The sequence below is a fragment of the Campylobacter sp. RM12651 genome (assembly GCF_022369475.1).
Lineage (GTDB): Bacteria > Campylobacterota > Campylobacteria > Campylobacterales > Campylobacteraceae > Campylobacter_E.
In genome coordinates this window covers 57672-115342 of the sequence record NZ_CP059601.1, presented here as the reverse complement: position 1 = coordinate 115342, position 57671 = coordinate 57672, and the positions used below count along the sequence as shown (strand labels likewise).

General features: G+C 23.2%; 71 protein-coding genes (1 of these 71 only partly in view). 10 read left to right on the top strand and 61 right to left on the bottom strand.

The window, feature by feature from the left end:
- Positions 1-439 carry the 3' portion of an AAA family ATPase gene (locus AVBRAN_RS10930; RefSeq protein ID WP_239803808.1) on the top strand. It extends 326 nt beyond the left edge of the window, so the window shows 439 of its 765 coding nt (coding positions 327-765); its start codon lies beyond the left edge, outside the window; the stop codon is at positions 437-439.
- Positions 440-893: 454 nt separating this feature from the next.
- On the opposite strand, the gene AVBRAN_RS10925 is transcribed toward AVBRAN_RS10930, so the two are convergent.
- From AVBRAN_RS10925 to AVBRAN_RS10910, 4 genes are all read right to left on the bottom strand, one after another.
- Positions 894-1220, bottom strand: coding sequence for a hypothetical protein (locus tag AVBRAN_RS10925; protein WP_239803807.1), 327 nt, complete (start codon positions 1218-1220; stop codon positions 894-896).
- Positions 1221-1292: 72 nt separating this feature from the next.
- Positions 1293-1802: a hypothetical protein gene (locus AVBRAN_RS10920; RefSeq protein ID WP_239803806.1), complete on the bottom strand. Its 510-nt coding sequence runs from the start codon at positions 1800-1802 to the stop codon at positions 1293-1295.
- A 91-nt stretch (positions 1803-1893) separates the two neighbouring features.
- A complete protein-coding gene (locus AVBRAN_RS10915) occupies positions 1894-2064 on the bottom strand; it encodes a hypothetical protein (RefSeq protein ID WP_239803805.1) in 171 nt (56 codons plus the stop codon).
- A gap of 18 nt (positions 2065-2082) precedes the next feature.
- A complete protein-coding gene (locus AVBRAN_RS10910; RefSeq protein WP_239803804.1) occupies positions 2083-2316 on the bottom strand; it encodes a hypothetical protein in 234 nt (77 codons plus the stop codon).
- Positions 2317-2440: 124 nt separating this feature from the next.
- On the opposite strand from AVBRAN_RS10910, the gene AVBRAN_RS10905 reads away from it, so the two are divergent.
- Positions 2441-2968, top strand: a complete 528-nt coding sequence (locus AVBRAN_RS10905) for a hypothetical protein (protein WP_239803803.1) — start codon at positions 2441-2443, stop codon at positions 2966-2968.
- On the opposite strand, the gene AVBRAN_RS10900 is transcribed toward AVBRAN_RS10905, so the two are convergent.
- The 3 genes from AVBRAN_RS10900 to AVBRAN_RS10890 all read right to left on the bottom strand — a co-directional run bounded on the left by AVBRAN_RS10900 (position 2969) and on the right by AVBRAN_RS10890 (position 4170).
- Positions 2969-3349, bottom strand: coding sequence for a single-stranded DNA-binding protein (locus AVBRAN_RS10900; RefSeq protein WP_275592006.1), 381 nt, complete (start codon positions 3347-3349; stop codon positions 2969-2971).
- A gap of 86 nt (positions 3350-3435) precedes the next feature.
- Complete coding sequence (locus tag AVBRAN_RS10895; RefSeq protein ID WP_239803802.1) at positions 3436-3630, bottom strand: hypothetical protein; 195 nt, start codon at positions 3628-3630, stop codon at positions 3436-3438.
- Entirely contained in the window at positions 3631-4170 is a 540-nt protein-coding gene (locus tag AVBRAN_RS10890; protein ID WP_239803801.1) for a hypothetical protein, read from the bottom strand.
- 82 nt (positions 4171-4252) lie between these two features.
- Between AVBRAN_RS10890 and AVBRAN_RS10885 the strand changes: the two genes are divergently transcribed.
- Both AVBRAN_RS10885 and AVBRAN_RS10880 read left to right on the top strand, forming a co-directional pair.
- On the top strand, positions 4253-5671 hold the full coding sequence (locus tag AVBRAN_RS10885) for a 3'-5' exonuclease (protein WP_239803800.1): 1419 nt from the start codon (positions 4253-4255) through the stop codon (positions 5669-5671).
- Positions 5665-6444: a hypothetical protein gene (locus AVBRAN_RS10880; protein WP_239803799.1), complete on the top strand. Its 780-nt coding sequence runs from the start codon at positions 5665-5667 to the stop codon at positions 6442-6444. Before AVBRAN_RS10885 ends, AVBRAN_RS10880 begins: the two co-directional genes overlap by 7 nt.
- A gap of 2 nt (positions 6445-6446) precedes the next feature.
- Here AVBRAN_RS10880 and AVBRAN_RS10875 read toward each other — a convergent pair whose 3' ends face one another.
- Positions 6447-6974: a hypothetical protein gene (locus AVBRAN_RS10875; protein WP_239803798.1), complete on the bottom strand. Its 528-nt coding sequence runs from the start codon at positions 6972-6974 to the stop codon at positions 6447-6449.
- A 140-nt stretch (positions 6975-7114) separates the two neighbouring features.
- On the opposite strand from AVBRAN_RS10875, the gene AVBRAN_RS10870 reads away from it, so the two are divergent.
- From AVBRAN_RS10870 to AVBRAN_RS10860, 3 genes are read left to right on the top strand one after another with little or no spacing between them, the layout of a single operon-like run.
- Entirely contained in the window at positions 7115-8062 is a 948-nt protein-coding gene (locus AVBRAN_RS10870; RefSeq protein WP_239803797.1) for a hypothetical protein, read from the top strand.
- Positions 8059-8388, top strand: coding sequence for a hypothetical protein (locus AVBRAN_RS10865; RefSeq protein ID WP_239803796.1), 330 nt, complete (start codon positions 8059-8061; stop codon positions 8386-8388). Before AVBRAN_RS10870 ends, AVBRAN_RS10865 begins: the two co-directional genes overlap by 4 nt.
- Positions 8381-9364, top strand: coding sequence for a DNA cytosine methyltransferase (locus tag AVBRAN_RS10860; protein ID WP_345774111.1), 984 nt, complete (start codon positions 8381-8383; stop codon positions 9362-9364). The genes AVBRAN_RS10865 and AVBRAN_RS10860 overlap by 8 nt, the downstream gene beginning before the upstream one ends.
- Here AVBRAN_RS10860 and AVBRAN_RS10855 read toward each other — a convergent pair.
- From AVBRAN_RS10855 to AVBRAN_RS10610, 51 genes are all read right to left on the bottom strand, one after another.
- Entirely contained in the window at positions 9359-11023 is a 1665-nt protein-coding gene (locus tag AVBRAN_RS10855) for a hypothetical protein (RefSeq protein WP_239803795.1), read from the bottom strand. The two genes, AVBRAN_RS10860 and AVBRAN_RS10855, sit on opposite strands and share 6 nt — an antisense overlap.
- Positions 10998-11234, bottom strand: a complete 237-nt coding sequence (locus tag AVBRAN_RS10850) for a hypothetical protein (protein WP_239803794.1) — start codon at positions 11232-11234, stop codon at positions 10998-11000. Before AVBRAN_RS10850 ends, AVBRAN_RS10855 begins: the two co-directional genes overlap by 26 nt.
- Positions 11227-11418 carry a hypothetical protein gene (locus tag AVBRAN_RS10845; RefSeq protein ID WP_239803793.1) on the bottom strand — a complete coding sequence of 64 codons (192 nt, stop codon included), beginning with the start codon at positions 11416-11418 and terminating at the stop codon, positions 11227-11229. Before AVBRAN_RS10845 ends, AVBRAN_RS10850 begins: the two co-directional genes overlap by 8 nt.
- 94 nt (positions 11419-11512) lie before the next feature.
- Complete coding sequence (locus AVBRAN_RS10840; RefSeq protein WP_239803792.1) at positions 11513-12175, bottom strand: DNA/RNA non-specific endonuclease; 663 nt, start codon at positions 12173-12175, stop codon at positions 11513-11515.
- A 17-nt stretch (positions 12176-12192) separates the two neighbouring features.
- Positions 12193-13488, bottom strand: coding sequence for a hypothetical protein (locus AVBRAN_RS10835; RefSeq protein ID WP_239803791.1), 1296 nt, complete (start codon positions 13486-13488; stop codon positions 12193-12195).
- An 11-nt stretch (positions 13489-13499) separates the two neighbouring features.
- Positions 13500-14150, bottom strand: coding sequence for a hypothetical protein (locus AVBRAN_RS10830; protein ID WP_239803790.1), 651 nt, complete (start codon positions 14148-14150; stop codon positions 13500-13502).
- A 13-nt stretch (positions 14151-14163) separates the two neighbouring features.
- A complete protein-coding gene (locus AVBRAN_RS10825; protein ID WP_239803789.1) occupies positions 14164-14889 on the bottom strand; it encodes a hypothetical protein in 726 nt (241 codons plus the stop codon).
- Positions 14882-15223, bottom strand: a complete 342-nt coding sequence (locus tag AVBRAN_RS10820) for a hypothetical protein (protein ID WP_239803788.1) — start codon at positions 15221-15223, stop codon at positions 14882-14884. The genes AVBRAN_RS10825 and AVBRAN_RS10820 overlap by 8 nt, the downstream gene beginning before the upstream one ends.
- A 94-nt stretch (positions 15224-15317) precedes the next feature.
- The gene (locus AVBRAN_RS10815) at positions 15318-15866 is read right to left on the bottom strand and encodes a hypothetical protein (RefSeq protein ID WP_239803787.1); all 549 of its coding nucleotides are present in this window, start codon (positions 15864-15866) and stop codon (positions 15318-15320) included.
- A gap of 24 nt (positions 15867-15890) precedes the next feature.
- Positions 15891-16214, bottom strand: coding sequence for a hypothetical protein (locus AVBRAN_RS10810; RefSeq protein WP_239803786.1), 324 nt, complete (start codon positions 16212-16214; stop codon positions 15891-15893).
- 114 nt (positions 16215-16328) lie between these two features.
- Positions 16329-16835, bottom strand: coding sequence for a hypothetical protein (locus AVBRAN_RS10805; RefSeq protein ID WP_239803785.1), 507 nt, complete (start codon positions 16833-16835; stop codon positions 16329-16331).
- A 188-nt stretch (positions 16836-17023) separates the two neighbouring features.
- Entirely contained in the window at positions 17024-17821 is a 798-nt protein-coding gene (locus AVBRAN_RS10800; protein ID WP_239803784.1) for a BspA family leucine-rich repeat surface protein, read from the bottom strand.
- Between the two features lie 86 nt (positions 17822-17907).
- Positions 17908-18324, bottom strand: a complete 417-nt coding sequence (locus AVBRAN_RS10795) for a hypothetical protein (RefSeq protein ID WP_239803783.1) — start codon at positions 18322-18324, stop codon at positions 17908-17910.
- A gap of 146 nt (positions 18325-18470) precedes the next feature.
- Positions 18471-20588 (bottom strand): hypothetical protein, encoded by a 2118-nt coding sequence (locus AVBRAN_RS10790; RefSeq protein WP_239803782.1) that lies wholly within the window; start codon positions 20586-20588, stop codon positions 18471-18473.
- 3 nt (positions 20589-20591) lie between these two features.
- The gene (locus AVBRAN_RS10785; RefSeq protein ID WP_239803781.1) at positions 20592-22403 is read right to left on the bottom strand and encodes a hypothetical protein; all 1812 of its coding nucleotides are present in this window, start codon (positions 22401-22403) and stop codon (positions 20592-20594) included.
- A 193-nt stretch (positions 22404-22596) separates the two neighbouring features.
- Complete coding sequence (locus AVBRAN_RS10780; RefSeq protein WP_239803780.1) at positions 22597-23535, bottom strand: hypothetical protein; 939 nt, start codon at positions 23533-23535, stop codon at positions 22597-22599.
- Positions 23522-23815, bottom strand: coding sequence for a hypothetical protein (locus tag AVBRAN_RS10775; protein WP_239803779.1), 294 nt, complete (start codon positions 23813-23815; stop codon positions 23522-23524). The genes AVBRAN_RS10780 and AVBRAN_RS10775 overlap by 14 nt, the downstream gene beginning before the upstream one ends.
- A 100-nt stretch (positions 23816-23915) precedes the next feature.
- Complete coding sequence (locus tag AVBRAN_RS10770; RefSeq protein ID WP_239803778.1) at positions 23916-24128, bottom strand: hypothetical protein; 213 nt, start codon at positions 24126-24128, stop codon at positions 23916-23918.
- Positions 24129-24252: 124 nt separating this feature from the next.
- Positions 24253-24894 (bottom strand): hypothetical protein, encoded by a 642-nt coding sequence (locus tag AVBRAN_RS10765; protein ID WP_239803777.1) that lies wholly within the window; start codon positions 24892-24894, stop codon positions 24253-24255.
- A 127-nt stretch (positions 24895-25021) separates the two neighbouring features.
- Positions 25022-25201, bottom strand: a complete 180-nt coding sequence (locus AVBRAN_RS10760) for a hypothetical protein (protein ID WP_239803776.1) — start codon at positions 25199-25201, stop codon at positions 25022-25024.
- Positions 25202-25310: 109 nt separating this feature from the next.
- Positions 25311-26234: a hypothetical protein gene (locus AVBRAN_RS10755; protein ID WP_239803775.1), complete on the bottom strand. Its 924-nt coding sequence runs from the start codon at positions 26232-26234 to the stop codon at positions 25311-25313.
- Between the two features lie 8 nt (positions 26235-26242).
- Positions 26243-27442: a hypothetical protein gene (locus AVBRAN_RS10750; protein WP_239803774.1), complete on the bottom strand. Its 1200-nt coding sequence runs from the start codon at positions 27440-27442 to the stop codon at positions 26243-26245.
- Between the two features lie 87 nt (positions 27443-27529).
- On the bottom strand, positions 27530-27934 hold the full coding sequence (locus AVBRAN_RS10745) for a hypothetical protein (RefSeq protein ID WP_239803773.1): 405 nt from the start codon (positions 27932-27934) through the stop codon (positions 27530-27532).
- 114 nt (positions 27935-28048) lie between these two features.
- Complete coding sequence (locus tag AVBRAN_RS10740) at positions 28049-28600, bottom strand: 3'-5' exonuclease (RefSeq protein ID WP_239803772.1); 552 nt, start codon at positions 28598-28600, stop codon at positions 28049-28051.
- Positions 28597-29103 (bottom strand): hypothetical protein, encoded by a 507-nt coding sequence (locus AVBRAN_RS10735; protein ID WP_239803771.1) that lies wholly within the window; start codon positions 29101-29103, stop codon positions 28597-28599. The genes AVBRAN_RS10740 and AVBRAN_RS10735 overlap by 4 nt, the downstream gene beginning before the upstream one ends.
- Before the next feature lie 118 nt (positions 29104-29221).
- A complete protein-coding gene (locus AVBRAN_RS10730) occupies positions 29222-30148 on the bottom strand; it encodes a Dam family site-specific DNA-(adenine-N6)-methyltransferase (RefSeq protein ID WP_239803770.1) in 927 nt (308 codons plus the stop codon).
- Positions 30141-30689 carry a hypothetical protein gene (locus tag AVBRAN_RS10725; protein WP_239803769.1) on the bottom strand — a complete coding sequence of 183 codons (549 nt, stop codon included), beginning with the start codon at positions 30687-30689 and terminating at the stop codon, positions 30141-30143. Before AVBRAN_RS10725 ends, AVBRAN_RS10730 begins: the two co-directional genes overlap by 8 nt.
- 62 nt (positions 30690-30751) lie before the next feature.
- Positions 30752-31846 (bottom strand): hypothetical protein, encoded by a 1095-nt coding sequence (locus AVBRAN_RS10720; protein WP_239803768.1) that lies wholly within the window; start codon positions 31844-31846, stop codon positions 30752-30754.
- 353 nt (positions 31847-32199) lie between these two features.
- Positions 32200-33153 carry a hypothetical protein gene (locus AVBRAN_RS10715; RefSeq protein ID WP_239803767.1) on the bottom strand — a complete coding sequence of 318 codons (954 nt, stop codon included), beginning with the start codon at positions 33151-33153 and terminating at the stop codon, positions 32200-32202.
- Positions 33150-33512 (bottom strand): hypothetical protein, encoded by a 363-nt coding sequence (locus tag AVBRAN_RS10710; protein ID WP_239803766.1) that lies wholly within the window; start codon positions 33510-33512, stop codon positions 33150-33152. The genes AVBRAN_RS10715 and AVBRAN_RS10710 overlap by 4 nt, the downstream gene beginning before the upstream one ends.
- Before the next feature lie 109 nt (positions 33513-33621).
- Positions 33622-33813 carry a hypothetical protein gene (locus tag AVBRAN_RS10705; RefSeq protein ID WP_239803765.1) on the bottom strand — a complete coding sequence of 64 codons (192 nt, stop codon included), beginning with the start codon at positions 33811-33813 and terminating at the stop codon, positions 33622-33624.
- 78 nt (positions 33814-33891) lie between these two features.
- Positions 33892-35076, bottom strand: coding sequence for a hypothetical protein (locus AVBRAN_RS10700; protein ID WP_239803764.1), 1185 nt, complete (start codon positions 35074-35076; stop codon positions 33892-33894).
- Between the two features lie 100 nt (positions 35077-35176).
- Positions 35177-35509, bottom strand: coding sequence for a hypothetical protein (locus AVBRAN_RS10695; RefSeq protein WP_239803763.1), 333 nt, complete (start codon positions 35507-35509; stop codon positions 35177-35179).
- A gap of 100 nt (positions 35510-35609) precedes the next feature.
- Complete coding sequence (locus AVBRAN_RS10690) at positions 35610-37010, bottom strand: BspA family leucine-rich repeat surface protein (RefSeq protein WP_239803762.1); 1401 nt, start codon at positions 37008-37010, stop codon at positions 35610-35612.
- 135 nt (positions 37011-37145) lie between these two features.
- Positions 37146-37412 carry a hypothetical protein gene (locus tag AVBRAN_RS10685; protein WP_239803761.1) on the bottom strand — a complete coding sequence of 89 codons (267 nt, stop codon included), beginning with the start codon at positions 37410-37412 and terminating at the stop codon, positions 37146-37148.
- A 1-nt stretch (position 37413) separates the two neighbouring features.
- On the bottom strand, positions 37414-37671 hold the full coding sequence (locus tag AVBRAN_RS10680) for a hypothetical protein (RefSeq protein ID WP_239803760.1): 258 nt from the start codon (positions 37669-37671) through the stop codon (positions 37414-37416).
- A 192-nt stretch (positions 37672-37863) separates the two neighbouring features.
- Complete coding sequence (locus AVBRAN_RS10675; protein WP_239803759.1) at positions 37864-38232, bottom strand: hypothetical protein; 369 nt, start codon at positions 38230-38232, stop codon at positions 37864-37866.
- Between the two features lie 17 nt (positions 38233-38249).
- Complete coding sequence (locus tag AVBRAN_RS10670; RefSeq protein ID WP_239803758.1) at positions 38250-38579, bottom strand: hypothetical protein; 330 nt, start codon at positions 38577-38579, stop codon at positions 38250-38252.
- A gap of 179 nt (positions 38580-38758) precedes the next feature.
- On the bottom strand, positions 38759-39619 hold the full coding sequence (locus AVBRAN_RS10665) for a hypothetical protein (protein ID WP_239803757.1): 861 nt from the start codon (positions 39617-39619) through the stop codon (positions 38759-38761).
- Between the two features lie 224 nt (positions 39620-39843).
- A complete protein-coding gene (locus AVBRAN_RS10660) occupies positions 39844-40554 on the bottom strand; it encodes a hypothetical protein (protein ID WP_239803756.1) in 711 nt (236 codons plus the stop codon).
- A complete protein-coding gene (locus AVBRAN_RS10655; protein WP_239803755.1) occupies positions 40547-41200 on the bottom strand; it encodes a hypothetical protein in 654 nt (217 codons plus the stop codon). Before AVBRAN_RS10655 ends, AVBRAN_RS10660 begins: the two co-directional genes overlap by 8 nt.
- 1 nt (position 41201) lies before the next feature.
- Positions 41202-41843: a hypothetical protein gene (locus AVBRAN_RS10650; protein ID WP_239803754.1), complete on the bottom strand. Its 642-nt coding sequence runs from the start codon at positions 41841-41843 to the stop codon at positions 41202-41204.
- 76 nt (positions 41844-41919) lie between these two features.
- Positions 41920-43116, bottom strand: a complete 1197-nt coding sequence (locus AVBRAN_RS10645) for a hypothetical protein (protein WP_239803753.1) — start codon at positions 43114-43116, stop codon at positions 41920-41922.
- 166 nt (positions 43117-43282) lie between these two features.
- Positions 43283-44398, bottom strand: coding sequence for a replication initiation protein (locus AVBRAN_RS10640; protein ID WP_239803752.1), 1116 nt, complete (start codon positions 44396-44398; stop codon positions 43283-43285).
- 330 nt (positions 44399-44728) lie between these two features.
- Positions 44729-45052 carry a hypothetical protein gene (locus tag AVBRAN_RS10635; RefSeq protein ID WP_239803751.1) on the bottom strand — a complete coding sequence of 108 codons (324 nt, stop codon included), beginning with the start codon at positions 45050-45052 and terminating at the stop codon, positions 44729-44731.
- 105 nt (positions 45053-45157) lie between these two features.
- Entirely contained in the window at positions 45158-45409 is a 252-nt protein-coding gene (locus AVBRAN_RS10630) for a hypothetical protein (RefSeq protein WP_239803750.1), read from the bottom strand.
- 128 nt (positions 45410-45537) lie between these two features.
- On the bottom strand, positions 45538-45663 hold the full coding sequence (locus tag AVBRAN_RS11080) for a hypothetical protein (RefSeq protein ID WP_275592005.1): 126 nt from the start codon (positions 45661-45663) through the stop codon (positions 45538-45540).
- Positions 45664-45772: 109 nt separating this feature from the next.
- A complete protein-coding gene (locus AVBRAN_RS10625) occupies positions 45773-46309 on the bottom strand; it encodes a hypothetical protein (protein WP_239803749.1) in 537 nt (178 codons plus the stop codon).
- A gap of 24 nt (positions 46310-46333) precedes the next feature.
- The gene (locus tag AVBRAN_RS10620) at positions 46334-46684 is read right to left on the bottom strand and encodes a hypothetical protein (RefSeq protein WP_239803748.1); all 351 of its coding nucleotides are present in this window, start codon (positions 46682-46684) and stop codon (positions 46334-46336) included.
- Between the two features lie 92 nt (positions 46685-46776).
- Positions 46777-47529, bottom strand: coding sequence for a hypothetical protein (locus AVBRAN_RS10615; protein WP_239803747.1), 753 nt, complete (start codon positions 47527-47529; stop codon positions 46777-46779).
- Positions 47530-47623: 94 nt separating this feature from the next.
- Positions 47624-48373, bottom strand: coding sequence for a hypothetical protein (locus AVBRAN_RS10610; protein WP_239803746.1), 750 nt, complete (start codon positions 48371-48373; stop codon positions 47624-47626).
- Between the two features lie 120 nt (positions 48374-48493).
- On the opposite strand from AVBRAN_RS10610, the gene AVBRAN_RS10605 reads away from it, so the two are divergent.
- The 3 genes from AVBRAN_RS10605 (at position 48494) to AVBRAN_RS10595 (ending at position 52577) form a co-directional block, all read left to right on the top strand.
- The gene (locus AVBRAN_RS10605) at positions 48494-49312 is read left to right on the top strand and encodes an NYN domain-containing protein (protein WP_239803745.1); all 819 of its coding nucleotides are present in this window, start codon (positions 48494-48496) and stop codon (positions 49310-49312) included.
- A 1046-nt stretch (positions 49313-50358) separates the two neighbouring features.
- Positions 50359-51534: a replication initiation protein gene (locus tag AVBRAN_RS10600; protein ID WP_239803744.1), complete on the top strand. Its 1176-nt coding sequence runs from the start codon at positions 50359-50361 to the stop codon at positions 51532-51534.
- Positions 51535-51548: 14 nt separating this feature from the next.
- Positions 51549-52577: a hypothetical protein gene (locus tag AVBRAN_RS10595; RefSeq protein ID WP_239803743.1), complete on the top strand. Its 1029-nt coding sequence runs from the start codon at positions 51549-51551 to the stop codon at positions 52575-52577.
- Positions 52578-52594: 17 nt separating this feature from the next.
- Here the strand turns inward: AVBRAN_RS10595 and AVBRAN_RS10590 are convergent, their stop codons facing one another.
- The gene (locus AVBRAN_RS10590; RefSeq protein WP_239803857.1) at positions 52595-54496 is read right to left on the bottom strand and encodes a hypothetical protein; all 1902 of its coding nucleotides are present in this window, start codon (positions 54494-54496) and stop codon (positions 52595-52597) included.
- 8 nt (positions 54497-54504) lie between these two features.
- Positions 54505-57576, bottom strand: a complete 3072-nt coding sequence (locus tag AVBRAN_RS10585) for a hypothetical protein (protein WP_239803856.1) — start codon at positions 57574-57576, stop codon at positions 54505-54507.
- Positions 57577-57671: the final 95 nt, after the last annotated feature.

The following is a 57671-nucleotide window of genomic DNA, read 5'->3' as shown; positions in this document are numbered from 1 at the left end:
AGAAAGAATGGAGGAGTTAAAAGAATACTTTAAAGAGTATAAATTGGTAGTATTAGACCCGCTCGTAGCCTTTATTAATTTTAATGAAAACGACAATAAAGAGGCAAAAGAATTTGTAAGTATTTTAACGCATATAGCCCAAGAGAATAATCAAGCTATTTTATTTTTGCATCATCATAGGAAAAAAAGCAATGATGACGAAGAAGCTATAATGAGAGGAGCAAGTGCCTTTGCACACGCTATAAGAGTTCATTATTCCCTATCTTATGATAAAAATAAAAATAAACATATTATTAAAATTGAAAAAGATAATTTAAATGCCAAGTATTTTTTAGGTGGGGTTGAAGAAAAAGAAATACAAATTTTTCCTACTAAAGAAAAAGAAGCAACACAAAGAAAACCTATAAAAGGAATTAAATGGAAAACAGAAACGATTTAATAAATGAAATAGAACAAGATAGAGATAAACATAATGTTTTAATATACATTAAGCCGTAATCTATACGGCTTAATCACCTTTTCATGGAGTTTCACTATACTACATATAGAAAAAACTCATTAACATTATACATCAATTTTAGTTATTAAATTTTAATCTTTATATCCTTACTTCTTTTTAATATCCTTTTAATATAATAATTATCAATCTTATTTATATACTAAATCCTTTATCAATATAGTAATTAATATTATTTTAAGGTTACGCATACCCTTTACGCTACATACCCGCCGAGAACCTACCAAACCTATAACCCACGCCCCAGCTGGGGCGTGGGTTCCCCAGCCCCATATGGGGCTGGGGTGTTGGGGTGTTGGGGTAGCCCTGTCTTATGTATAAGATAGGGTATCAGTATCCTATCTTATACCTTATCCATTGATATCTTAATACTAATTTATAAAAACCTTTTCGTAAATTCAATTTGTTTTTCTAGCTCGCAACTGTTTATAGGAACTTCAATTCTAAAAAACTCATTGCTAAAAGTTTTACTTTCTTTTATTTCTTTAAAACTTTTACGAATCTTTTCCACATCTTTATAATCATCAGTATTAAAAATTAGATTATTATTAATTAAATCAATATATACATAATCTCCAATAATAAAACCTAATAAATATTCTTCTGCACTATCATAATCTTTTGTATTAATGTATAATCTATCAACTTCAGGTTCATAATTAATTCTATTTTCTTTTAATAATAATTTTATTTTTTCTACCATTTTTACTCCTTAATTAATTTTCAATAAGTATGATTTTATTTTTTAAGCGTTTTTTATTTGATTATCAAACTATTAATTTAGTTTGATAATCTTGTTATAACATTCTAAGCAATATACGGTGTAATTATCGCTAATTTTGTTACCACCTTGAAAATGTTGTATCGTTGCATTGTGTTTTCCACATTTTTCACAATAAGCATTTAGTTTTTGTATTTCTCTACAATATGGCAAAATATATGCTACACTTTCCCAAATTTTATTTGTATCAGTATAACTCAATAAACCTGCCATTATAATTTTGTTATTAATAGATAATTCTATAATTCTATCTAGTATATTTTTATTTAAAAATTGAATTTCATCTATAAAAATTATATGATTTTTTAAATCATTAAATAAATATTTTTCACTTTTAAAATTATATTTTTTTATTTCAATATTTATATCTCTTGCTATAAAATCTCTTTTATCTTTACTTTGTCTAATAAAAACATATTTATTTCCACTATTGAACGCATTAATCATTTCATTAATTAATATAGTAGATTTGCCACTTTTCATTGTTCCTAATATTATTTTCATATTTTTTCCTTTATTATTTTTATTAAAATTATTCTAATTTTTAAGCGTTTAATTTTATATTAAAAACTTTATATATAAAGTATATAATTAGTTATAACCAATTATATACTTTATCAACTATCTTTTGTAATAATTTTTCAGAGATAAAAGTTCCAATTAAAAAAACTAAACTACCATATGCAGTAAAAAAAACTATTTCATTATTTATTATAAAGCCTATTAATATAAAACTAAGACCCATTTTTTTTATTAAGTTTTTCATTTTTTATCCTTTTTGATTTTAAACTAAAGCAAAAAGATTACTACATCTTTTACTTATTACATAAAGTTTATTATCAAGTTCTATTAAAGCTCCATTAATTCCATAAATACCTATTGAGATTTTTTTAACTAAGTAATTTCTATTAAAAAATCCAATTTTATTTAATTCATTACCTCTTATAGATGTAATATCTATTGCTATATTATTTTTTATTAATTCTTTAAGATTTTTTTGTGTTGTTTTTACTCTCATTTTTTTTCCTTTTAATTATTTTGATTAATTATTATTTTTATTTTTAAGCGTTTTAATTTAAGATAAGTATTAGATAATTCACCTTATTGTGTTAAAATATATAAAAAATAGAGTAGGTAAAAATATGTTTATAGATATTAAACTGCCAAAAAAACTTATAATCTTAAAAGAAACCGAAAAAGCTATTTTAATTTTTTTAGCAAAATATAAAAATACTTATGAAGGTTTTTGGATGCCTAGTCAATTTGTAAAAAAAGATAAATTTATTGAAAATAGAATTTTTTTATTATCAATTCCATCTAATTTTATTTTTAATATAATAAATATTACTAACAATAAAATACTTTTAGAAGTTCCTAATGAAAAAATATTAAATTTTATTTCCAATAAAACAATACATAATTATTATAATGATGATTTTTATATGAGTTTAAATGAAAAATTTTTATTTGATTTTTTAGAAATATTGAACATTTCTAACATTGAACAATTTAATACTAGAAAAAAACTATATGAAAAAATTAGATATGAATTACTTAAAATTAATCCAAAGCTTTTGATTTCTATTAAAACAAACTCTATGCACCATTTTATTATAATAAATAATAGAATGGTGCAAAACTTAAATGATTTAATTTATTATTTAAATTAATTAAAATGGAATTTCACTATCTTCATCGTTTATGTTTTCAATACTATTTTTATTTGTATCAGGTTTTATATAATCAATTAGATAAATTTTTTCAACCAATAATTTTAGTTGAGTTCTATTATTATTATTTTTATCAACCCATCTTTCTTGTGTAATTTTCCCTATTAATGAAATTCTATCACCTTTTCTTGTATATTTATTAATCATTTCTGCATTTTTTCCAAATGCAGAAAATTCTATAAAAATAGTATCCTCTTCCCACCTTTCATCTACTTTTTTTCGATTATATATTGCCAATGTATTATTTATCCACATTGTTTGCCCTTTGGTATGTAACATTACCTCATTCACCAACCTACCTGTAAAATTACAAACATTCATTTCTATCTCCTTAATTATTTTTATTATAAAATATTTTAATAAAGGTAAAAAAATCTTTTAAGCGTTTTAATTGCTGTTGTGTAGGATTAAATAATTTTATATAAAAAAAGTTCTCCATTTTTATACTCTAGTTTTAATTTTTTTAACTTCAAATCTTGTTTAAACTTATTATGTGGTCTTAAATTAACCTCATATTCATAAACCAAAACATTAGCTATACTTAATGGTAAAGTATAGCCTAAAGCAAAGGGTTCTTTTATTATCAATACTTTATTATTCATTTAGCTATCACTTTCACTTAAAAGATATATATCATTATAAATATCTCTAAAATCTCTTGCTATAATTGTTATTTCTAACTTTTTTTCAAGCTTCTTTATTTTATTAATACTTGTGTTATTAAGCATTAGTTCTATAACTGTATCTAGTTCGCCATAATGATACCCCCATTTTAAAAATTCTATCCAATTTTTTACCGATATTTTTTTTAAATTATTGATAAAAAAATCAATTTCCAATATGTAGTCATTTAAAATATTTATATATTTTTTAAATATCTTATTAACACTTTTATTTTTTTCCATATCTTCCAAATTTATTTTATAATATTCTTTTAAATATTTTGAAAGAAACTCTATCTCTAATTTTTTATTACCTAAACCATATAAAATCCTTAATTCTTTTAAACTAATTTTATAAAAGTTGACTATATCTTTAATGTATTCTTTGAAACCGCAAAAAACCTCATTCTTGTCTTTATTATTTATAAACTCTATAAAGAGTTTTAAGGTTTCCTCTTCGTCTAAAAATATATGTTTCATATGTTTTCTCCTAATAATAATTTTAGCAAATATAAAAAAACTTTTAAGCGTTTGTTTGTTAAATTTATTTACAATTCTACCTATGTTAACGGAAGAACAAAAAGAATTAGTAGATTTAGATTGTGACAAAAATAACACAGTAATTGTAGAAGCTTACGCAGGAGCTGGAAAAACTAGCACCCTATTAGAATTTTGCAAAAAACGACCGAATAAAAATATTTTATATCTAGTTTATAACGCAAGTATGAAAAAAGAAGCTGAAAGTAAATTTAAAGATTTAAAGAATGTAAAAATTTTTACAATGCACGGTTTAGCATATATCAATACATCTAAAAAATTATTAGAAAAATTAGGAGATTTAACACTACAAATAATATTAGAAATAGCACAAGAAAATAATATTAATCTAGATATCTTTTCTTCGCATACAGTTTTGGACAATCTAAGAGATTTTTTAATAAGTGACTGTTTAAGTTTTAAAGATTTTTTAAATTCGTCAAATAAGCTTGAGGTCAATCAATCGCTAAAGATTTATAACTTATTAATAAATGAAAATAATAATTACCCTATCACACACGATATTTATTTAAAAATTTTTCAAACTAAAACACCTGTTTTAAAAAATGATATAATTTTAGTCGACGAGGCACAAGATTTAAATGATTGTGTAGTTGATATTTTATTAAAACAAAAAGCAGTAAAAATTTTTATTGGTGATAGTTTTCAATCTATTTATGGCTTTAGGGGAGCTAGTAATGTTTTAAAAAGAATTGCAAATAAAAAAAATATTGAAGTAAAAACAATTTATTTAACTAATTCATTCAGATGTAGTCCTAGTGTAGCTTTTTTGGCTAATAAATATTTACAAGTTTTGGGTGCAAAAAAAGATTTTAAAGGATTAAATAATAAAAATTCAGAAAGTGTAAGCAAAGCATATTTAAGTAGAACTAACTTAAACTTATTAAAAAACGCTTATAATAATTCTCATAAAAAACTTTTTTTTGTAGGCGGATTAAAATCCTATAATCTTCAAGATTTAGAAGATTTATGCTTATTATTTTCAAAAAATGAAGGTATAAAAGAAAGAATAAAAAATCCTTTTCTTAAAAATTTTAATAACGCAAAAGAGTTTTTAAAAAATATAGGCGAAACCGATAATGTCGAGTGGAAGAGTAAAACTACTTCCTTTCTCTTTTTTGTTAATAATAAAATATCTATTTTTGATATTAAAAAAAAGCTTAAAGAGGCTTCAAATGGCGTAAAAATGAAAGATGCTGATATGATTTTTAGTACAGCTCATAAATCTAAAGGACTAGAATTTGACGAAGTTACTTTATCGGATGATTTTTTAGATTTGTCTAAACTTAAAAAAGAAAATATTGAAAGGTGTGAGGAAGAATTAAGGTTATTATATGTAGCTATTACTAGAGCTAAATATAAAATAAATATAAATGAAAAAAATTTTTTAGATAATGAAAAAATTAAGGAATTGCTATGTTAAAAAAGATTAATATAGATACTCATATATTAATCAGAAATGGTTTCACTAGAGAGCAAATAATAAAAATATTGCATAATTGCAATAGTGAAACCCAATTTTTAGAAATAGTTAAGAAGAAAATAAAACAAATGAACACCAAAGAAGTTTTTATCTCATTAGGTGGACTTGTAAAACAAATTACAAAAAAAGATAATCTAGACATTTTAAAAATTATAAAAAATGAACTTGATAAACAAGATATAAAAAATGAAAAAATAAAATCTATGCTAGAAATAGAATATAGGTTAACTTCAACAGTATTAAATAATTTTTTTACTAAGGATATAAAAATTGATAATTTTCATATTAAAAATAATATTCTTTTTTTAAATAACAATAAATTTATTCCATTAAAAAAAAATATTTCAGACAATCAAAAAGATTGTTTATTATTTGAGCTTAGTCAAAATTTAGATATAGATAAAAAAAATTATTTTCTAAATACTTTTTTTGATTATATAGATGAAAAAAATCTAGATGAAACTTTTCTAATTAATTTAAGTGAATTTAATAAATTAAAAAATAAAAATAAAGAAACAAATTTAGATAACTTAGAGAATATTGTGATTTATAGTAATCCAAATTTAAATACTAAACATTTAGATAATGTTTTGTTTAACTTAGAAGATATAGACGTAGAACAAATCAGTGAAATGGCTGATTGTCTGATTGAAGAAGAATTGCAACAGCAAAATAAAGAATATTATTTAAATAATCACTATCAAAGAAAGTAAAATCACATATCCCAGCAAAGGTTAAATCTATTAGTTGTTCTTTTCCAACAATTATCTTTAATATTTGCCTCTCTTAATTCTTTATCTAAAAGATTATAAACTTTAGTAATGAGATTACATAAATTTTCCCATTCTAAATTTTCGAATATTTTAACTAATTTTTCTTTAATTAATATATCTTTAAAAACATTTATATCTAAATTCTCCGTATTTATATACGAGCTTTTATAAAATTTACCTTCTTCTAACGGATTGAATATAGGTTTTGCTCCACTCCAAGTATCAAATGTATAATTCCTAATTTTATCAATCAAATCCGCTATTGCTTCTAAATAGCTAAAAACATCTGATGCTTCTGCTAATAAAAAATATTTTTTATCTATTGATATTGAAGTATAGTTTTTATAGTATTCATCTAAAAAAATATGGCAATTTCTTTTTGCTAATCTTATATAATACTCTAATGCGTGAGCTTTTTGAACATCTATATTTTTTGTATCATTTATTAAAATTTGTGGAATAATTTTCATTAATTTCCTTTCTAAGTTTATTAATATCAATAATATTATTTTATAATAATTAAATTAATAATTATGAATTAATAAAAATTTTTATTGACATAGTAATATTTTTTTGATATTATTAATTGATTTTACTAGAAGGAGAAAAAATGAATATTTTAAGTGTTGATTTAGGGTATTCTTTGTGCAAAGTTATTTTTGAAAAAAATAATGAAGTGAAAGAATATATTTGTCCAAGTGCAATTTCTTACGCATTTCAAAAAGACTTAGAGGAACAAGAAAATATTTATCACTACAATGATGAATATATAAAAATAGGTGCAGTATCAAACGATAACCTTGATACTCTTAATGATGATTTTATTATTAAGTATTCGCCTGTATTTTTGGCTCATGTTATTAATGAGTTGAAAATAGAAAAACAAATAAATGAAACTGTACTTTTATTCGGGATTAGCGAAATAAATAAAGAGATTCTAAAAGACTTAAGAAAAATCTTAAAAAGCTTTACAGTAAATAATAAAGAATATGCTTTTTCAGATGTAAAAATCTTTAAGCAGGGTGATATATACCCTTTAATCAAAAATAAAATTGATGATTTTGGAGATTTAAACGAGAATGTTACAGTTTTAGATATTGGTTTTTTTACCAACGATATACATTATTATGAAAATGGTATATTAAATAATAATATAAAAATTAGCAATATTTTTGGAGTGAATAAAGCCATTGAACCAATCAACTCTTTTTTAAAAGATAAAGGTTTATTTTTGTCGCAACAAGAAATAAATCAATATTTAAATGGTGAAAAAAATAGGTTTAAAATCAGAAAAGGTAAAAAAATTATTGATTTAAGTGAAATAATCAATAAAAGTAAAGAAATCTTTACTAATGAAATAATAGCGATATTGAATAAAAAAGAAGTTATTAACAGTGATATATTTTGTATTGTTGGTGGAGGAGCTAAATTGTTAGATTGGGAAAAAATTAATAGAGAAATAGGTGAAGAGAGAATATTAAAATATGAAGAGGATAGCATATATGTTAATGCTAAGACTTATATTTTAAATTATAAGAATAAAAAGGATGTTAGATGATAGCGTTTGATAAAAAATTTATGACTATTGGGTTAGACTCTGATATTGCAGTATTAATTAAGCTAGTCAATGCTAAAGATAAAAATATATTAATAAACAAAGGTTTAGCAAATGCTTTTATTGAAAAAGAAAATGAATTATTGGCAAATTTAGAAGACAAAACTATAAAAGGTGCGTTTGCTGAAAAAATGTCTATAATAAAAGAAAGATACTCGTATAAAGCAGATTTAAAGAAAATACCTAAAAGAAATGATAAACAAATATCTAAAGACCAAAGCATAAAAACGAAAGAAATAGAAGAAATAGAAGAAGACGATTTTGATTAAAATATTAAGTTTGTTTTCAGGTGCTGGAGGTCTTGATTATGGCTTTTCCAAAGCACCTTTTAATATCACCCACGCAATTGAAAACGATAAAACAATATGGGCTACTTATGAAAAAAATTACCCTAAAACGCTTCTGTTAAAACAAGATATAAGTAAAATTGAAAGCTCTTATTTAAATGATTTTAAGTTTCAAGGTCTTATAGGTGGGCCGCCTTGCCAATCGTGGTCTTGTGCTGGAAAACAAGAAGGATTAAAATCTTCGAAAGGACAATTATTTTTAGAATATTTAAGAATTTTAAAAATTACAAATCCATTATTTTTTGTTGCTGAAAATGTAAAAGGAATACTGTCAAAAAAGCATAGTGAGAGTTTGAATTTTATTCTAAATAGTTTTAAAGAATTAAAGTATAAAATATTTATTATGCTTTTAAACGCCAATGATTTTGGTGTAGCACAAGAACGTGAAAGAGTTTTTTTTATTGGTTTTCAAGAAAAATTAAATATAGATGATTTTTCAATCAAAAAAGAAAAAGATAGAAAAAATCTTGAAATTATTAGAGATTTAAGCAATAGTGCAAAAGGAACTACTTTTCAAAGTTTAAAATCAATTTGCTCTTTTCCAAACCATGAATATCTTACAAGTGGTTTTTCTCCACAGTTTATGTCTAGAAATAGGGTCAAAGCATATAATGAATGCTCTTATACTATTTTGGCAAGTGCTAGACATATAGTTTTACATCCACAAGCTCCTAAAATGATTAAAATATCAAAGGATTTATTTGAGTTTGATAATGCAAACTTGCCATTATATAGAAGACTCAGTGTTAGAGAATGTGCTAGAATACAATCATTTCCAGACGACTTTATATTTGAATATAACTCAATTTATGATGGCTATAAAATGGTAGGTAATGCAGTTCCGCCAAAATTATCTATAAAAATTGCTGAAGAAATTAAAAATAAACTTAAATTATAATTTTACATATTTTTCTATAAATTTTTCTTTTAAACCGTTGAAAAAATTTTCCATCTCTTCAATAGTTTTTTTATAATTCACTTCAATTACTGAATTTGGTTCAAAACTAGGACTAAAAAAACCAATCTTCCTAAAATAAATATATAAATAATCTAGTTCTATTTGCTTATAGCCTAAAATAAAAAATAAGTGGTTTTGTAAGCCTGCAAAAATATATATTTTTAGGCATTCTATATTAAATTCTACATCTTGTTGTGTAGTAGTCTGAAAATCATTTTTATAGGTTTTTAAAAAGTTATATAATCTAAAAGCTTTATTAACTAAGTTAATATCATAAAATGGTGTTATTTCATTAAAAAATGAAAAATTGCTTTTCAAAAACATTTCATATATTTTTGGTTCGTTGGCTTTTATATTTTCTAAAACAATGAATGGATAATTTAGTCTGATATCATCTGAAAACGAAAAGAATATTTTAAAAGCATCATCAAACTCATAGTTAAAAAAATTACTAATTCTTTCATATTTATTAAACATAAACATGAAATTATTAATCATAAAATCCAATAAATCATCATCTTTTATAATCTCTAATAAAAAATCTGCTAGATTTTCTAATAGATTTTCACCATCTTTTAATAAATTATTTTTTAATCTAAATGTAGCCATTTGATAACCATAAAAACAAAAGTATTCTGATAACATTACTTGAGATGGTAATCTTTTATCAAACTTATCTGATAACTTATGAAATAATGGACAAAGACAAACAGAATTGAATGTAATTTTTACAGGATTGCCTCTGTTATAACAATCTAGCCTAGATTCCCAAAACTTTTGAGCTTTAGTGTGCAAAACAGCCATAGGCTTATCATCATCAAAACTAAGAAAATCTGAAGATAGGTATTCGTAACAAAATGTTCTTCTTAATTCTTCTATCCTTGTTCTTTCTTTAAAATCTTCTTGGTTAGTAAAAAATACCTTATTATAATATTCTTTTGATTTATTGATAGAAAAACTATCTATATAATTAACACCAGTACAGCGTTCATTGTAGAAATAATAATGTCTTTTAATATCAAAATATTCATTATAGATTATTTGATAATCATCATATTTAAAGCAATCTATTAAATTGTTAGATGAATAGATTTTATCCTTGTTTGTTGCATGAACGCCTGAAAAAGCATTTGGTATCTTTTCAAAGCCACTAGCAAGTCCAAACATCATAAAAGTATCTAAAACCTCATCTTTTGTTATTTTTTTTAGATGATTTTTTACATCAAATAAAGATTGTATAAATTTTGAAATTAGAACATAAGAAAATTTATCATTCTTCCATTCTTCTCTTAGTTTTATCATTTTATCCACATCAAGAAGATTAATTTCTCTACAACTTTTGGTCTTAAAATACTCTAAATCATATATTGATTTAGCTTTTTCTATCTCTTCATATAATTTTGTTTTTCTTTCTACTTCTTCATCAGGGCGTAGCTCACATATGCAACCAGATTTGCCAGTTGATTCGATACTTTCATTTTTGTAAAAGAAATTATGATTTTTATCATAAAACATATTTACAAAGCTATCTAATTCCTCTTGCCCTACTTCTTGTTGGGTAGGAATAATATCTTTAAATTTCTTTATTGGTGTATTCATCAATAAACCTATTTAATGCTTTTGGGTTAATTGAAACTTTAAAATAATTTTTTATTATTTCAATCATTTTCTTCTTAGAAAAATTATAATCTATCATTTTCTTTATAGATTCTTGATTTTCTATCAAAAGCTCATAGTCTTTGTTTATTTTTTTATTTGCCAACATTATTTTATTTTCTTCTTCAATTATTTCTAATAATTTTTTATTCACAAATAGCTCCTTTTTTTATTTTTCTTTCTAAAATACCTAAAGCAATAGAACAATCTACGTCTATTACTTCTCCTTTTTGTTTTTTTTCTTTAAAATCTAGATAATCGCAAAATAATATGCTTTTATCAGATATTCCTCTAAGTATAGGAATAAAAATTTTATATCTTTCTACTTCTTCCAACATAATTTCTCCTTAAATAAAAAAGAAATTAATGAAACTTTTAAGCGTTTTTTTGCTTAATGCTTGAATCTAATGGCATTTAAATAAATAACCAAATTTAACCATTAAATTCCCCACAGTCAACACGATAAGTTTTCAACTTATCATTTTCAAACATTTCAATATTAGGCATTCTAAAACATTCTTGAAAATTATCACTTAGAATAATTTTTACGAAATAATTAGGCACTCTAATTCCATTTTTGATATATCTTTTATTATTTTCATCAAATTCTATCAAATTAATTACTTCAGCCCAACCTTTAGCTAAAGCAACTTGTCTTTCACGCTTTTCAGCTTTCAGCCAAACATTGCGATTTAATTCTGGCGTTTGAGGTGCAATATTACTCATTAAAAAGGTGCTTCTTTGAGCATCTGTTGTAGCATTCATTGATTGATTTGATAGAATATGCCCTCTATCATAGCCCGAATGAAGATAATCATTCCAATCAGTGCGATATTTTTTAGCTAATTTATAATCAGGCTCAAATTTAGGACGATTTTTAATATGTCCTGCCTCAAGCATATTTTTATCAAGTTTATATGCAACTGCTAAACTTGATTTTTTAGAGTAGTCATAACAATTTTGATAATAAAACTTATCTAAAACCACATCACAATTATTAAAAAACTTTTGAGCCATTTTACTTGGCTCATAATGTGCATAGTTACTTGCATTTAAACTTAATGTTAATAATATAGCTGATAACTTTTGTTTCATTGTGGTATATCCTCCTATCAAACCGCTTTATACAATTTACTTATATTATCTTTATAATTATTATTTAAATATTCTATAAGTAATTTATTTTCATTATTTAAAATTAAATTTTCAAAATCTCTATAAAGATGATTATAAACACAAAAACTTCTCATAAAATATATATATTTATTAATATACATTTTTGTCAATTCAGAATCATTAAGAGTATTTTTAGGCTCTATAAAAGTGTGATGAAAATTAGATTGTAAAAAATGTAAGTGTAAAAAATCAACACTTGTGATATTGATTATTTTTAAAGCAAACGCATTAAAAAATTTCTTTTTAACAGTATCAGTAGGAGTAATTAAAGCTTTTTTTATCAAGTTTTCTTTATCTGTTAAATTTGGATACAAACGCTTTATTACAATGCGATAATCATTCTTTATTTTTACTTTCTTAACTTCTATATCTTCAAGTTCATCACTTACTATATCATAAAAACGCTCAGCCATTTCTGTAAAAAAAGAAAAAGTTGTAACTAAATTTAAATTATAAAATAACAAATCTATTTTTGTAAAATCTAAAGATATTCTTGCGTAGCTCTTGAAAATCTTAAAATGTTTCTCATTAATATCTGTATATTGGATATTGTATAAAAAGAGCAATATAAAAATATTTATTTTTTGTTCATCGTTTAAATGGTTTATGTTCGCTTCAAGAATTTTTTTTATAAAGCGTTTTTTTGTAATAGCTTTACTAATATTTTTTTCATTTATTTCATTGATAATTTTAATTTCTTGTTTTGATAAAGTATTAGCTTTATCAAATTTAACAATTAAATAAATTAAATCTGAAATATCGTAATCTGAGTTATGTGTAATAATAAAGTCTATTTCCTTAGCCAATTCATCTTTTTTATCAAAATTAATTAAATATTTTTTACATTTATCAATAATTATTTGTGCTACAAATTCTGAACTTATCTCTTCTAAAAATAATGAATCTTCTGTTGTTAGATAAGATTGTTCATTATTAAAAATAATTGTTTTGAACAGAAAATCAATTTCTTGTTCCAACTCCTCTTCTTTTGATATATAGAATGGGGGTTTTAAACCATACAATTTACCATTATGATATTTTTTAGCATACCAATAAACATTTTCATACTTTTCTAAAATTTCACCTATTATTTTAATAGCATCTATATATCTTTTTGAAGACAATACTTGATATTGCTGAACTTTGTTTATAATTTTTCCCTTGCTTTGACTATACTCAATTTCATTGTCTATTACTTTAAAAATTGTATTAATTATTTGTTGTTCAAGCATATCTTATCTCCTTATTGGTTAGTGGCTTTAAATAATAAATGGTTAAAAACCTCTTTATTTCTTGTATGAATTATATTAACATAAGGCTCATCATCAAAACTTGACCATAATTCAAGTTTATTTTTATTTTCATAATCTAAAACTAATTCTAAAAATTCCTTTTTATCAAACTTTACACCTTCATTTCTTAAGCTTTCTACTCTTTGCAAAAATTCATTATCACATTCACCATCAAAAGTTTGATTTTTAATATTGAAATTACAATTATATATTTCATTATTTTTATCAAAATAATAATTAATGCTTTTTATGTTTTGATAATGCCAAACTTCACCTCCAAAATAAAAAAGACAAAAACATAATATGGCTGTAATTGTAAATATTGTTTGACATTTACTTTCTTCCAAATATGCAATATAACTATTTGGTGTAATATTTTTTAGTTTTATTAAAGGTATTACTAAACACAACAACATAATAAATAATAATATAACTGTCGTGATTTGAATGTTTATGGTTTCAAATATACTTGTTAAAAATATTAAAAAGCTATTTTGCCAAACAATATCTTTTATCGTTAAACCTAAGACAATTAATATTAAAAATATTTTTCCTATGCTAAAGCCTTTCTTTTTTTGATTTAAATCGTTTATTTTACTCATTTCAACTCCTTTTTTAATTCCTTGCATTAACATAACAAGGTTCATATAATTTAAAAATTCTTTCAATTCTTTTATACTCGTAAATATTATAATCTTTTATTATAAAATCGTAATAATTGTCGTTATTTTGTATTTCAGCAATATACTCATCAATGTCTTTAAACTCTTCTATATATTCTTGGGCTTCTTTTAAATTTTTAGCAAACATCTCGTGTTTTCTAACCCTACTTTCTATAAAAAGATTTCTGTTTTTAATTTTGTTAAAATCATACCCCTTCTTTATACCTTTTGGTTCAAATAATTCTATGTATGTTTGTGATTTGCTTTGAATTTCTTTAATTTTTTCTTCTAGGCATTTTTCAAAATCAAACCCAACCATTTCAATATAGTTTTTACAAATATAGATTATTTTATATAAAGTGTTGGTTTTTACATTCTGAATATTTTTATCTAAATTTATACTTGATTTGTTTGTATTAATTAAATTATTATCAATAATTAAACGCAATATTTCATTAACATTATCATCATATTTAAAAGATGATGGTTCTTCATAATCTTTAGTAATACTTATGATATAAACAACAATATCACATAAACTATTTATTTGGTCGCAATACATTTTTGAATTATGAAAATTACTTATGTATAAAAGAATTCTTTGAAAAAAATCATATTGATTAATATCTTTTTTATTTTCTAAAACACTAATAATTTTCTTTATCATTTCTTTATTCATTTAAATCTCCTTTTAAAATATTTGAAAGTTCATCAATAACAAAATTAGCCAAATCATAGCCACTAGAGAAGAAAATCATATTATCATATTCTCTTAGTATTTTTGTTTTATCTCCTATACCTTTAAAAATATAAGAAATCCAAAAAATTCTTTTTTCACAATTACAAATATGGCAAAAGTGAATAGAATACTTATCCATTAAAAAATGTTCTAAGATAAATATGATTTCATCTTCTTTTAAAATTGGATGATAATGAGAAAATAAAATCTTAACCTCATCAAGACTTGAAATTTTATCTAATTTATCGATAAGTGTTTTTAACTCCTGTTTCATACCTTTCCTTTCTTTTAAAAACTATAAAAACTTTTAAGCGTTTTACGTATTATCTGCTTACACACAGAATTATGCTATCCTGTGTGTATTATATTTAATCACAATATGAAAATCTAGAATAATATTCATCCAAAGCCCAAGTATAGCCCTCTGCACTACTTAATTCTAAATAAAAGCCACTACATTGTGAATAATTATGGTTACAAAAATCTAACCTCTTCCTAATTATTTTTTCAAGTGCTTTTATTTTTGCTAAATTTTTTATAATTGTATTGTTCCTAATCTCAAAATCAGCTTTTAAGGTGCTATTGTGTTCTATAGAATTAGTTATTTCATCTTCAATCTCCTTGCTTCTTAAAGAGTTGGTTTCATCTATTAGTTTTTGCGTAATTTTTATAATTTCATCATAGGTTTTTTCATAATTTTGTTTATAAAAATCATAATTTATATTTTTTTCAATACATATTTTTGGTTTAAAATGTTTTGATTTTTCATAAAACTCTTGTTTTTTAATGGTTTTATGAACATAATAATCTTCAAACCAAAAAGTTACTCCGCAAGCTTTACAAATCAACCCAATAAATGCAAGTAATATAAATAATAAAAAAAAGATAGCTAAAACACCTTGTAAAATTTTTTTCATTTTTTTTCCTTTCGTAAATATTTTTTAAAGACAATCGATTAATTTTGTATCCCTAAAATCATGCCAAGCACTTAAGTCCTCAATTAGATACTTAAGTTCATTTAGTTTTAAAGGATTTTTTAATTTTATTTCATCAAACACAAATGGATTTTTTAATGTCTTAATATTCATATAAGAGTATTCAGCAAAATCAATCCCATCAAACCTCCCTCCCCAAGTAAAATAAACTTCGCTATCACCTTCCAAAACAAAATATAAACTTTCTTGTCCTTTGTGGTAACCATAATAAATTCTATATACAAGCTTTTCTTGTATATTCTCTTGTTCATAAAGCTTTGGTAATTTCATCTTTTCTCCTTAATTTTTAATTTATCTAACAATAAAAAAATCTTTTAAGCGTTTTTATTGATTTTGAAGCGTCCTATAAAATATAAAACGCTTTTATATTTAAATTAGATAGTTTTAAACAACTGTAAAATATTCCATTGGTGAGCATACAGTTGAAAGAAAATTAACCATTTCTTTATGGGTGGGGTTGCTATTAATTTTTTCTTCAAAATCTTTTACAATGCTACTATGTATTGTAAAGTCATAGTGTTCTTTATTTGTTTTAACCTGACATATATAGTAATCATAAAAAAATTCATGATTATATTCATCAATTAAACCTTTCATAAATTTTACAGCTTCTTGCTTGTTTTTGTGCTTTTCCTTTTTTACGGCAATTATGCCATCAAGGCTTGTTTTGTCATTTAAGCTTATTATTTGTAGTTGTTTAGGTTGTTTTATGAAACCTAGATAATAATACTCTTTTAAATCTACCTTAGATTCGTTTAGGTTTTTTAACATTTGAAAATGTGAAACACTTTCTATATAATTAAGTGTTTCATCAAAACTGTCACAAGAAAGAGTTTCAAGTCTTTCCGTAAAAACTACTCCATTTTTTATTTTATAAAATTCTTTGAACATTTTTTTCTCCTTTTGAACTAATAAAGAATAAAAAAATTTTTAAGCGTTTTTGTGTTTGTATTTCCTTAGTGTCTTGTAAATTTGCAAGACACTTTTGATTTCTTCTAAGCTAGGGGGGGTTAATAAATATCTAAATAAAAAATTATATCAGTCTATTTGTCCCAAAAAGTAATTTAAGTTATAAGAGGCTATGACATTTCAGCAAGATAATTTTCAATATACTTAAACTTCTCTTCTAAATCAAAGACTTTATTTTTTAGTTTTTCGTATTTTTTCTCTAACTCTTCATACTCATCTTTGAAAACAAAACCCTTTCTTAGATAAAGTTCTTTTAATTTTCTATCTATTTCAAAATTGTTATTGTGAATATTTATAAAGATGGTGTCTAAATAAATTCCATTTAAATTGCAAAAAGGACTTAAATTTAAAAAATTAACCTTTTTTATTACTCGACAACCCCTAAACATATAATTAGCATTGATTAATTCTTTGGCATCAAATACCAAAGAAGCTTCTAAATTTTTACAATCTTTAAACATTTCTATCATTGTAGTTACTTTGCTAGTATCAAAATTTAAACATTGATTAAAATTTTCACACCCACTAAACATATAGTTCATATCTTTTACATTTGATGTATCAAAATTCAAAGGTTGATTAAAATTATAGCAGTTCATAAACATACCTTCCATTGTAGTTACTTTGCTAGTATCAAAATTTAACGGCTGATTAAATACTTTACATCCAGCAAACATATATTTCATATTGACTACACTGCTAGTATTCCATTGTTCTACTCCTTGTAATGGCATATTGTATATATCACCAAAAAATAGATATGACATATCTGTGATAAGACTTGTATCTATTTCGCTCAAATCTGTTATCAAAACAAATTTTCTATTTTTTGTAAATTCTTTATCTAAAACCTTCAGTAATTCTGTTAGCTCATGTCTTGTTTTTGGCTTTAAATTTAATTCTTTCATTCTTTCTCCTTTAAATTAAAATAATACCTTTTCTAAGCGTTTTTTGTTCTTTTATCTCTTTAGCTTAAAGAGATAAAATCACTTAATCAAACTTTTGTATCTATATCAAAAGCTTCTGTGTAAAGGTCAAAAACATCATTGTTCTTAAATAATGTAGAATGCTCTGCTTTTAAACCTAAAAACTTTTGTATTTCAAGAAAACCTATTTCAGCTCTCATTAAATCGTTAAATTCAGCGGACGCCCCTACATCCGATAATTGAAACAATCTTGTGTGTAAATCTAAAAGGCAAGTTTCACAACCATTTATTTCATAAAAAGCCTTTTCTATATTATTGCCTAATTCTTGATATTTATCACTATCTATTATTTCGCTTATAATAGATGCTCTTAAAAAATTTTTTGCATTAAAATCTAGCCCTTCATTTAGTATACTATTAAAATGATTATTCTCATTACATCTTTTTAATAAATACTCAAAATAAACCTTATATTCTCTTTCCATTTTAATCTCCTTGATTGATTTTTAATAGAATAAATAAACTTTTAAGCGTTTTTATTGACGAATCCATAGTAATCAAAGATAAAAACACAATAACATGTAAGCACTCATCCTAGCTATTTTAATAATTAGTATGGTGCTTATAATAGTTAAAATGTTGTTAAGATTGTCCTATCTATCAATAGAGCATTCTTATTTACAAAGGCTGAAAATAAATTATTACAATCAAATTCAAATCTTTCCTTGCTTGAATAATTAATTTTAACCAATTCTTTTTGAATAATTAATTTTACAAATTTTAAATTCGCTTGTGCATTTTTGCTAAAAGGCTCTAAAGCTTCTTGTAATTTTGACGACTTATTTAATAATAAAGAAAATACATAATTATTAATGCTATAAAAACTCTCATTTATATTATTAAAAATTTTATATATTTCAATAAAATCATCTACAATGGGTTGCTCTTCTATCTTGTTTATTATATTAATACAATCATTTATTTTTTCTTCTGATGTTAAATATAATTCTAAGTTTGAAAGAGGTCTACCAAAAAACTTTTTATTAGCTGTTTCAATTTTTAGAACTGCTAAATCTTTATAGTCTTTAAAATTATCTATATCTACTTTTTCAATAATCGCATATTCAATTACTCTAGAGTAATCTACTAAAACATTCCTACTTCTTGAAATTGCATAATCTAATAAATTTTTTAGTTTGTTTTGATTTAAGAAGCATCTAAAATAATATAATTGCTTACTGCTCTCAGTATCCTTAAAAGAAAAGAAATCTGAAAAATTATCTATATCATTCTTGCCTTGTAATAAATCAAAATCAATAAAGCCATTAAAAATTAGGTTTTCATATTCATCTAAAAACCATTTTTTAAAATCTGACGGTTCTTCTTCTAACATTGTCTTATAAAAATCTGTGTTTATATTTTTAAGTATTTTAGAAATATAAGTTGTTCTGTGTAATAACTTATATGCTAATTTTACAATTTGTTTTGATTTTTCAAAATCTAAGCTTTTTAAAATATCAAGTTTATTAAATACCACTATATAATAAAGAAGTTGACGATAAATTATGTTTTTAGGTGTTTTAATAAAATATTCAATTTCCTTTTCAATAAAATCTTGAACTAAAGATAATTCATAAATTTTAATAAAATCGTATAAAAACAGATAACCTTTTAAATCTGTTGTATTGTTTTTTAAAAATAAAATTATTGCTTCTTCGATTTCTTTCTTTGTTAAAAAACTTCTTAAGTCTTGAAAAGATGAAGAAAACTCACTAAGATAACTAACTTCTTGAAAGCCCTCAATAATAGTATTTTTAAAATCTTTTTTATCATCAATATAATTCTTATATTCTATACAGTAAGGCAATATTTTGTCTTTTTTATAAAAAAGCTCAACTATTTTATTTTTTAATTTGCTTTTTGTGGCATATTTTTCAAAATAATCTTTATTGAAAAATATATCAAAAGCATTTATATTCTCTCTGTCTAGCAATATATTTGCTATTTTTTTTCTATCTTCTTTAAAATAAAAATATTCACCAAATTCTGATAATGTCAATAATTGCGTAATATCGCTATTCTTATCTTTTGCATAATCAATAAGTATTTTTTTTATCACTGTGGCGTGAAGATTGCTTTCTATATCTTTAAGGTTTTCATCTATTTTATCTAAAGCTAATTCATATGTTCTATCTAAAAGATAAAATAAATACCTACAATTTTTATGAATTAAAGCTGTATAATAAAATTTAGGGTCATTTTCTTTTAATGTATCTAGCTCTGTTTTTAAAACATCTAACCATTGTTTGTCACGATTATGATAATGACCTAAAACTGTATCAAAATTTTTAAAATTTAAAAGTTTTATTAATTTTTCTTTATTTTTTGGAATATCAATTAATATGTTTTGAAAAGAATTCATTTCTTTTAAAAAAGGAGTAGAGTTTTCCCATTGAAATTGAGTGCAAATGCTTATAATTTCTCTTTGCATTTCTGCTATTAAAATATCTGCTACCTCATCAGGTATTTTTTTAAACTTTGTTCTAAAAGCCTTTTTAGTTCCGTTTTGATAATAAAATGCTCTTATATCATCAAGATTATACCCATACAAGGTATTATTATCGATAATATCTTTTAAAGGTTCAAAATCTCCTTTATTCTTTTTTGCATATTTTTCGTATATTAAAGGTTGGTGGCTTAAAAATTCTCTTGCCACATCACCATACTCAACTTGTGTTTTAATTTCCATATTTCATTCTCCTAAATGTAAAAGTTTATCTTTCATATGTATTTTATTACTCGCTTTAATCTTATTAAAATACTTTTCAACTTCATCGATAAAATAATTTTTATCGATTTTGTTAAATAAAACCAACTCTTTTATTACTATTAACCTTACAAACTTTAATCTATCTTTTATATGAATATCATATTCTTTACATAATTGATTTAACTTTTGAGATTTTTCTAATAAATAATTAGTTAAATTAAATCTGATACTAAACAAATATCTTGTAGCATTGTTAAGGATATTGTTTAATGTTTCAATATCTTCTAAATCATCGTTTAAAATAGAATTTATAATCTCCTCGTTTGCTTTAATTTTATATTCACTTAATTGGTGTTTATATTTTTCTTTACTATTACCATTAGTATAATCCCTTATCAGTTTTTGTCTAAACTCTTCTAATAAAGCATAATCAAAATCTACTGTTAAACTACTATCTAACAATTTTTCATAAAGTGGTATTTCAACAATTCTACAATAGCAATCGCAAAAATTTTCTTGCGGAATATTATTATAAACATAATTTACCAAATCCGCATATAAATTATTTCTTAGTACATATCTCATTAATTCATGAGCTATTTTTGTATCACTTCCATATTTAATAATTTCTATAAAAATTTCAGTGTTGTCAATTGTTATATCAAAATCAAAATACTCTTTTAATTGTTTTTTGTATTTGATTTGACTTGAAGGGCAAATCCTATCAATTGATTTTGCCAATAAACTTTGTATATCTTTTTTATCTATTACTGATAAATATTCACGATAATCAATGAAATAATCTATACAATTATTATATGATTTATCTATAATATCTACTAACTCTTTAGATGAAAAATACTTATTAATAAAAACTAGGTTTTTAAATAAACAATCATCTTTATCTTCTTGTATTGCCATATTTATTGCTTCTTTAAGTATGATTTTAATTTCTTCTTCTTTTAAAACTTCTTTTAATATCTGCTCTTTTTTTATTAAATCATTTAAATTATTAGAACTAAGATACTCTACTACTTCTTCTTTGTTTTTAGTTGCAAAAAAACTTAATAATTTTTCACTGATTTGTGGTAGTTTTCTATCTAATAATTCAATAAATATGTCTTTATGCTTAAAACTTATTTCAAAATATAAATTTTCATCTTTTTTAATATCATCTAAGATATCATTGATTTCATCTTTAAAATCCTCATCAAAATCAATGGCTTCTTCAATATAATGTTTTATATTTAAATAATCGTCTTCTAATAAAAATTTCGCAAAATCATCTTTATCTCCTAATTGCTCTTGAACGTATTTTGCGTAATAAAAATCATCATCTTGATGTTTTATTTCAAACTCTTGATATTCTTGCCAAATAAACTCATCTAAATTATATGCTAAATCCTCACATAATTCTTTAGGCAATCCTAATTCTTTTGCGATTTCTTCACTATTATAATTGTCATACCTATAAAGATTTAAAAATTCTTCAAAACTAGAGTAGGTAAAATCATTATAATATTCTAAAAAATTATCTGGGTCGCTTATAAAATCATCTGCCTCAATATAATCAATTTTTTCTTCTATATCTTCTATTCCACCATTCAATTCGTCAATAATTTTATTTATTTCATTTGTAATAGTATCTATTTCTTCTGAAAAAATAGTATTATAACCTATGTAATTTTTGTATTTATTAGATACAAAATTATTAACTCTAAGCTTTTTAAAATTTATAAAATCATCACCATAGTTATCAATTACTTTATTGATAATATCACTTCCATAAATCATTGTTTTTCTCCTTAATTAATTTTTAATTTAATATAAAAAAATCTTTTAAGCGTTTTTTAACTTTTGTTCTATAAAATATTCTAACTTTAGTATATTAGTTTTAAAACTTTGATTTTAAAATTACTACAAGGTAGAAAATGTTAGGGTTTTACTGAAAAACATCCCTAATACCTCAAGAGATTTTCTCTTGAGGTTATTTTTCATTTGTTGCTTCTAAAATCTTATTTTTTAAATCATTCCCTAAAATATTAACAACATAGTTATAATATAATTCTCTTACGTTAGAAAACTTGTCATTATTTATTAATTCCCTCATTTGACAATCTATTTTATTAATATTTAATAATAAATATTTATTAAATTGTATTTTATAAATAACTTTATTATTTACATAATTAACATTATTATTATTATAAATAGTATTATTGTTATCATAAACAAGATTAAGTTTTTCAAAAACATAAGTTGTTATCATATTAAATATATCCGATAAATCACTAAGTGTAAATAAATAAGGATTTAATTCAAAAATTTGATTTATTATTTGCTCTTTTTCGCTCATATTTAAATTAAAATAATTACTATTAAAACAATATATATCCCTTTTGGTTATAGTTGCTTTATATTTATTAGTAATCTCATTAAAATCTAATTTTTCAGCCCCTAATAATTTAGCCACTTCTTTTTCTCTGTTCAATATGGCTAGTTTTACATCTTGGATTAATTCTTTTAAAGAATGTCCCCTCCTTTTTTCATAGCCTTTATCAAAATTATAAAATTCTTTTTCTATTTTAATTAATTCTGCTAATTTATCATTGCTAAAACAAGCAAACTGAAAATTAAAACCATAACCCTTTAATTCTTTATAATCAATATCATAAGGGTAAATGCTTTTAAGCATTTTTATTTTTTCATTATTGTCAATATTTTCATAGGTTTTTTTAGCAAATTCAAAAATCTCTTCTAACTCAATAAAATCAGTTTCATAAATTAAACTATTCAATGCTTCGCCAGTAATAAAACTATGATTTATTAAATTATTAATCTCTTTATTTATATCATCAGGAGTAGTTTTATCTAGATTTTTTTTATATACTTGGTCAAAATGTTCTCTTATATTATAACAAATCATATCTACTCCTTAAACACAAGCTCTCATCGTTTTTAAATTCATTTTTAACAAAATCATTAAATAATATTTCATAACTTTCTCCGAAAACCTTGCTTAAATCCCCTAAACTTTCACATAAAATCTCTTCTTCTTCACCAGTTTCATAATGGAATTTAACAACACTTACTGTGTTGTCTAAATTTAAACAAGTTTCTAAACTAATATTTCGGTGATGTTTGTTATAAGCTTCAGCCATAGCTGTTATAAAACTATCAAAATCTTCAAATAAATCCTTTTTCATTTTTTTCTCCTTGTGATTAATTTTGATTTAGGATAAAAAAATCTTTTAAGCGTTTTAATTGCTTTGTTTGACTCATTTATAAAGTCAAACATTTAAGTTTTTATTTATTAGTTGGTTTTAGTCTTTTAATTAAAGCTCTTACTTTTTTAATAATATTGCTGATAAGACAGATTATTCCTACAATAGCAAAAACCAAAAAAACGATAGCCATTAAATTAAAATACATAAAACCAACCTCATCAGTAACTGCTACTAAACCTAAAAAACAAAATAATAAAGTTATTGCCAATAAACACATTAAAACATTACCCATTTTTTTCTCCTTGTGATTAATTTTGATTTAGGATAAAAAAATCTTTTAAGCGTTCATTATTTTATGGTATAATGAATCAAGATAGGATGGATTTACAAATTCCTAGTAAGCTTCCAAATCCTTCCTATCTTTTACAATAAGAGTTTGTTTCGTAAAACAATTCATCTTCTTTAGTTTTATGTAAAAAATAATATCCTTTAAGTTTTGGGGTTTTACTTCTTGTTATGATTATTTCTTTTCCTAAAAAAGAGCCTTTATTAGGCTTTAAAGCATCTTCATAACTATTAGAATGCTCCTTGTCCAATCTAGTTCCTATTTCGGTTATTTTGATTGATTTTTTTGTTGTTGAAATTACTTGATAAAAATCAATATTGGTTTGGTCATATCCCCATACATTAACTAAAATATCTCCTACTTTATAATCGTTTTCATTTAGTTCGGTCTTTTTATTTAATTCTTTCTGAATATTCTCCAAATTTATAATTTTTGTTTTTGTTTTAATTAATGCCTTGAAATTTTCTTTAACCCTATCAGTAAAAAAATTAGTTTGTTTATTATCTATTTCTGACCAATAAGGATAAGCCCAATTGTATAAATCCCTTTCGTTTTTTATCTTTAGGTCTTTAAGCTCATTAAGTATCTTGTTGTGTTCATAGTTTAAATAATTTTTTCCATCTATTTCTTTATAATAAGATTCTATTTTTTTAGCACAATCTTCCATTTTTTCCGTTAGTTCTTTAACGCTTTCGTTAATTTGATTAGTCATTTTTTTCTCCTTAATTATTTTGATTTAATATAAAAAATCTTTTAAGCGTTTTTTTGGTTTTAGTATATTTGATGCTTTTGTAGACGAAAAGTTTAATTCTATTGACTTTTCGTCTTTAATCTTATTTTTAAATAGCACAAAAAAAATCAAAAGGGTCTAATCTGTTTTTAAAACAAAACATTTCCAAATCACCTATGCTGACAATTTCTTCATCACACAAAATACCTGTGGCATTTTCTATGTTTTTTAATATTTTTACCACTGCTCTTTTTTGAATTTTTTTTGCATTCACATACACTTTTTCCATCTTTAATCTCCTTAATTTTTAAGTTAAAAGAAAGATAAGAAAGTTTTTAAGCGTTTTTTTGGTTGTCTTGCTAGATTGTGCGGACTATTTTACAATCTAGCTATTGATTTTAGAACAATATTTGATTTAATTTTTTGATAAACTCATACACATTTTTCGCATTTTTTTCACTATCTATTCTAATATAGCGAATTTCTTTTTCACTATTTAATACAAAAAGATTATTCTCAAAATCAATTGAATGGTTTGTTTTTTTACTTATTTTTTTAAAAACTTGGTATTTAATGACTATATTAGGCATTATATAATTTTTTCCCTCGCTTTCGCTCATTTTAATATCAAAATTTGATATATTATTTTTATCTCGTATATATCTTAATAATTCAGTAGCATTATTGCAAATAGACCATCTATTTTCGTGCTTTAATTCATAAAATAAATTATCTAAACAACTACTATCTATTTTCGTTTTATTTTTTAATAATTGCTTTATCTTTGTTAAATCTATAAGCTTAGTTTTACCACAAAAACTTTGTATTAATCTAAAAGCTCTATTAAAATTAAAAAGCTTAATATCGTCAAGTTTTTCATTATTAGCAATATAATTGGCGTCCTTAAGTAATTCTTCAAATGTGTATTTATTAGAACCAATTGCTTTCTCAATAAAATATCTGATGTTTAGAAAATAAACATAATCTTTATTTACATCACTTAAGGCATATAGCTTTAATAAAGCTTTTGCCATAGATTTAATTGGGTGGTGGTCAAACTTTGTTAAGTTTTTTATGGGCTTTATCTGATATTTTTCAAATGGGCAATAGTGGTGGGGTTTTACATAAAACTCCTGAATAGAAATGAAGTTTTTATTAAAATTATAAAGCTTAATATCATCAAGTTTCTCATTGTTAGCAATATAATTAGCATCCTTAATAAACTCTTCAAATAAATAATCATCCATATTGATTGCGAAAATAATTTCTGATAAATATTTTTTATCATTTGTTATAGCTAGTGCTTTTATTGTTTCTTTCATCTTTTATCCTATATTGCTGGATTAAAGCCAAAATCTTTGCAAATATTTAAAATTGCTTCTTTTTTGTCTAATTGAATGTTTGGAGTTCTAAATAAAGCTTTTACGATAGAAAACTTATGGTTTTCTAACAGTTTTACAACTAAACTACAGATATTTTTTGTATCTGTTCCGATACAAAAATTCATTAACACAAAGATAAAATCATCAATTTCTCCAATGTGGTTATAAGCATAATTGAGCCAATCATCAACTAAAATTAAACCAGTATTAGAAAAAATATTATTAATTTGTGTTTTGTTTGTATAGGCTTTTTTAAATAGTGGTAAAATTTCATAAATTTCTAATACTTTTTCGGCATTAAAATTAAATAACATATCATCTTCAGGATTAACTAAATATGTAATTATGTTTGTTTCGTTATTTTCTATATTTAAAGCCTTACATATTTTTAAAACGCTTTCATAGTTTTCTAATGATTTATATCTTTCATCTTGTTTTAAAAAATCTCTTAACTCTGTTTTTTTATTACTCTCTAAACTTTTTGAATACACATAATTTATTTGCTCTTTAGTAAGCACCAAATAATCCATTATTTTAAAAAAGTTATTATCTTTAATACAAAGTTTTTTTAAGGTTTGAGTTTGTATTTGAATAGGTCTAATACAAGCAATGGCTTCTAAGCTTATTTTAATTATATTCATTACATACGGTGTAATGAATATATCGGATTTTAAGGTTAAAACAAATTTATCATTATGTAAAAATACGCACTCTTCTAAAATATTAAAAGGGTCAATGTTTTGAAAATTTAAAAATATAAGCTCTTTTTTTTGTTCTTTAGTTATATTCATTGCAAGTTCTTGCTTAATATAATAAAGCTGATGTAAAGGGCGTAGGGTCTTTGTTTTAATAAAGCTAGTTGATAAATCAATCCAAGCTATCACGCTTAATACATCTAAATGGGCAAGTAATAATTTAGGTTCTAATAAAGCCTTAAAATGCTGTTCTTTTCCCTTTTTTGGGGTTATATATTTTAATTTTGACATAACCTCATCAAAAACACAATACTGACCTTTAATAAAGGTTTCTCTAAAATTATTTAAACCAATGGTGTCAATAAGAAAACTTATCGCTTCTTTGTGTTTTGGGTTTTGAAAAGCTTGTAATATATTTTCTTTTGAATTTTTACTTTTAATTATGAATTTCATATTTTCTCCTTTGCTAATTTAAAAGGAGGATAAAAAAATCTTTTAAGCGTTTTTAGGGGCTTTGCGAATACATAAATCTCTAACTTATTAAGCTAAAGATTTTAAACGCAAAAGGCGAAAAGTATCTGATTGTATAGCTATATCTATTCTGATTAAATCTTTTTTATCATTATAAGCATCTAATTTTATAGCTTTATATAATTCATTAAAATAAGAATATTTACTAAAGGCACTGATGAAGTCATCGTATTTATAAGAAAATAAATCAAACTCAACAGAATTTGTTTCAAAACCACTAATGCTATTAATTAAATCATAATTTTTGATACAAAGATTTATAAGTTCAAGTCCGCCTTGTGAATTTTCAGATATTTTATAAATATCTTCTTTAGGGGCAAAAATAGGTAAGTTATGATTTCCTGTTTTTAAATAATCACAAATCTCAGAAACAAATACTTCTACATTATGTATGTCTTTAATATTAACTTGCATAAAAACTCCTTATTTAAAATTTAACTCATTATATCTACAAATAACAATATTCAAGATACTCTTTAACAATTTCTACACCATAAATTAGTATTTATGAAAATAACCAATCCTTTGTCATTTATCCAAATATTTATAAATTTCTAAAGTGCAATAAACATCAAATAAAGAATTATGAAAATCAAGTCCTAATTTATTCTTTATATCATTTGCATTTACTCCACAATACTCTAAACTCTCACTTAGTCTTGGGAATTTAGGTTCTCCATTTTTAAATATAGTTGCGTTATAAAGATATTGCGTTTCTCTCATCGTGCAAAACTTTTTAATATTACTCAAGTCTATATTAAAAGCTTTTTCTAAATGAGTTACATCAAATGCTACATTATGACAAATAATTAAATCCATATCTTTTACAATATTTATTATTTCTAAATCATCTTTAAAATATTTAGGATATTTTACATTAATACGCTTTTCTTTAATTACATCATCATATAATCCATTAATGCTTAATGCCTGTTCGTTTTCTTGCTCATTTTCATCTCTGTAATAATATCTATCAATCACATTAACCACATTATTTAAATCATCTAATGCTAAAGCACTAAAAGAAAGCACACTACAATCAAAAAGCCCATTTGTTTCAACATCTAAAACTATTTTCATTTCAACTCCTTTAATATTCTTGAAACGGTTTTTACTAAAGGCTTATCCTGTTCTTCAAAAATATTAAAAATATACTCTTTGCCATCTAAAAATGCAAAAGTTATTTTTTTACCACAAAAATCCGATTTAGTTTCCTTTGAACTTGCATCGTAACTATATGATTTTATGGCTTCACACTTTAAATAATCCAAATTGGTATATCCATCGGCTGTTATAAAGTCATCAAAATATGCGTCATTGTTTTCATAGCCTACTGGTAATAAACACATTAAAGAAATAATGTTTTCTTTTAAGTCTTTTTTATCAATTTTTATAAACTCTTCATTCTCTTTATTGTCCTTATCCCAATAAATACCAAATTCATAAACATTATTTTCAGCTTTATAAATAATACAATCTATATTTTCACTTAAAATAGATATAAAATCCACTGCAAATTTAACTAAAACCTTATTAGATTTTCTTTTTAGCATTTTTTCAAGCTCTTTGATTTCTTTTTCCATTTTGTACTCCTTATTTCTTATAATATAAAAATAAAATAATAAAATCTTTTAAGCGTTATTTTGTAGTCTCACTTAAAATAAGGGTGAGGTTCAGTCGCTATTTGAAAATATTAAAAATTTAAATTAATTCACTACAATTAAAATTGTGGTTATTATTTTTTATTTCGTAATTGCAAATATATACCTCTTGTTGTTTGTTGTTTTCCTTACCACAAGCATGATATTGAAAATTATTAGGACTATATACCTTGAAATTATTCTTAGAACAAAAATCAATTAAGTTTTTATTTTCTATACCTTTATTTATAATCACATTGCTCATTCCAAACTTTATATTATTTCTATCTAATTCCTTGCAAACCATAAATAATCTATTATCATCATTAAAATCCCATTTACAGCTTTCATTATATGTAGCAGTAGTTATTGAATAAGGAGAATCAAAATATACAAAATCATCCTTATTTAATGTTTCGCTAAAAATTAAGTCTTGAAAATCTTTTTTGTGGATTGAAAGATTATTTTTAGAAAAAAACTCACAACCAAAACTTATAGTCTTTTTGTTTTTAGGAGAAAAACAGTTATTTCCGAACGGCATATTAAAATCTCCTTTTTTGTTTGTTCTAAATTGCTGTGAAAAAGCAAAAAACATAAGCGTGTAAAGGTCTAATGAGTTTTTATTTTTATTATAAAAATCTCTAAAGTTGTGATATGCTTTTTTGTAAAGTTCAACTTCGTCTTTACCACTAAAACATCTAATAGTTGTTTTAGTTGGTAATCCAAATTCTTTAACTCTATTTTCTATATGTTCTATTATCGTTTTTTCATTGTTTTTTGCAAACATTTGATAGTATAAATGCAAGGTTTCATCAATATCATTTATTATATATTTTTTTGCTTGAGTATTCATTGATACAGTTGCACTTCCAGCAAAGGCATCTATAAAATGATTAATATTTTTTGGAAACAGATTTATTAAACCACGACGAATCAGACGATTTTTATTTCCCATATAAAGAATAGGACTGTTTATAAAACTATTCATTGATTAACCTATCCAAATTGATTTTAATATTTCCACATTTATTATTTATTCGTCTTAGGATGTTTGAAAATTCTTCAAGTGTTAGAAATTTTATATCTGAATATTTTAAATAGTTTAAATGTTTTGGTTTCGGATAGCTTGATTCATATTGTTTTATTGCATTATAATCAATATCTTTTACAAACAACATTTTAACCTGGTTTTCATAAATTTCTTTATTTGGAAGTTCTTTCATTTGTGAATCATAACCATTGCTGTAATTAACCAAAATTAAAGTCCCACCTAGCTTTTTTGTAAGCTGAAATAAAGAATGGAACTTTCTCCAATTATAAGGATATTTGCTTGGGTCGGACGTGTATGGTGTAACATGAACGCTATCACATTTCAAATATTCAAAAATATAATATTTGTTATTGATATTGTTTTGATATATATACACGCTATCTATATCAAACCCATAAGTTTTATCACCGCCTAAACAGCGTATAATAAATTCTTTACTTGAATCGTCGCTTTTTCCTAAAGGCTTACTATTTTGCATATATATTCTCCCTTTTCTAAAATTGTTGTTTGTGTTTTATCTACACTTCTAATCCCGTTTAATCAAACAAAAAAAACTTCTTTTGTACCAATTAAAAACCTGTAATAATCACGACCATAATACTTAATGATAAAAGCCTCAGCCCTTTTTATATAACTTAACTCTTCTTTTAAAGTAGCTTGTGTTTTTATATAAAAATCGTATTCGTATTCGGCTATATCTATTAATCCACTAAAATAATACCTTTTTCTTTCTATATTTTTAAAATCTTCAACTAAAGAACTGTTTCTGTAATCATAATCAATTATATTTTGTTGTTCTAACCACTCAAAGCTGAAAATTCTATCTTGTGGTATATTTTCTTTAATTTTTCTTGCTTCAGAACACAAAATTTCAATCATCTCATGCTCTTGTTCTTTTAAAGTTAAAAGATTATTAAAGCACTCTCTTCCTAGATAAATTGTTGAAAAATCCATTGTTTTTTTAATTTCTGAACTTTCATATCTTAAAAGCTTAAAAATTGCATTATAAAAAGATACTCTATTGTCCAATTTTTTGCATATATCTTCAATGAATAAAAAATTAAAACCTAAATCTGGAAAAGTATCTTTAAACCATTCAAAATCCTCATATAAACTAGTTTGACTTCTGTCTAGATTAAACCAGTTTTTTATTAAGTATTTCATATCTATATTGTTTTTATTTTTTTCTATTATTTTTTCTAATTTTTCATTCAGCCATTTTTGTGCTATTTCTGATAAAACCTTTGGTAAGTTTTCAATAAAACGCCACATAAAACTAGTGATACTTTCTCCTGAACTTTGAATGCAAAAAGTATTAGTCTTTATTTTTTCATAAGGGTAGTTTTTGCCTTTAGCATAAAGAGCTAGTTTAACTGTAGTACCACAAACACCATTTATTTTAGATTCTACTACATAATCTCCAAAATCACTTTTAGTCATACCGCAAAAATCATAAACTAATTGTCTAAGATTTTTATCAACACCAAGCCAAACTTTTAAAATAATATCTTTCTCACTACCTAAAAATGGAATTAAATCAAATGCTTTTTGTTTTTGATTATTAGATAGTTTTTTTAATGTATTATTTGTAATATCAAACATTTCATCTAGTATTTTATTTGTATAAACTGTCATTTTTTTCCTTTATAAATAACCTATCTTATATATTTAGAAATTAAATATAAAAAAATCTTTTAAGCGTTTTTGTTTCAGGCTTAGGATAAGTTTTCTTATCCTAATTTCTTTAATGGCTATGCTCCCAACAATAAAACCAAAATTTTACTAGCTCTCTAGCTAGTTTTTTAACATTTTTAAATCTGTTTTAAATTAATATTATTTTGTGCTTTAATATCTTGCATAAAAATATCAAAACTAGGTTCAACTTCATATTGTCTTACTTTTATTTTTTCCATTTTTTCTCCTTAAATCAAAATTAAAAAAAAGAGGTGTATTACTTTATTTTAGTAATTAGCTCTTTAAATTTATCATTAGCAATTTTTTTCATTAAACAAATTGCTAATATAATCAGAAAGCTTATTAGTTAAAAAATAAGAAAAAGCTTCCGAAACACCATCACACTCAAAATAACTATCAAGGTTTTCCCTTGTTAGAATACTTTTTAAATTTTTAACGCCTTCATCTTTAAATTCAGTTTTAAAATAATCAAAAAATATTTTTTTTATAAGAAACTCAAAACAAGGTGCAAGTTCTTTTTCACTCATATACTCAATCGGTGATAGTAAAATTTTATGATAAACACTCTCACTCCAAGCCTCTAAATAAATATTGGGAATGTCCTCCAAATCATTTAAATCCTTTATTGTAATGATTTTTTCATCATTTCCTTTCTCACTTGCCATATTTTCAAAAAAATCATACAATTTTTCAACACTTACTTTTTCATTCCAATAGGTTTTTATTTCATTGATATTAATTTTTAATTCTTTTAAAATATTAGTCACTATGAAAAATAAATCACCTTTTAAGCCACCACTAAAATACTTAACTAAATAACCAAAAAATGCCTTATCACTATCATTATTTACACCCTTAAATATCATTCTAGCAAATTCAGCTTTTATAATTTTTGTTATATCCTCAATGCAAAAAACTTCAAATCCAAATTTATCAGTAAAAAGTGGATTGTGATAATAAAAATAGCTAAAACCAAGCCCATACCTGCATAGGTTTATTAATTCCTCCCTTAGTCTTTGTCTAGCCAAATAACTACTACAAATTTCAACAATTATTTGATTAAAGGCTTGGAAAATAATATCTTTTTGTTTAATATCTTTTTTAGCTACCTCATCTATAAAATTTATTAATTTCTCAATAATAGTAATATTTATAAAATGTCTTTTACTAAACAAATCTTTATAGAAGTCGCAAATATTACTATTTAAAATAATGTTATCTAATTCTCTTATTTTTTCTTGTATCATTTTACGCCTTTTGATTTTTTATTTATTACTTGATAACCAAAAAACAATGGTTCATCACCTATTCCTTTAATAAGTATTACTCCAGCTTTTTCAAGTAGTTTTATTATTTCGCTTAAGGCTTTGTTTTTTAAATGATAAATCTTTTCTACCATTTGTTCAGCACTTAATTTTTTAAAACCTCTATGTGTCTTTAAAATATCAAAAAAATAATCCACGACTTCACCTACATTAACAAAGGTTATTAATTTTTCATTTAATATCTTGTTTATTTTACTAAAACTAAGTTTGTAAAATTCATCCTCACCTAAGTAATCTATTAAAATTACTTGTTCTATTCCAATTGTTTTTTCTCTTATCATTTATTCTCCTTAATAAAGTTTAGATAAATATAAAAAAATCTTTTAAGCGTTTTTTATTCTATACATATATGTATTCAGAAGTCTATGTAATTAGGCATAGACTTTCATATTATTTTATAGCCATATTATTTTCAAAATATTTATCAGCTTTTGCATAAAATTTTTTATTTAGTATAAGGCCGTTGTTATTTCTTAAGATATTCTCATAAAAAATATCTTTATAATATTGTTCCTCGTAAGATGAACAAACCTCAATGTTTAATTCTTGAAAACTTTCTTGTATTAACTCTATGTCTTTCATTTATTCTCCTTATTTTGTTAATTTTAAATACTAAAGTCTTTTAAATTTTTTAAGTGATTTATCTATTCCTTAAGCTCTTTAATACAAATTTATACATTTTTGCATTTCTTCTTGTTCCTCTTGGGTGAGATAAAAATCTATAAAATCATTATCTAGGATTTTTTGAAACCTTTTTTTAGAGTGTTTATTTACATACTTAATATTTAAATATTCTTTAAAAATCTCTCTTTGTCCATAAGGGTTTGATTGTTTAAAGTAATCTAATAAATTATCAAAATGAACCTCACTATAAATATTATCTTCACACATTTTTTCTTTGAATTTTTGTGGCATAAATAACAAATGTGCATTAGGAACTTGTTTTATATGATTATCTTCAACATAATCAAAAAAATTATTTATATTTTTGAAATCTTTTTTGTTTAGATTTAATTTTTGAATTAAATCATTCATTACCAATTTGGCTATTTCATTAGCTTCTATATCAGCTCCAAGCCTTTTAATAAGCTTATTAATTTCTAACGAACAATCATCTTTATAATAACTATGAGTATAAAAAATTCCGTTTTCAATTAAATCACTATAAGAAAAATAACAAGTTGCTTCATTATCTTCACAAGTTATGTTATATATAAAATTTTTTTCTACTTCTTCATAGGTAGAAAGGTTAAATTTACATAACTCATCTAATAATTTTTTTGGTTTTTGTTTAAATATTTTTTCAAATAAAATTTCATCTCTTATAGTTTCATAAACAGCTCCTATAAAATTTTCATTTTCATCCTCTATTATTAAAAAATTTGGTAGTTTTTTTATACTTTCAATATCGCTAGAACAAGCCAAACGCTCTAATTCTTTTAAATTATCAATTAAAATTAAAGTGCTATAAATATAACCCTCACGAGCTAATTTATTTATATAAGCTAGTTTCAATTTTTTAAAATCAACTTTATGAATACAAAGCTTGGCCATTTGTTTTATAAACTCACGCACAATATCATTTTCTTCAAAAATTGATTTTTCGGTAAAAGGTTTATACCAACCATTATTAAAAGTATCAAAAATAATCAAAGCTTCACTAAAATCTGAGTCAAAATCATCTTCTGTTAAACCAAATAAACCTATCTCTTCATTTATTTCCTTTTTAATTAAGTCAAAAGTACTATATTCTCCATTTTTCTTACTTAAAATATTTAGCCCCATTTGAAAATCTAAATTAATTTCAGTTGGAACTCTATAAATTATTCCATCTAATTTTCTCATTTTATATCCTCGTTGATTAATTTCCATAAGGGTAAAAAAGTCTTTTAAGCGTTTTTAAGGCTCTAAGGTGCGTATAAATTGCACCTTAAAATATATAAGACTATGAAATATTATTTAAATCATTAAATAAAGATTGGTAGATATTAATATCTACTTCTTCACTTATTGCAAATTCAATAGTTGAAAATAGTCCACCAAAACCTTCTCTTTTATAAAAATTAATATTGTATTTTTTTAATATTGTTTCAATGTCTTCTCTTTTAGCTCCCTTTTTTAAATCTATTGTTACACCAATTAATCCACAATCTACATTAACAAAATCAAAAATTATATTTAGATTATTTTTGTAATATTTATTACAATCCTTTCTCCAATCAGCTAATATTTCTTTTAAAATATTATTAGTTTTTAATACAAAATCCTGAGTTCTCATTTATTCTCCTTAATTATTAATTTCTATAAGGATAAAAAAGTCTTTTAAGCGTTTTTAAGGCTTTAAGGTGCGTATAAATTGCACCTTAAAATATACCAATTCATAAACCCCCAAAAATAGTAACACATCTAGAATTTTTGCGGTATTTATATTTTTCTAGAATTCGGTCTTTAAATTTTTTAGGGGCATTTAATTTTTCAAAATCAAAAACTCTACAATTATCAAAAATTCTATATATCTCCCATTCTCCATTGATAAAAACTTGCGGTAAATTTTTGAAAATAATAGGACTATTAAAGCTAACACAATCTGCAAATAAATCTTCTACAACTCTAGTTACGTTTTTGAAATCCAACTCAATTGGTTGGTTAAAACTAAGACAATGTTCAAACAAACTTATCATACAATTAGCACTACTTGTATTAAAGTTATTAATTGGTTGATTAAATTTCTCGCAACGATAAAACATATAACTCATATTGATTACATTTGATGTATCAAAACTAAGTGGTTTATTAAATTTGTAGCACTCATAAAACATATAGCTAGTATTTTTAACATTACTCGTATTAAAATTAAGTGGTTGATTGAAGTTGTGGCAATGTTTAAACATTTTACTCATATCGATTACATTACTCGTATTAAAATTAAGTGGTTGATTGAAGCTATAACAACCTGTAAACATACTACTCATATCAGTTACATTTTTAGTATCAAAACTAAGTGGTTGATTAAAGTTTTCACAAAAACTAAACATTCCTTGCATATTTTTAACATTACTCGTATTAAAATTAAGTGGTTGATTGAAATTATGGCAATTAGAAAGCATTATCGTCATATTGATTACATTTGATGTATCAAAACTAAGTGGTTGATTAAAGTTTTCACAAAAACTAAACATTCCATTCATATCGGTTACATTTTTAGTATCAAAACTAAGTGGTTGATTAAAGTTTTCACAAAAACTAAACATTCCTTGCATATTTTTAACATTACTCGTATTAAAACTAAGTGGTTGGTTGAAGTTATAACAACTCAAAAACATTTTACTCATATCAGTTACATTTTTAGTATCAAAATTAAGTGGTTGGTTGAAGTTATGGCAATGTTTAAACATTTTACTCATATCAGTTACATTTTTAGTATCAAAACTAAGTGGTTGATTAAAGTTTTCACAAAAACTAAACATTCCATTCATATTTTTAACATTACTTGTATCAAAACTAAGTGGTTGGTTGAAATTATGGCATTCACTAAACATAAAGCCCATATTAGTAACTAAACTTGTATTCCACTTTCCTATTCCATCAAAAAAATCATTTGATATTTCTTTTAAAGAGTCACAGCATAATAAAAAACTCATATTAGTAACTAAACTTGTATCAATATCGCTGAGGTTTTTTACCTTGATATGTTTATTATTTTTTTTAAAATCTTTTGCTAAACAAATCAACAATGAGATTAATTCATCTCTATTTTTTGGTTGAAGATTTAATTTCATTTTTTTTCCTTATTTTTAAATTAGGAAAAGAATAAAAATGTTTTTAAGCGTTGTTATTTTTGTGGTGTTTGATAATATTAGGCTAAAAATAACTCCGCCCAATATTATCATAAAATATATCAAAATGATTTAACACTAGCTCTTCTTTTGTTTTTTGATTAAGAAATTTATTATTTCTTTTTGATAATCTTTATACAATAAATGATTATTAAGTATAAAAACAGCATCTTCTTTACTGATATTAAAAAACAGCATCAATTCATTAATTTGTTCTTGTTTTAACATATATGAAATGTGTGTGGCTTCAGCATCTTCTTGAAGAAAAGCTATAAGTATAACAAAAGTAGAAACAAAAGCAATAACAAAAGTAGAAAACATTACAACAGCATCGTAGATAGTCATTTTAAACCCTTTCATGTATTTTAAAAGTAGATATTTTTTCTTTTAAACTATATTCTTTTTGTTTATAATCCGTGTCTGCTTTAATTTTTAATACTTTTTTCTTAGTTATTTGAGAATAAATGTCTTCTTCAATATCAAAATTTTCTAAAAATTTATCCTTTGTGCATTCTCGTTCAAAATAACAAACTGTAAAATAAGATGCTAAAAATCCTAGAAACGCAAAAACAAGCGAAACATAAAACAAATAATCCTCATTCATATCATTTTCTCCTTAATTTAAAATTTTTGAAATTTTATGATTTATTTTTTTTGTTTTTTAAATAAATTTAAAAACATTCCAATTGATATAAAAACCACCAGCTCTAGCACAATAAATCAACAGAGCTTAAATTGTTATTTTCTAAATTAGATATATTAAACATTATATTTTTACACTCCCCAAGCATTAGAATTAATTATATTTATTTTCTAATTTTTTCCACTTGAAAAAATAAGCCCAAGTTACCATTAGGAGTAGAATGTAGCATATAGCTATGAGACAAACACACGTTCCAATTACACCAAATGTTGTGTGCATTTCACTTATTTTATATCCATTTTGTGTAGCCCAAATTCCTAGATATAACATAATGCAAAGTATTGGAAGCACGATTTTAAATTTTTCTATACTATCACGTTCTTCACCTTTGCGATATAAGTATATAAACATACCATAGCTCGTTATCAAAAAACCTAAAGATAAAATATTAAAGATATGGAAAAATATTCCATATCGCTCAGCTAACTCATTAAATCCAAAAACTACATAATCAAAAAACATTAGTTATTCTCCTTTCATCACTCGTTATTATTTAATTTTTTTTGTTTTTTAAATAAATTTAAAAACATTCCAACTGGTATAAAAACCACCAGCTCTAGCACAACAAAAAATATATTTGCTACCGCACTTCTTATATTTTCATCTTCAAAAAGATTAAATACCATCACTGTTACCACTAGAAAGACAATAAGTGCCAATAAAGCGTCCGTAAGTTTAGCTTTACTATATTTTTGTTTTTTGGCAAACATTAAAAATATAAAAGCAATAAAATTTAAAGCAATTATACTAAAAACAACACCTGCACCTATATCTACATAACTCCATATTTTTTCTAAAAAATTAAACATTTTACTTCTCCTTATTTTTAATTATTTTTTTTATATTTCAAATCTAAAAATCTAAATTAACAAACTACTCATATTATCTCCTTATTAATTTTTAGGAAATATAAAAAATCTTTTAAGCGTTTTTTGGGTTCTCCTTTGCTAATTTCAAAGGAGAGCAATTACTTATTAGAAGAACACACTTATATAAAGCTATCCATAAGAGTGTCATACACTCTACGCTCCATCATAACTCTAATAGATTCATTAGGGTTATGATTATGCACTCCAACATAGCCTGTCTTTATTAAATCTAATTTGCAAACCTCATCGTTTTTGTCATAAAATTTTATGGTAGTATCTCGTATTTTGCTGATAGACTTAGCTATTTTATTATGAATATCCTCATCAATCTCTAAGTCTAATAAATTAACTATTTCCTGCGTACTTGTTTCTATGTCAGGAGAGCATGTTCTACTAGGGTGTGGTCTGCGATAAGGACTATCGTTTGGAAAGAGTTCTTTGTATTTTATTTGTGACTTTCCATTAATATAATTTTTAAATAAATAAAGTAAGGCTAAAAATACTTTTTTATCAAACTCTGTAAAAGGGCTTACAGGTGTTACAATTGTTTCTATAAACAGTGTTGTTTTACCGACTTGGTATCGTTGAGTTCCTATAATATTTTTACTTTCATCAAAGTTTAATCTAAAATAATATTTAGGTGTTGAAAAAATTGTTTCAACAAAAGAATTAGGTCTATCTAAGAAACGATTAGGTATTAATTGTGCGTTTTCAATTTCTTTAGCATTTACTTTATTTTGCAAGTCTTTAGCTTCTCTTTTTAAGTAGTCTAATTGTTCTTGCATGTCGTTAATTATGTTTGGAAAAATTTTAACTCTTTTCTTTATTTCATTTTCAATAAAATTATTAGTATCTTCATTAATATTTTGAACTTGTAAAATCAGTGTTTGATTTGTTTTAATTTCTGAAGTTACTTGCTTCATAAAATCAAGTGTTTTTCCCATTTTTAATAAAGTTTCATCAATATCTATAATTTTCATAATATATTCCTTTCAATTTTTTTATACTTTAATTAAGTTGTGTTTTTTTAAAAAAATAATATTTATTTTATATTCGCATTCTTCTATTAAAAAAGATTGCTGACTTATATTAAGGATTATGTAATCAATAAAATTTATTCCAAAATATTTTTTTATAATTAAATATTTCATAAATAATAAATAATAAATAATAAAACATAAAAACATTAGTAAAATACCTAAAATCATTCTATTAACTTCTTTTCAAATACAAATTCTATGTGGTTTTGAGCCTGATTAAATTGTTCTAAAATATCAAACATTAACTCACACTGTTTATCTTGTTCTACTTTATTAAAAGAAGCTCTAAAACCAATTTCTTTAATATCAATTATAAAAGATGGGAAAACACAACTATGAACAACTATAGTTAAAGTATCAGTATTTAAAGCCCATCTTAAATATGGATTTTCAATTTCGCAATAATTATTACGAGCTTCACTGAACATATTCTCAAATAAACCCACTTCAAAACTATAAGTTTTATAAAGCTTAGTTAATTGTGTTTCAAGATTAAAAATCTCTTTAAGTTTATCTTTGTTAAATAGTTTTATTCTTAGTTTTTCATCTTTTGAAAAAATTTTAAACTCAATTAGCCTGTTAATAAACTCTTCTTTATATTCATTTTGATAATTTTCATCTTGGCTATGAAAATATTTTTTAATATCTTCATAGCTGTAATATTTTTCATAGGGGTCATCAAACTCATCATTATAATCATCAACTAAGATTTCACAAAAAATTTGACTTATTTTTTTATCATCTAGTTTTTCTAAAATATTAAGAAATTCACTAGGTTTTGTGTTTTTTAAAAGCTCAATAGTCTCTTCTATTTTGTTTTCAAAATCTTTAAAGCTTGGAAAGTTTTTAACTTTCATAATTTCTTTGTTAAACATTTTTATCTCCTTTATTACATTTTAATTTTATAAAATCTTGCAACTTAACTTCAATATCATCATCAGATTTGTTGTAATATATGTCATTACAATAATTTTTAAAGCAATAAAGCCTTCGATTATCTATTTCTTCTTTGATTTTTAAAAGGTTTTGATAGCCTATAGAGTATATTTTAGAAAAATCTTTATTATCACTAAAACCATTTGAAGTTTTATTTTTTTCATAATAATCTTTTTGTATATTTGTTAAATTCCAATAAATACGACTCCCATAAGCACTTAAATCACGCATTGTTTTTTTTACAAAATCATCTTTTTTAAAATCTGATTTTGCACCTGTGTCAAGCATAAAGCACATTTTATTTATATGATTTTCTCTTTTTTGCTCTTCTATCGCTTCTTGTTTTTTTAAAGCTTCTTCTCTTATACCATTTGCATTGATATTAATGTTAAGATGACTAAATAAAATTAGTAAAAGAAAAAACATACATATGTTTGCAAAAATACCATCTGTTTTTCTTTTGGCAATATCAGATATTGCCAAAACCAAAAAAAAGATAGCAATAATTGAAAAAATAAAAAACAGTATTACGCTTAGGAAAAAACCGTTTTCCCACACTAGCTTTATATCTCCAATAATCCCCATTTTAAATCTCCTTTCTTACTGGTTTTTGTAAAACATAAGCACAAAAACTATCAAACTTCTCATAATTAAAACACTGAATATCTAAACTATTTAGTGTTTTATCTATTTCATCAAGGCTTTTACAGTTGTTTAATATGTATTCTAGTTCTTTTTCACCTAAATAATAATCGTAAATTTCATAACTATCATCTAAGAATACGCTAAAAATATATTGTTGTTCTTCCTCTTCGCAAAAAATCGGCTCATATTCAGTAAAATACACAAGACATTTATTTAATTGTTTAAAATCATTTTGAAAAAGATGAGGTTTTACAATTTTTATTATCCAATCTTTAATATTTTCAAGAAATGTATTTTTTCTATCTTCTTCACTAGAACATTGATTTTTACAAAAATCAATTAAATTAACTAATTTTTGTTTGTCAAGTAAAATCCCTGCATTATTTATTTTTGCACAAATATTTTCGTTAAAAACATTGTCTTTAACAATGTTTTCTATATCTTCACAAACATAACTAACAATACAATCTTCAATATCTTCTGCATTTGTTGTTTCACAACCATGAACATAATCCACTAAATCATCTAAAAAATTTGCATCTAGCACTCGATGTTTTTTTAAAAAATTAATCTTTTCTTTCATTTTATCTCCTTAATAAAGTTTGGATAAATATAAAAAAATCTTTTAAGCGTTTATTTTTATTGCTCCAAGAGTATTTTTAGAGCAATAATTCTTCAATCATATTAAAAACCAAAGGGTATTTAGATTTTAATATATAAGAAACCATTTGGTTTTTTGATAAATAGTATAAACTAGTACTACGATTATTGTTTACCAAATTATCAACTAGCTTTTCTATTAGTTCTTGTTTTACTCCTAAACCAAAGAATAAGTGGATATTATAATAATCTGCAAATCTATACTCTAGTATTAAAGATAAAATGTTTTTTTCAAAATCCTCTTCACTGAAACACCAAAAACCTACATCAAAAAAAATACGCTTTAGTTTTTCTTTAGTAAAAAACTTTAAGAATAATTTTTTATTTTTTAATAGAATATCTCCTTTTTCACGACAATTAAATTTTATAAAATCAGCTGTATAACATAAGAAATTACAGACATTAAGATTGTTTATTTTTATTTGTAATTCATTAAAAAAATCAGAAATTTCGTGAAAATGTGAAACTAGTTCAATATTGAGATTAAGTTTTTTTATTAAGTTACAGTTGCCTATTTTTTTATCTACTAAGGAAAAAGGTTTAGAATGCAAAAAGGCATCTAATATAATGTTTTCTTGTTTGCTAGTAAAATTAAAACATTCTAAAATAGAATAATCTTCCATCTCATATTTAAGTAGTGATATTAAATCATCATCACATATATTAATCTTTTCACTATTTTTATATATATGTTTTATTTTTTCAATCACATATCTATTTATAAAAATCCCTTTTAAATTAAAGTTTTTTAAATCTAAATTGAAAGGGTCTAAGTATTCCCACCTTCTCATATTATTTAAAAATAATTTATTTTCATCTTCTTCTAAGATTGTAGAAATATATTTAAAGCTAAATTGTTTTTCTTTTAAATAAGCTATAAAACTTAACCATTCTAACAATAAGTCTATACTCAAATCACCTTTTAGATTTTTTAAAACATTATGGTCTTGAAAACTATTCACTAATGTATTAAAAATTTTTAAATAATTTTTCTTTGCCTCTACTTTAGAAAAATTTTCTATAAATTGTTCCAAAATAAGTGTGTGTTTATCTTCAATTAAATTCTCTTTAAAGCTTTTAAAACTAACTACCTTTTCTAAAATAAAATATAAAATATTTCGATGTTCTTGAGAAAAAAACCTCATTAATTCTGCTTTTGTAAAATTACTAATTCCAAATATTATTTTATTTTCCATACTTAACCTTTCTTTTGTTTATGAAAAGATAGGAAAAACTTTTAAGCGTTTATTTTTTAATTAAGCTTTAAACTACTCACAGGTTAATTTCTTTAAAATTAATTTTGAGATTAAATTAAAATTCAAGTAATGGAGAAAGGGCTTTTTAGCCCCAATCACTTAAGTGTTAAAGCTTATATTTATTAAACCAATTTTTAAAATTGTCAAAACTCTCAAAATTTAAATAAAAATTTTTATTTGTATATTGGTTAAGTGCTGTCATTGATATAGTGCCATCATCATTTTGTTTTAGTATTTTAATCTTGCAAGTATCATCAGCTTTATATATTTCGTTAAAAGACTTAAAATGCAAATCTACATAAGCATCTAAATCAGTAACTATCCTACCACCAAATCCTATCCTTTGCTCTAGCATTTGTGGTTCTTTTTTCTGTGCTGGTTTATTAAAATCTTTTGCTTTATTTGCTAAATCATTAATGATATTATTTACTTTGTTTTCGTTGCTTTGTGTAGTAGTTTCTTGTTTTTGTTCTTGCTTTACTTCTTGTTGTGCTGTAAAATAAAATTCAATACCTATTACTTTTCCACCCCTACCACGACCTTTAGGGTCTTTAATTTTTTTATAGCTTAGATTTTTAAAAATAGGCTCTTTATTAGTTTCTCTTCCAAGTTCCAAAAAAGCAGGTTGTAAAACTTTTTTATCAATATCAGCTTGTAAATAAGATTTTGGGATATTCATAAAATCGCAAAAATCTTGCCAATCATTTTTATAAATCAAACATTTGCCCGTATTTCTATATTGCTTTAAAATTCTATAAAGGCTCTTAGAATATTTACTTTTTAACTCTAAAAATTCAGGTAATTCAAAACTTGTAAAATTACCTATTAGTTCATTTAATAGATACGAAAATCTACTCTCAATTTGTAATTCTATTTTTTCTAATTGTTTTGTAATTTGATTTTCATAAATAGTAAAACGCCTAAATAAATTTATTGTTTCATATGCTCTTAAATTTTCTTTTGGATAATCAATTATTATTGTAAAATCAGCTTTAAAAAATTTGTTCCTCAACACACTAATGACCTCAAATAATTCATTATTAGAATTATTTCTATCACTAAATTTTCTTAATTCATTTGGATAAAATGTAATAACTTCATCCTCTCGTAAATCTCTCATTTTACAAATTATTCCCATAAGAATATCTTGTTCTTGAGCTGTAAAACTTGGTATTTTTACTTTATTAAAATCATTATGATATTTAACTAATTCTTTAGACATTAAAAAGCCTTTATTTTTATAGCATTATAATATTAAAAGGCTTAATTATATCTTAGTCCTTTTAATATTCCCAAAAAGTCCTTTTAATATTCCCAAAAAGTCCTTTTAATATTCCCAAAAAGTCCTTTTAATATTCCCAAAAAGTCCTTTTAATATTCCCAAAAAGTCCTTTTAATATTCCCAAAAAGTCCTTTTAATATTCCCAAAAAGTCCTTTTAATATTCCCAAAAAGTCCTTTTAATACTTGGTAAAAACCGACCACACCGATAAATAAAGGGTGTGTAAAAATAATAAAAAGAATTTAAAATTTGATAAAAGCGAAAAGTAAGGTTAAAAATTAAATTTGTAATTCATATGAAAATATTCAACAATTTTCTTTAAAGCTATTTGTATATTTTCTGTATTAGTTTCTTCTGTTTGTATCTCTAATTCATTTACAATACTTAAAACAATATTACCTTTCATATTTATATTAAAATCGCCTCTATCTGTAAAATCACTTTCAATATAATCATCATTAGAAAAATAACAAGCTCCTATTTCAAGTTCTTTTAATAAATCACACTCCAATTCATCCGCTAATTCTTTAACAAAAGCATCTACTTTTTCAATTCTAACAGCTTCATCTCTCATTTCTTCTAGTAAAAATTTCATCTAATCTCCTTAATTGATTTAAAGTAAAGATAAAAAATCTTTTAAGCGTTTTTATTTTCAGTATCCAATGATTTTTATAGCAAAAATATAGATAATGGTAAACAACTAATTAAAATCTTTTACCATTTCAAAAATGTAAGATTTGATAGTCTCTAATCCATCAACAAAAGATACTTCTCCTTTATTTATATTCGATAAGTATTTTTCAATCTCTGTGTGATTTTTCTCTTTTATAATCGAATATTTAAATAATAAAGATGTAAATTGCTCTAAAGCATCTTTTTGCATCTCTTTATCTTCTGTAATATTATACTTATTACTAACAAAATTTCCCTTTATCTCTTTTAATAAAAACAAACAAGTATTTATATGCCTTTGAATACATATTTTATCCCTATTGCCTATTTTTCCATTTTATTCCTTTAATATTTAATAATAATATTATAATAAGTAATATTATTATTAATTTAATATTGCTTATTATATTAAAAATAAATATAATTGTATTTTGAAATAATATAATTTTGTGGCTTATTATTAATTATTTTATTAACCAAAAAATCAACATTATTATCATTATTTATAAAATCTAAAAAAGCTTTATAGTCCATTTTTATCCTTTCTTTTTAATAAGAATAAAAAATCTTTTAAGCGTTTAATATTGTTTTGTAAAAATGATGCAAATTAAGGTTTTGGTTCAAATAAGGTTTCAAAAAATCCTCAACGAGATTTTTTGAAATTACAAACTCTCAAATCAAATCCTTTTCTAATAAGTCCAAATTCTTTAATGTAAAAATCATTAATATTATTAGGTCTTTCTTCTGCCTCCTTCATTGAAGTTAGTAAAAAAGAATAATAGTCTTTAAATAAATCTATGTTTTTTTGGTCTTTAATCTCATAATAATCTTTAAAAGAATCAAAATCTAAGGCTATTTTTTTAGCAAAATCTAAAGTAATATTTTTAATTCTTGATAAATTATAATCATTTTTTGCAATAAAGTCACTTATACTTAATTGTTCTAATTTATCAGTATTAGGGTAATGTTTTAATTCATCAGTTTGCACATTAAAACATACTTTACTTTCAATTGTATTATAAAAACCGAAACCATAAGTTAGAAAAAACACAATACAAACATAAATTAAAGCAACCACAATTGCATCTCCAATATGCCTCATTTTGTCAGCAGTGAAGAACAAAAGCATCCCCAACACAACCATTGATAATAATAAGATAACGGTTACGTTTTCAGCCATAAAAATTCATACACTATTCATCTTTCACCTCTTTTTTTTAATTTCAATTATTCTTGCAATATTAAGCATAGTTAAACCTGCAAACAATCCCATTGCTGAAAAATACCTAAAAAAATGTATTAAATCATCATACACATAACCTTTGTGCATTAATTCTGCAAAAGAGAGTATATTTAAAACAGCAATTGCACTAAAACCAAATAACGAAATCGCTTGTATTTTTATATTGTTTGTATTTATTATGCAAGCCATTATAATTATAGTTAAAATTATAGTAGGTATCGCTCCAAAACCCGCTGCAAAAACAACCTGCATTGAACCTGCCCATTCATCTGCTTTCATATCCTGTAGATATTTGATAAATAAATCAAACATTTAATTCTCCTTAAATTTTGTTTTTGATATTTTCAGTTTAATTTCTCTCTTTTTTATTTTTTTAAATAATATTGCATATAATCCTCCCCTTTTCAAGCTGATAAATACTCTCTTAGCCACTCTTTATCAAAATAATTTTTTATTTCAATATCTAATTTATGACATACCTCAATAAGCTTTTTTTGTATTCTAAATTGAATTTCCTTGCCAACTTGTTTGTTAATATAATACTCTTCAATATAGGTATCGTCTAATGCCTCTTCACAATCCACTAAAAGATAAACATCATCTTTAGCTTTTATTCCATCTACTAATAAATTTTCTTTTTTCAATAGTTCTTGCCAAGAAAAATCAGGCAATATAGAATAACATTCCCTAATTGTCTTATCCCAATTAAAATCATTTTTTACTGCCTTTTCTTTTAAAAATTTACCTTCGGGAGTTTTTAAGTCTTCTTTACAAAGCGTATGAAAAAAATATTTTGTTATTTTACTACGTAAATCCCCCATTTCTTTACCAAATATATCCTCTAAATAATCCCAATAAAATATACTCATTAAAGAATAGTGTATCTCTTCATCCAATCTATCTGAAAATTTTTTGAGTTGCTTTAAATATTCTTTTATTTCTTCTTTTGATGTGGTTTCAACACGAAAATAAGTTACTATTTCGCATATTTGTTCCATACAATGAAATTCTTGAAAGTTAAAACCTATCGTTTTAGCAATTTTTAAAACTTCATCTACATTTAATGGAGTTTTTAAAGTTATATCTAAAAATAAATTCTTATCATACTTATCAATTTCTTTTTTCATAACCAATGTATTAAATCTACTTTTAATCATTTTTTACTTCCTTAAATAATTTTGAATTAATATAAAAAAAATTTTTAAGCGTTTTTGTTTTTTAAAAATTAGTAGGATAAAACCCTACTAATTTTTAACTTACCATTTTAAGTAAATTATAAATATTCATAAAATCATAATAAACAATATATGTGTGTTTTATATCTGTAAAATGTCTTCCATTAACATATTTAGGTTCAAAAACGTCTAAAAAGAATGAATCTTTTTTAATTCTTTTATAATCATATTTAGTATTGTTTATACTAATAGGGTTTAAGCATTCTAAAGGAATATTTTTATTTTTAAATTTTTCCAAAATTGCACTTTTAATATATTTTTTCAAATCAGGCTCAGTAAGCACTAATTTTTCCAAAATTGCATTCGTAGCATATTTTACTTTTTCTGCTTGTTCTCTTTTTATTTTTTTGGGTAATTTTATAGATTCTATATCTATGTTTATTTTATTACTATTAATGAAATTTTTCATATTATTGATAAAAATATCATTAGGAATTATTTCATCTAAATCATTTGTATCAATTTTGCATATTAAGTCATATTCTTTATTAATTATATAAATACCATTATCACCCACCGAATACTCTTCTCTAACTTCATCGAGATTAAATACAGCAGAGGTTTTAAACTCATTATAGAAATCACTACCGTGTGCTTTTTCATACATTTTGTAAAAATCATAAAAATCTAATTTTAAATTTTTTGCTACCAAAAGAGCAGGTTCAATAAAATAATTGCTCCCGCCTAAATGAGAGTAAAAATTTTTTAAAACTAAAGTATCCTCATCTTTTTTCTCAATCATTAAAATTCTACATCTGTTTGCCATCAAAATCTCCTTAATTATTTTTTTAAATATAAAGGAAATTTTTAAGCGTTTTAATTTAAAGCTATAATTAAAGTTAGGATGATATTTTGATATTATTATTTTAAATTTTATGGAGGTATTATGCAATCTAACGAGGTTTTAGTCTTAATAGATTTAGAAAATATTAGTTTAAAATATGCAATTGAAGAAATAAAAAATATCAAATGTGAGTATAAAGCATATGCTTTTTGTGATTTTACTATTCATAGTAAAAATGTTGCATCAAATTTATTTTATGAATATAATATAAAGCCAATTCAAGTTTTTCATCAAAAAAATAAAAAGAATAATGCAGATTTTGTATTATTAAGGTATGCCTATTCTCATATATTTCAAAATAAAAATTTAAAACATATTTATTTATTTTCTGGAGATACAGATTTTATTGATTTATGTTATTTTATAAAAGAACAAGGTATTAAATTAACTGTTTTAAATTTAAAATCAAATATAGATGATGCTTTTAAAGAAATTAATACCCAAACTATTGGTTCAGACGATACCTCTTATTCTTTATTATTAACTAATGCACAAAAAGATGATATTATTAAAGAAGAATATAGAAAAGTTTTAGAATTAAAAATTGGTAAAAATAAATTTATTGAAAATATTAAGATAAGAATTCCTAATTTACATAATCAAAAATTGTCACAAGTATTTTCTTTTATTAATAATTGTAATAGCTTTGATGATGTAATAGATTATTGTAAAAAAGATGTTATTTTTGAAATATACAATACCAATAAACATTTATCAAAAGATAAACTGTGGCATAAGATTAATCAAACATTTAAATGTAATGTTGGACAAATAACTATTTCTAGTCTTTTTCCAAAACAAGATTTAAAAACTGTTAAGCAATTAATTGAATATGTTTTAAAAGAAAAATCTGAGAAGTGAGATATATCAATTTGCTAATGTTTAGATTTAGAAATGTGTATTTTATAAAATTAGATATTTTAGCTAGTTTAAAAGGTTTCTTGTTTATAGTTTAATAAGTTAATTCCTAACTCAAATGACTTTAATTCAATAAGTTGGATATTAATATTTGCATTCAATCTAGGTGCTTTGATAAAATTTTATTATAAAAATAAAATACTTAGTATATTATTTTTAGTGTTAAAATTGTACTTGACCTTATTTTAAAAAAATTTTAATATTTTTCCCAATTCTATTTTATTTATACAGTCGAATTATTAGACAAAATTAGGTGGGTAATTTGTAACAATTAGGTGGGTAATTTGTAACAATTAGGTGGGTAATTTGTAACAAAATAAGGATAATTTTTTTATTTTCGTTTATCATAGAAAAACCGCCCTAAAATGCCTATTTTATCATAAAAAAGAATTGTAACTATAAAATAAGCTAAAATATCTATTATATAAGCAAAAAATACTATTTTCTATTTATTTAAATATAACACAGAATAAAAATTAATCAAAAAAGCACAAAATATATTTTAAAACTAATAACCAAACAAATATTTTAGTGGTAAATTTAACTCATAAACATATTTTTATAAACCCCTATACAATAAGGTAATTAGCTTCTTTAGGTGGGTAATTTGTAACAAAATAAGGATAAATATTTTTCTAAAAGTTATCAAAATTTTAAACCTATTTTATATTCATTTTTTAATCAAAAAAGAGCAATAAAAACTCTATTTTTGGCAGTTTTATATTTTTGTAATTTTTTGGAATATTTTTTTAAAATTAGGTGGGTTAAATGTAACAAAAATAAAGATAATTTTATTTTTAAAAGTTATCAGTAGTAAAGTAATAAGAATATAAAGCCTGTGGATAGGATGTTTTAGTTTTTTAATTTTAAAATTAGGTGGGTTAAATGTAACAAAAATAAAGATAATTATTTTAATACTTTTTTAAAAATGATAATTTTTAAAAATATTTTTATCATTTTGTGATATTATTTATTCATAAAGGATAAAAATGTCAAATTATAATAATATAATTAATCTAGACGATAAAATTGATTATGTAGCGTATGATAATGATTTATATATGTTAAATCTATCAGGATTGTCTTCATTAGAATTAAATTTGTTTTTTTCTTTGATTTATAAGATGAAGGACAAAGGCAATAGCTTATTGGTTTTTGATTCGGCTGAAGTAAAAAATTTTTTCGGTTCTAGCAATAGGGGTAATGTTAGAATATTAGATATTCTAACAAGATTTAGAGAAAATATATTTAAATTAGATTTTACTCAAGTTAAAAAATTACCTAATAATAAAAAATTTATTGGTATCTACAATATATTTGAAGTTTTAGAAATTATTTTTGATGAAAAAACTAATTCTTTAGAAACACTTAAAATAAAAAGTAGTGAAATTTTTACATATCTTGTAAATAATCTTGAAAGTGAATATACAACGTTTGAATTAGATATTTTTAAAAAATTTCAAAAAACATATAGCAAACATTTATTTAGATTATTAAAAAGATTTCAAGATACAGGTTTTTTTGTTAGCGATATTGATAAATTAAAAAGTTATTTAGGATTAGAAAACACAAATACAAGAGATTTTAATAAAATTTTAAAACAAAGCATAGATGAATTAAAAGAAATAGAAATTATATATAACAACAAGAAAGAGAAATTATTTAGCTATCTTGATATTGTATTCATAAAAGATAAAAAAGATAGACGTAAATATTCTCACATTAAATGTATTTTTAATATTGTTGCAAAAAAATCAATTGCAAGTAGAAAAGTAAGCTCTATTAGTGCGAATATAACAAATTATAACGATTTGCTATTAAACTTCTTTAAAAAGAACCGTATTTTTATACGTCACACAAGTAAGCAAAATATTTTTTATGAATTTTCAGATTATAATAAAGATTTAAAAATATATAATTTTGAAGAATATTTGTTTTCTGACCTTTTTGGATTAACCAAAACAGATAAGCAAATTAGTTTCGCTATTGGTAGTTCAAAAGATTTTGAAAGCCATAAAGATTTGTATAGCTTTTTAATTAAAAATGCCTATACACTCACGCAAGTGGAACAGCTTAATGATTTTTTAAGCATACCTAGTAAATTAAAAAAAGAAAAAGTTAGATTAATTACTAGTTTTTTTGCAGGTATAGAAAATATTGATTGATTTAAAGGAAACGAATGAACTTAAATTTAGATATGTTTAAAATAGAGCAAAATGCTTTTTTTATTGATTTTATTTTTTATATTATAAACAACAATCTTGATAATACTAATTGCATAAACATAAAGCTAAAAGATGTATTGAATTTATCAAAACAATCCAACATTGTTGTATCACTAAATGAATTGGAAATGTTATTGAATATCAAATACATATTCAATAAAAATAAGGATTTTATTTGTGCGTCTTTGTTTAGTTCAATAAAAATCAACAAAGATGTAAAAAATATCGAAGAACAAGAAATATTGTTTTTTATAAATATTGATAATTTTAGGTTAGTAAAGGAATATTTTAAGTGCGAATACGGACAAATAAGCGAAAGGGAATTAAAATTTTATTTTGCATTAAAGAGTGGTTTTGCAAAAAAAATATTTAAATTAATTCTAAAACAAAAAAAAATAAACACCAATTCATTTAGAGTAAAAATAGATGAACTCTTAGCATATTTATCTTTAGATAACTATGCTAATAATAATGCTTATAGAGTAGTTAGAAATGCTATAAAGACATTATTAGATACGACATATATTGATGCTAAAAAAGATAGGTTATATTTTGAAGCTATTGTATTAAATAGATGTAAGGAAAAAGATGAAAAATTTTTTGAAATAAATTTTACAATTGCAGATAAAGATAATGAAGCTGTTTATAAAATATCATCTGATGATGAAAAATATATCAATAAAATTTTGAATTTATATAAAAACCCAGACTTTTACACTTATTCTGAAAATAATGAAACATATTATAGATTATACAACTATGACAAAAAGCAATTTTTTGGAAAAAAATATATTATTTATCAGTCAAGACTGCATATTTTTGATGATGGTAATTTTAATATTAGTTCTAAAAAATCGTTGAAATATATTTATGAAAAAATATTATCACAATCATTTATAAGAATCACACCAAAAGAAGACCCAAAAAAACCATTACAAACATATCATGTTTTGCAAAAAATAGATGTTAATAAGTATATCTAGCAAATAATTATATAGACTTATTTCTGATGTAATTTAAAGACATGTTTTTGCTGTTTATATGTATTTTTGTCTATTCTTTTAGTTACATTAATCCCTCCTGCAACTCCGCCTTGACCCCCTGTTTCGTCAGTATCTTCTAAACCTTCTTGTAAAGAAAGTAGATACTTTCTTTTATAATATCCTTTTAGTTTTCTAGTATCGTTGGAGTTATAAAAATCTAAACTTTTAAAAGTATCAACCTCTATCATTTTTATAGATTTTAATTTTTCTGAATTATTTTTTATTGTATTATTTTTTCTGATTATTTTTTTATTTTTATTAAATATTTTTTTTATAAATAATAATATTTTTTGTAAAAAATTATTTGCATTTTTATTATTTACTATATTTTCTGAAAAATTTGTTTCATCTGATTTCACAAGAAAAATATCTATATATTCATTTTTAAGTTCTGTAATTGATTTAAAACCACTACTTAAAATTAAAAGAGATATAAAATTCTTAGGAGTTAAAACTTTCCAATAAAATGTTTCATTAAAAACAAAATATATTATTTTAGTATCAAATAACTTACTACTTAAGTATGTATTTTTAAAATTTTCATAAGTCATTTTTTGATAATCATCTTTTTCCATATCTTTTTCTACTAAATAATTAAAACTTAAAAACATATCTTCAATACTTTTTTGAACTGTGGTATTTAAAATACTTATATTTATATCAATCTCACTTAAAAAGTTATTGAATTGCTCCCTAAAGTTTAAAAATAAAGCTGCAGGGATAATTGCTTCAAATGGTTTTGTTTTTTTTAGATACTCTTCTTTATCAAAGTTAGCTAATAAAGCTACCCCCAGTTTAAATAGGCTCTTAAAAAATATTTCATTTTTAAAATCGTCTAAGTAAATTTCTTTTTTTTGCTTAGCATTTTCATCAATCTTAGTAAAAATCAATATATTTTCTTCTTTGGATTGAATAAAGCTTCTGTATAGTATATCAATATTATTAGTATCTTTATTTAAATAGCAAAAATCAAAAAAATCACTAAAATTATCGTGGCTTATAATTCTAATTTTTCTATCATATAAATATTTTAGATATTCAATTAAATCATTAAAAGTCCAAAAACAATCAGGTTCTAAAAACTTTCCAATTTCAATATTATAGGTCTCTATATCAAAACCTAAATTAGATATTGAATTTTTAAGGTCTTCTTCATCTTTAAAAAAATCCTTAATTAAAACATTTTGAGAATATAGTATATTAAAACTTGTTTCTTCACGTTTAAAATATGTATTTAACTTGAAAATATCACTTAAATCATCATCTACAATAAATAAAAATCTTAACCCTTTTACTCGGATAAAGTTTTTATAATAATCGTAAAATGTATAAACCTCATCATCGTATTTAGTTTTATTTTCTTCAGCAAAGTCTTTTATCTGTTTTTTTAAGTTATTTATTGCCACAACATAAAAGAAACAATTTTTTCCAAATTCTTTAAATACTAAATCGTCCCCAAGACTAGTTTTAAAATCTTTACAAATTTCTTTAAAGCTTTTAAAATCAGTAATCGTAGAAAGTATTATATCGTTTTTTTGGGAAAACTCATTAAAATTAAGCAATTCCTTTAAATCTTCATTGTTAAGAAAATTAACTAGATTTTTTTTATTAAAATTTGCTCCAGGAATAAAAAAATGGTTCTTGAAAAATATTAATTTTTCATTTTTATTATCTTGATAATTTGAAAAATCATTTTTAATAAAATTAATTATTATTTTAATAATATTAGAATAATCTAAATCTAGTATTTCTGTAAAAGACAACAAATCGCCATTAAACAAAAAATCTTTTTTTAAAAAATCTAGTTCATTAAAAAAATCTTCATCAAAAAATGAGTTTCCTTTTAAACCTACAAACATTATATATCCTACGAGTGAAATACACTTTCAATAAATCTTACATCAAATCTGATTTTTTTTAGCTCTTTTTGGAAAATATTATTAAATTTCTCATATACAAGCATATCTTTATAAACTACTATCAATAATTCATATTTTAAAACTATAAAATCTTTTTTCTTAGATTCTTCTTTTTGTTCTTTTAAATTAGGAGTATTGACTGCTAGGTTTTGAAAACTTGTTTTATTTTTTTCCAAAACTTCGGCTACTACGCCGACAACTTCTTTGGTAATAGCACTTATAATATTTTTATTATAATATGGTTTATCTATCAGAACTTCAAAAATCATACTTACATGTTTGCCTTCACTAATTTTTTTATTTTTGCTTTTAAAATCAAACTTATTTAAAATTTTATCTAATAGCCCTATATTATTTTTGGTGATATTTTGAGTACTCTCACTTTTTTCTATTTCTTTTTTTGTAGAGATATCGGAAACTTTATTTATTTTAGCTTCTTTAATATCTATTTCATCATACTCAAAGCAATCTTTAAAAAAATCCAGCATAGATAAAAGACCAGCTCTAGCATCACTTTTGGTTGTTTTTAAGGCTCTTTCTAAACCTCTCTTATCTTTAATATCTAACTTCTTAAGAAAACTAGAATATTCATCTACAAATTTATTAATATCTAATTTATTTTTTTCCAGCATAAAATCAATATAATTATTTAAAATATCATCATCTGACTTTGAAGCACAAGAAATTAAGCTTAATAAATAGATATTCTTACTATATTCATCCTTGTTTAGTGGGATATTAATATAAAGTTTTAAAAAGTTAGCGAAATGTATTTCTATACTTTCCTCGTTAGTATTTGATGAGGTTTTTAATTCTTCATTTTTATTTTTTATACTTTCTAACTCATGTCTTATATTTTCTAAACTTATATTTTTTTCTGCTAATTGATGCCTTAATTCTTTAATATCATCATTTTTAATTTTTATTTCCGTTTTTAAACTCTCACCAAGCTTAAAATATTCATTTTCTATATTTTTAATACGCTCATCAGTTTCTAAAAGTTTAAGTTGAACCTTTAATTTTGCAATAATATTATCTTTTTCTATTAATTTATTTTCTAATTCATTCAAGTTTTCTAAAGCATTTTGTTTATTATATTCGTCTTTATACTTATCTTCATCCAAGTTTGTTTCGTTAATAAATGTATTTCCTTGTTTTAATTCATTTGTTTTTTCTTCTTGCGGTATTTGTTCTTCATAAGTTTCAGGATAATCAAAATCTTTTGTTATAGTTGCATCAAAATCTCCAATTTGTTCTTCATAAGTTTCAGGATAATCAAAATCTTTTGTTATAGTTGCATCAAAATCTCCAATTTGTTCTTCATAAGTTTCAGGATAATCAAAATCTTTTGTTATAGTTGCATCAAAATCTCCAAAAGGCTCTTCTTCCCTAAATTCTTTTTGCTCTTCTTCTATTATTTGCTTATTTTCTGATTGTGGTAAAGAAGCTTCTTTAATCGCTACCTCATCTATATTATTCAATATTTCGTTTTTTATTGTTTCATCTTCTTGAGATACTTTTTTCTCTTGTGAAATATCTAATTTATTTTTATTACTTTGAATGTATTTTTCTTTAATATTTTCTAAAATCATATCATTCTCTTTTTTCTCCACTTCAGCAAGGGTATATTTCAAATCATTTTTTATTATATCTCTAATATTATGTGAGCAAAAAACATTTAATAGCTCATCATAATTACCATTACACGGTAATTCATTTAAGGCGTGAGGATAGCATTTGTTATATCTAATTTTTTCTTTTTCAATAATATCATTATATACTTCTTTTAAACTAGATTCAGAAAAAATTTCAATAACTGATTTAATATCATCTAAGTCATTGAATAAATCCTCATTGTATTTTTTTTCATCTAATTTTAAAGGTAGGTTTAGTCTTTCTTGTTCTACAAAGTCTTTTAAAAACTTTTGACTCTTCGAATTTTCACTATTAGCAAAATCAGATAAAGCTTCTTTAATTGCCTTGTTAAATATATAGGGCATAAATATTAAAACTTTAGCCTCACATAAAAAAATAAATTTGTTGTTATATTTACTTATTTTATCTTTACCGCCAAAAAATAATTCGCTTACAATTTGGAAGAGTTTATTATCACTTTTTTGTGTAGCAATATCACAAAGCAAACCTAAACTAGATAAATCAAGTTTATTTTCAAACCTATACATTTGTAAAAAATAAGTTATTACCCATTTAAAAATTCCCTCATTGAACTTTTTAAATAATTCAAAAGTAGAGTTAAACCTACTATTAAATTCGTCATTGCTTAATTGATTTAAATCACTTTTCATAATATTTTTTAATTTCTCTTTATTTACATAAAGCTCAAAATTAGCAATAATAAAAACTCTTTCTTTGTTGTTTTTGTCTTGTAAAAATTGTGAGGTTGATTCAATCGGCGTCTTAAAAGATAATGTTTTATAAAAAAGCTCTAAATCAATATTATCTAAAACAATATTACTTTCTTTGTAATGTCTTTCAAACTCTAATTTAGTAATAATTGATTCTAAAATTGCATTTCGGTGTTGATTCACATACTCTTCTAAGGGTTCTAAATCTTTAAAATCAATCGCATATTTGTTAATCTTAAATCTTACTGGTTTTTCCTCATTTTCTTTCGTGTTTAAAAAGGTGTTAATTAATTCAATACTTATTTCATTTTCAGTTTTCAATAATCCATTAATATATAGATTAGTTTTTTGTAAAAAACCTTTACTATAAAGTTCAGCTATGTAAGTTAATACTGTTTTTTGGTCTAAAGGATAACCCCATTTAGTTTTATCAGCAAATAAAATATCAAAATGTGTTTTTGCTATTTTTAATGGAATAAAATCCATGTCACTTACATTAAAGCTATTATCATTATATTGTTTATCATTATCTGTTTTAAGTTTTGCTATTTTGACTTCTAAAAAACAATTACCTTTTTCTGGTGTTTCGTCCTGTGGAATTTTAGTAATTTCAAACAAAATAAATTTTTGAAATTCTATAGTAGTAATATCCATTTTTACTCCTTTAAATAAACAAACATTAAAAAGTTAAATCTAAAAAGTCGAATATTTAGAGTTTTTAATTAATATCTTTAACAAAACTTAAAAAC

Bases quoted from the DNA above. Each gene is read 5' to 3' on its own strand.
- AVBRAN_RS10925 (WP_239803807.1), bottom strand. From the start codon at position 1,220: ATGGTAGAAAAAATAAAATTATTATTAAAAGAAAATAGAATTAATTAT.
- AVBRAN_RS10920 (WP_239803806.1), bottom strand. From the start codon at position 1,802: ATGAAAATAATATTAGGAACAATGAAAAGTGGCAAATCTACTATATTA.
- AVBRAN_RS10915 (WP_239803805.1), bottom strand. From the start codon at position 2,064: ATGAAAAACTTAATAAAAAAAATGGGTCTTAGTTTTATATTAATAGGC.
- AVBRAN_RS10910 (WP_239803804.1), bottom strand. From the start codon at position 2,316: ATGAGAGTAAAAACAACACAAAAAAATCTTAAAGAATTAATAAAAAAT.
- AVBRAN_RS10905 (WP_239803803.1), top strand. From the start codon at position 2,441: ATGTTTATAGATATTAAACTGCCAAAAAAACTTATAATCTTAAAAGAA.
- AVBRAN_RS10900 (WP_275592006.1), bottom strand. From the start codon at position 3,349: ATGAATGTTTGTAATTTTACAGGTAGGTTGGTGAATGAGGTAATGTTA.
- AVBRAN_RS10895 (WP_239803802.1), bottom strand. From the start codon at position 3,630: ATGAATAATAAAGTATTGATAATAAAAGAACCCTTTGCTTTAGGCTAT.
- AVBRAN_RS10890 (WP_239803801.1), bottom strand. From the start codon at position 4,170: ATGAAACATATATTTTTAGACGAAGAGGAAACCTTAAAACTCTTTATA.
- AVBRAN_RS10885 (WP_239803800.1), top strand. From the start codon at position 4,253: ATGTTAACGGAAGAACAAAAAGAATTAGTAGATTTAGATTGTGACAAA.
- AVBRAN_RS10880 (WP_239803799.1), top strand. From the start codon at position 5,665: ATGTTAAAAAAGATTAATATAGATACTCATATATTAATCAGAAATGGT.
- AVBRAN_RS10875 (WP_239803798.1), bottom strand. From the start codon at position 6,974: ATGAAAATTATTCCACAAATTTTAATAAATGATACAAAAAATATAGAT.
- AVBRAN_RS10870 (WP_239803797.1), top strand. From the start codon at position 7,115: ATGAATATTTTAAGTGTTGATTTAGGGTATTCTTTGTGCAAAGTTATT.
- AVBRAN_RS10865 (WP_239803796.1), top strand. From the start codon at position 8,059: ATGATAGCGTTTGATAAAAAATTTATGACTATTGGGTTAGACTCTGAT.
- AVBRAN_RS10855 (WP_239803795.1), bottom strand. From the start codon at position 11,023: ATGAATACACCAATAAAGAAATTTAAAGATATTATTCCTACCCAACAA.
- AVBRAN_RS10845 (WP_239803793.1), bottom strand. From the start codon at position 11,418: ATGTTGGAAGAAGTAGAAAGATATAAAATTTTTATTCCTATACTTAGA.
- AVBRAN_RS10840 (WP_239803792.1), bottom strand. From the start codon at position 12,175: ATGAAACAAAAGTTATCAGCTATATTATTAACATTAAGTTTAAATGCA.
- AVBRAN_RS10835 (WP_239803791.1), bottom strand. From the start codon at position 13,488: ATGCTTGAACAACAAATAATTAATACAATTTTTAAAGTAATAGACAAT.
- AVBRAN_RS10830 (WP_239803790.1), bottom strand. From the start codon at position 14,150: ATGAGTAAAATAAACGATTTAAATCAAAAAAAGAAAGGCTTTAGCATA.
- AVBRAN_RS10825 (WP_239803789.1), bottom strand. From the start codon at position 14,889: ATGAATAAAGAAATGATAAAGAAAATTATTAGTGTTTTAGAAAATAAA.
- AVBRAN_RS10820 (WP_239803788.1), bottom strand. From the start codon at position 15,223: ATGAAACAGGAGTTAAAAACACTTATCGATAAATTAGATAAAATTTCA.
- AVBRAN_RS10815 (WP_239803787.1), bottom strand. From the start codon at position 15,866: ATGAAAAAAATTTTACAAGGTGTTTTAGCTATCTTTTTTTTATTATTT.
- AVBRAN_RS10810 (WP_239803786.1), bottom strand. From the start codon at position 16,214: ATGAAATTACCAAAGCTTTATGAACAAGAGAATATACAAGAAAAGCTT.
- AVBRAN_RS10805 (WP_239803785.1), bottom strand. From the start codon at position 16,835: ATGTTCAAAGAATTTTATAAAATAAAAAATGGAGTAGTTTTTACGGAA.
- AVBRAN_RS10800 (WP_239803784.1), bottom strand. From the start codon at position 17,821: ATGAAAGAATTAAATTTAAAGCCAAAAACAAGACATGAGCTAACAGAA.
- AVBRAN_RS10795 (WP_239803783.1), bottom strand. From the start codon at position 18,324: ATGGAAAGAGAATATAAGGTTTATTTTGAGTATTTATTAAAAAGATGT.
- AVBRAN_RS10790 (WP_239803782.1), bottom strand. From the start codon at position 20,588: ATGGAAATTAAAACACAAGTTGAGTATGGTGATGTGGCAAGAGAATTT.
- AVBRAN_RS10785 (WP_239803781.1), bottom strand. From the start codon at position 22,403: ATGATTTATGGAAGTGATATTATCAATAAAGTAATTGATAACTATGGT.
- AVBRAN_RS10780 (WP_239803780.1), bottom strand. From the start codon at position 23,535: ATGATTTGTTATAATATAAGAGAACATTTTGACCAAGTATATAAAAAA.
- AVBRAN_RS10775 (WP_239803779.1), bottom strand. From the start codon at position 23,815: ATGAAAAAGGATTTATTTGAAGATTTTGATAGTTTTATAACAGCTATG.
- AVBRAN_RS10770 (WP_239803778.1), bottom strand. From the start codon at position 24,128: ATGGGTAATGTTTTAATGTGTTTATTGGCAATAACTTTATTATTTTGT.
- AVBRAN_RS10765 (WP_239803777.1), bottom strand. From the start codon at position 24,894: ATGACTAATCAAATTAACGAAAGCGTTAAAGAACTAACGGAAAAAATG.
- AVBRAN_RS10760 (WP_239803776.1), bottom strand. From the start codon at position 25,201: ATGGAAAAAGTGTATGTGAATGCAAAAAAAATTCAAAAAAGAGCAGTG.
- AVBRAN_RS10755 (WP_239803775.1), bottom strand. From the start codon at position 26,234: ATGAAAGAAACAATAAAAGCACTAGCTATAACAAATGATAAAAAATAT.
- AVBRAN_RS10750 (WP_239803774.1), bottom strand. From the start codon at position 27,442: ATGAAATTCATAATTAAAAGTAAAAATTCAAAAGAAAATATATTACAA.
- AVBRAN_RS10745 (WP_239803773.1), bottom strand. From the start codon at position 27,934: ATGCAAGTTAATATTAAAGACATACATAATGTAGAAGTATTTGTTTCT.
- AVBRAN_RS10740 (WP_239803772.1), bottom strand. From the start codon at position 28,600: ATGAAAATAGTTTTAGATGTTGAAACAAATGGGCTTTTTGATTGTAGT.
- AVBRAN_RS10735 (WP_239803771.1), bottom strand. From the start codon at position 29,103: ATGGAAAAAGAAATCAAAGAGCTTGAAAAAATGCTAAAAAGAAAATCT.
- AVBRAN_RS10730 (WP_239803770.1), bottom strand. From the start codon at position 30,148: ATGAATAGTTTTATAAACAGTCCTATTCTTTATATGGGAAATAAAAAT.
- AVBRAN_RS10725 (WP_239803769.1), bottom strand. From the start codon at position 30,689: ATGCAAAATAGTAAGCCTTTAGGAAAAAGCGACGATTCAAGTAAAGAA.
- AVBRAN_RS10720 (WP_239803768.1), bottom strand. From the start codon at position 31,846: ATGACAGTTTATACAAATAAAATACTAGATGAAATGTTTGATATTACA.
- AVBRAN_RS10715 (WP_239803767.1), bottom strand. From the start codon at position 33,153: ATGATACAAGAAAAAATAAGAGAATTAGATAACATTATTTTAAATAGT.
- AVBRAN_RS10710 (WP_239803766.1), bottom strand. From the start codon at position 33,512: ATGATAAGAGAAAAAACAATTGGAATAGAACAAGTAATTTTAATAGAT.
- AVBRAN_RS10705 (WP_239803765.1), bottom strand. From the start codon at position 33,813: ATGAAAGACATAGAGTTAATACAAGAAAGTTTTCAAGAATTAAACATT.
- AVBRAN_RS10700 (WP_239803764.1), bottom strand. From the start codon at position 35,076: ATGAGAAAATTAGATGGAATAATTTATAGAGTTCCAACTGAAATTAAT.
- AVBRAN_RS10695 (WP_239803763.1), bottom strand. From the start codon at position 35,509: ATGAGAACTCAGGATTTTGTATTAAAAACTAATAATATTTTAAAAGAA.
- AVBRAN_RS10690 (WP_239803762.1), bottom strand. From the start codon at position 37,010: ATGAAATTAAATCTTCAACCAAAAAATAGAGATGAATTAATCTCATTG.
- AVBRAN_RS10685 (WP_239803761.1), bottom strand. From the start codon at position 37,412: ATGACTATCTACGATGCTGTTGTAATGTTTTCTACTTTTGTTATTGCT.
- AVBRAN_RS10680 (WP_239803760.1), bottom strand. From the start codon at position 37,671: ATGAATGAGGATTATTTGTTTTATGTTTCGCTTGTTTTTGCGTTTCTA.
- AVBRAN_RS10675 (WP_239803759.1), bottom strand. From the start codon at position 38,232: ATGTTTTTTGATTATGTAGTTTTTGGATTTAATGAGTTAGCTGAGCGA.
- AVBRAN_RS10670 (WP_239803758.1), bottom strand. From the start codon at position 38,579: ATGTTTAATTTTTTAGAAAAAATATGGAGTTATGTAGATATAGGTGCA.
- AVBRAN_RS10665 (WP_239803757.1), bottom strand. From the start codon at position 39,619: ATGAAAATTATAGATATTGATGAAACTTTATTAAAAATGGGAAAAACA.
- AVBRAN_RS10660 (WP_239803756.1), bottom strand. From the start codon at position 40,554: ATGTTTAACAAAGAAATTATGAAAGTTAAAAACTTTCCAAGCTTTAAA.
- AVBRAN_RS10655 (WP_239803755.1), bottom strand. From the start codon at position 41,200: ATGGGGATTATTGGAGATATAAAGCTAGTGTGGGAAAACGGTTTTTTC.
- AVBRAN_RS10650 (WP_239803754.1), bottom strand. From the start codon at position 41,843: ATGAAAGAAAAGATTAATTTTTTAAAAAAACATCGAGTGCTAGATGCA.
- AVBRAN_RS10645 (WP_239803753.1), bottom strand. From the start codon at position 43,116: ATGGAAAATAAAATAATATTTGGAATTAGTAATTTTACAAAAGCAGAA.
- AVBRAN_RS10640 (WP_239803752.1), bottom strand. From the start codon at position 44,398: ATGTCTAAAGAATTAGTTAAATATCATAATGATTTTAATAAAGTAAAA.
- AVBRAN_RS10635 (WP_239803751.1), bottom strand. From the start codon at position 45,052: ATGAAATTTTTACTAGAAGAAATGAGAGATGAAGCTGTTAGAATTGAA.
- AVBRAN_RS11080 (WP_275592005.1), bottom strand. From the start codon at position 45,663: ATGGACTATAAAGCTTTTTTAGATTTTATAAATAATGATAATAATGTT.
- AVBRAN_RS10625 (WP_239803749.1), bottom strand. From the start codon at position 46,309: ATGGCTGAAAACGTAACCGTTATCTTATTATTATCAATGGTTGTGTTG.
- AVBRAN_RS10620 (WP_239803748.1), bottom strand. From the start codon at position 46,684: ATGTTTGATTTATTTATCAAATATCTACAGGATATGAAAGCAGATGAA.
- AVBRAN_RS10615 (WP_239803747.1), bottom strand. From the start codon at position 47,529: ATGATTAAAAGTAGATTTAATACATTGGTTATGAAAAAAGAAATTGAT.
- AVBRAN_RS10610 (WP_239803746.1), bottom strand. From the start codon at position 48,373: ATGGCAAACAGATGTAGAATTTTAATGATTGAGAAAAAAGATGAGGAT.
- AVBRAN_RS10605 (WP_239803745.1), top strand. From the start codon at position 48,494: ATGCAATCTAACGAGGTTTTAGTCTTAATAGATTTAGAAAATATTAGT.
- AVBRAN_RS10600 (WP_239803744.1), top strand. From the start codon at position 50,359: ATGTCAAATTATAATAATATAATTAATCTAGACGATAAAATTGATTAT.
- AVBRAN_RS10595 (WP_239803743.1), top strand. From the start codon at position 51,549: ATGAACTTAAATTTAGATATGTTTAAAATAGAGCAAAATGCTTTTTTT.
- AVBRAN_RS10590 (WP_239803857.1), bottom strand. From the start codon at position 54,496: ATGTTTGTAGGTTTAAAAGGAAACTCATTTTTTGATGAAGATTTTTTT.
- AVBRAN_RS10585 (WP_239803856.1), bottom strand. From the start codon at position 57,576: ATGGATATTACTACTATAGAATTTCAAAAATTTATTTTGTTTGAAATT.